This window comes from Streptomyces sp. NPDC088766 (assembly GCF_044750845.1).
GTDB lineage: Bacteria > Actinomycetota > Actinomycetes > Streptomycetales > Streptomycetaceae > Streptomyces.
This window is the reverse complement of the sequence record NZ_JBIVKQ010000028.1, coordinates 55,757-110,184: the sequence shown is the minus strand read 5'-3', so window position 1 is coordinate 110,184 and position 54,428 is coordinate 55,757. Positions and strand designations below refer to the sequence as shown.

At 69.5% G+C, this 54,428-nt stretch carries 46 protein-coding genes and 1 pseudogene (1 of these 47 cut by a window edge); 28 read left to right on the top strand and 19 right to left on the bottom strand.

Going from position 1 to position 54,428, the window contains the following annotated elements; all coding sequences use genetic code 11:
• Positions 1-183 (top strand): hypothetical protein (locus ACIP5W_RS30610; protein ID WP_401480425.1); only part of this gene is annotated, 183 nt, incomplete at its 5' end.
• A 151-nt stretch (positions 184-334) separates the two neighbouring features.
• The gene (locus ACIP5W_RS30605; RefSeq protein ID WP_401480423.1) at positions 335-1,465 is read left to right on the top strand and encodes a tyrosine-type recombinase/integrase; all 1,131 of its coding nucleotides are present in this window, start codon (positions 335-337) and stop codon (positions 1,463-1,465) included.
• A 31-nt stretch (positions 1,466-1,496) separates the two neighbouring features.
• Here ACIP5W_RS30605 and ACIP5W_RS30600 read toward each other — a convergent pair whose 3' ends face one another.
• Positions 1,497-1,709: a helix-turn-helix domain-containing protein gene (locus ACIP5W_RS30600; protein ID WP_401480421.1), complete on the bottom strand. Its 213-nt coding sequence runs from the start codon at positions 1,707-1,709 to the stop codon at positions 1,497-1,499.
• Positions 1,706-2,239: a WhiB family transcriptional regulator gene (locus ACIP5W_RS30595; protein ID WP_401480419.1), complete on the bottom strand. Its 534-nt coding sequence runs from the start codon at positions 2,237-2,239 to the stop codon at positions 1,706-1,708. Before ACIP5W_RS30595 ends, ACIP5W_RS30600 begins: the two co-directional genes overlap by 4 nt.
• A 309-nt stretch (positions 2,240-2,548) precedes the next feature.
• On the opposite strand from ACIP5W_RS30595, the gene ACIP5W_RS30590 reads away from it, so the two are divergent.
• The 4 genes from ACIP5W_RS30590 to ACIP5W_RS30575 all read left to right on the top strand — a co-directional run bounded on the left by ACIP5W_RS30590 (position 2,549) and on the right by ACIP5W_RS30575 (position 14,855).
• Complete coding sequence (locus ACIP5W_RS30590; RefSeq protein ID WP_401480417.1) at positions 2,549-3,460, top strand: transposase family protein; 912 nt, start codon at positions 2,549-2,551, stop codon at positions 3,458-3,460.
• Between the two features lie 377 nt (positions 3,461-3,837).
• Positions 3,838-7,635 carry a LamG domain-containing protein gene (locus ACIP5W_RS30585; protein WP_401480437.1) on the top strand — a complete coding sequence of 1,266 codons (3,798 nt, stop codon included), beginning with the start codon at positions 3,838-3,840 and terminating at the stop codon, positions 7,633-7,635.
• A gap of 1,066 nt (positions 7,636-8,701) precedes the next feature.
• A complete protein-coding gene (locus tag ACIP5W_RS30580; protein WP_401480435.1) occupies positions 8,702-14,245 on the top strand; it encodes a polymorphic toxin type 28 domain-containing protein in 5,544 nt (1,847 codons plus the stop codon).
• Positions 14,246-14,252: 7 nt separating this feature from the next.
• The gene (locus tag ACIP5W_RS30575; protein WP_401480415.1) at positions 14,253-14,855 is read left to right on the top strand and encodes a hypothetical protein; all 603 of its coding nucleotides are present in this window, start codon (positions 14,253-14,255) and stop codon (positions 14,853-14,855) included.
• A 245-nt stretch (positions 14,856-15,100) separates the two neighbouring features.
• Here ACIP5W_RS30575 and ACIP5W_RS30570 read toward each other — a convergent pair whose 3' ends face one another.
• Complete coding sequence (locus ACIP5W_RS30570) at positions 15,101-15,337, bottom strand: hypothetical protein (protein WP_401480413.1); 237 nt, start codon at positions 15,335-15,337, stop codon at positions 15,101-15,103.
• A 93-nt stretch (positions 15,338-15,430) separates the two neighbouring features.
• Here ACIP5W_RS30570 and ACIP5W_RS30565 point away from each other — a divergent pair, with 93 nt between their 5' ends.
• The gene (locus tag ACIP5W_RS30565) at positions 15,431-15,733 is read left to right on the top strand and encodes a transposase (protein WP_401480411.1); all 303 of its coding nucleotides are present in this window, start codon (positions 15,431-15,433) and stop codon (positions 15,731-15,733) included.
• Positions 15,730-16,713, top strand: coding sequence for an IS3 family transposase (locus ACIP5W_RS30560; protein ID WP_401480409.1), 984 nt, complete (start codon positions 15,730-15,732; stop codon positions 16,711-16,713). Before ACIP5W_RS30565 ends, ACIP5W_RS30560 begins: the two co-directional genes overlap by 4 nt.
• A gap of 424 nt (positions 16,714-17,137) precedes the next feature.
• Here ACIP5W_RS30560 and ACIP5W_RS30555 read toward each other — a convergent pair whose 3' ends face one another.
• The 3 genes from ACIP5W_RS30555 to ACIP5W_RS30545 are packed head-to-tail and all read right to left on the bottom strand — an operon-like array spanning position 17,138 to position 19,491.
• On the bottom strand, positions 17,138-18,043 hold the full coding sequence (locus ACIP5W_RS30555; protein WP_401480407.1) for a phosphotransferase: 906 nt from the start codon (positions 18,041-18,043) through the stop codon (positions 17,138-17,140).
• 32 nt (positions 18,044-18,075) lie between these two features.
• Positions 18,076-18,858 carry a hypothetical protein gene (locus tag ACIP5W_RS30550; protein WP_401480405.1) on the bottom strand — a complete coding sequence of 261 codons (783 nt, stop codon included), beginning with the start codon at positions 18,856-18,858 and terminating at the stop codon, positions 18,076-18,078.
• Between the two features lie 9 nt (positions 18,859-18,867).
• The gene (locus tag ACIP5W_RS30545; protein WP_401480403.1) at positions 18,868-19,491 is read right to left on the bottom strand and encodes a hypothetical protein; all 624 of its coding nucleotides are present in this window, start codon (positions 19,489-19,491) and stop codon (positions 18,868-18,870) included.
• Between the two features lie 320 nt (positions 19,492-19,811).
• Here ACIP5W_RS30545 and ACIP5W_RS30540 point away from each other — a divergent pair, with 320 nt between their 5' ends.
• Positions 19,812-20,318 (top strand): ATP-binding protein, encoded by a 507-nt coding sequence (locus ACIP5W_RS30540; protein ID WP_363087878.1) that lies wholly within the window; start codon positions 19,812-19,814, stop codon positions 20,316-20,318.
• 123 nt (positions 20,319-20,441) lie between these two features.
• Here ACIP5W_RS30540 and ACIP5W_RS30535 read toward each other — a convergent pair whose 3' ends face one another.
• Together ACIP5W_RS30535 and ACIP5W_RS30530 are read right to left on the bottom strand one after the other, a co-directional pair.
• Entirely contained in the window at positions 20,442-20,927 is a 486-nt protein-coding gene (locus ACIP5W_RS30535) for an SAM-dependent methyltransferase (RefSeq protein ID WP_401480400.1), read from the bottom strand.
• Positions 20,928-21,002: 75 nt separating this feature from the next.
• A complete protein-coding gene (locus ACIP5W_RS30530; RefSeq protein ID WP_401480398.1) occupies positions 21,003-22,388 on the bottom strand; it encodes a Tat pathway signal protein in 1,386 nt (461 codons plus the stop codon).
• Between the two features lie 189 nt (positions 22,389-22,577).
• Between ACIP5W_RS30530 and ACIP5W_RS30525 the strand changes: the two genes are divergently transcribed.
• From ACIP5W_RS30525 to ACIP5W_RS30475, 11 genes and pseudogenes are all read left to right on the top strand, one after another.
• Positions 22,578-23,072, top strand: a complete 495-nt coding sequence (locus ACIP5W_RS30525) for a DUF6415 family natural product biosynthesis protein (RefSeq protein WP_401480396.1) — start codon at positions 22,578-22,580, stop codon at positions 23,070-23,072.
• A 221-nt stretch (positions 23,073-23,293) separates the two neighbouring features.
• Positions 23,294-25,203, top strand: a pseudogene (locus ACIP5W_RS30520) (glycoside hydrolase family 15 protein).
• Positions 25,204-25,214: 11 nt separating this feature from the next.
• Positions 25,215-26,759, top strand: coding sequence for an ATP-binding protein (locus ACIP5W_RS30515; protein WP_401480394.1), 1,545 nt, complete (start codon positions 25,215-25,217; stop codon positions 26,757-26,759).
• Positions 26,760-26,831: 72 nt separating this feature from the next.
• On the top strand, positions 26,832-27,344 hold the full coding sequence (locus ACIP5W_RS30510) for a roadblock/LC7 domain-containing protein (protein WP_401480393.1): 513 nt from the start codon (positions 26,832-26,834) through the stop codon (positions 27,342-27,344).
• A complete protein-coding gene (locus tag ACIP5W_RS30505) occupies positions 27,341-27,754 on the top strand; it encodes a DUF742 domain-containing protein (RefSeq protein ID WP_401480391.1) in 414 nt (137 codons plus the stop codon). The genes ACIP5W_RS30510 and ACIP5W_RS30505 overlap by 4 nt, the downstream gene beginning before the upstream one ends.
• A gap of 55 nt (positions 27,755-27,809) precedes the next feature.
• Positions 27,810-28,394, top strand: coding sequence for a GTP-binding protein (locus ACIP5W_RS30500; RefSeq protein ID WP_401480389.1), 585 nt, complete (start codon positions 27,810-27,812; stop codon positions 28,392-28,394).
• Entirely contained in the window at positions 28,394-29,026 is a 633-nt protein-coding gene (locus ACIP5W_RS30495; protein ID WP_401480387.1) for a GAF domain-containing protein, read from the top strand. The genes ACIP5W_RS30500 and ACIP5W_RS30495 overlap by 1 nt, the downstream gene beginning before the upstream one ends.
• Before the next feature lie 54 nt (positions 29,027-29,080).
• Positions 29,081-30,334 (top strand): acyl-CoA dehydrogenase family protein, encoded by a 1,254-nt coding sequence (locus tag ACIP5W_RS30490; protein ID WP_401480385.1) that lies wholly within the window; start codon positions 29,081-29,083, stop codon positions 30,332-30,334.
• Between the two features lie 128 nt (positions 30,335-30,462).
• Positions 30,463-30,945 carry a DNA-binding protein gene (locus tag ACIP5W_RS30485; RefSeq protein ID WP_401480383.1) on the top strand — a complete coding sequence of 161 codons (483 nt, stop codon included), beginning with the start codon at positions 30,463-30,465 and terminating at the stop codon, positions 30,943-30,945.
• 74 nt (positions 30,946-31,019) lie between these two features.
• Entirely contained in the window at positions 31,020-31,592 is a 573-nt protein-coding gene (locus ACIP5W_RS30480) for a hypothetical protein (protein ID WP_401480433.1), read from the top strand.
• Positions 31,593-32,176: 584 nt separating this feature from the next.
• Positions 32,177-33,505, top strand: coding sequence for a transcriptional regulator (locus tag ACIP5W_RS30475; RefSeq protein ID WP_401480381.1), 1,329 nt, complete (start codon positions 32,177-32,179; stop codon positions 33,503-33,505).
• A gap of 78 nt (positions 33,506-33,583) precedes the next feature.
• Here ACIP5W_RS30475 and ACIP5W_RS30470 read toward each other — a convergent pair whose 3' ends face one another.
• From ACIP5W_RS30470 to ACIP5W_RS30420, 11 genes are all read right to left on the bottom strand, one after another.
• Entirely contained in the window at positions 33,584-34,195 is a 612-nt protein-coding gene (locus ACIP5W_RS30470) for a hypothetical protein (RefSeq protein ID WP_401480379.1), read from the bottom strand.
• Between the two features lie 16 nt (positions 34,196-34,211).
• On the bottom strand, positions 34,212-34,688 hold the full coding sequence (locus ACIP5W_RS30465) for a hypothetical protein (protein ID WP_401480377.1): 477 nt from the start codon (positions 34,686-34,688) through the stop codon (positions 34,212-34,214).
• 74 nt (positions 34,689-34,762) lie between these two features.
• Positions 34,763-35,329 carry a nitroreductase gene (locus tag ACIP5W_RS30460; protein WP_401480375.1) on the bottom strand — a complete coding sequence of 189 codons (567 nt, stop codon included), beginning with the start codon at positions 35,327-35,329 and terminating at the stop codon, positions 34,763-34,765.
• A complete protein-coding gene (locus ACIP5W_RS30455; protein WP_401480373.1) occupies positions 35,326-36,588 on the bottom strand; it encodes a cation:proton antiporter in 1,263 nt (420 codons plus the stop codon). Before ACIP5W_RS30455 ends, ACIP5W_RS30460 begins: the two co-directional genes overlap by 4 nt.
• 81 nt (positions 36,589-36,669) lie before the next feature.
• The gene (locus ACIP5W_RS30450) at positions 36,670-37,536 is read right to left on the bottom strand and encodes a dimethylarginine dimethylaminohydrolase family protein (RefSeq protein WP_401480371.1); all 867 of its coding nucleotides are present in this window, start codon (positions 37,534-37,536) and stop codon (positions 36,670-36,672) included.
• A gap of 127 nt (positions 37,537-37,663) precedes the next feature.
• Positions 37,664-38,098, bottom strand: coding sequence for a GFA family protein (locus ACIP5W_RS30445; protein ID WP_401480369.1), 435 nt, complete (start codon positions 38,096-38,098; stop codon positions 37,664-37,666).
• Positions 38,098-38,928 (bottom strand): DUF3865 domain-containing protein, encoded by an 831-nt coding sequence (locus tag ACIP5W_RS30440; protein WP_401480367.1) that lies wholly within the window; start codon positions 38,926-38,928, stop codon positions 38,098-38,100. Before ACIP5W_RS30440 ends, ACIP5W_RS30445 begins: the two co-directional genes overlap by 1 nt.
• Positions 38,925-40,244 (bottom strand): JmjC domain-containing protein, encoded by a 1,320-nt coding sequence (locus ACIP5W_RS30435; protein WP_401480365.1) that lies wholly within the window; start codon positions 40,242-40,244, stop codon positions 38,925-38,927. Before ACIP5W_RS30435 ends, ACIP5W_RS30440 begins: the two co-directional genes overlap by 4 nt.
• Positions 40,245-40,301: 57 nt before the next feature.
• Positions 40,302-41,444: an inosamine-phosphate amidinotransferase 1 gene (locus tag ACIP5W_RS30430; RefSeq protein WP_401480363.1), complete on the bottom strand. Its 1,143-nt coding sequence runs from the start codon at positions 41,442-41,444 to the stop codon at positions 40,302-40,304.
• A gap of 114 nt (positions 41,445-41,558) precedes the next feature.
• Positions 41,559-42,599 (bottom strand): fatty acid desaturase family protein, encoded by a 1,041-nt coding sequence (locus ACIP5W_RS30425; protein ID WP_392245039.1) that lies wholly within the window; start codon positions 42,597-42,599, stop codon positions 41,559-41,561.
• A 134-nt stretch (positions 42,600-42,733) separates the two neighbouring features.
• Positions 42,734-42,976, bottom strand: coding sequence for a hypothetical protein (locus ACIP5W_RS30420; protein WP_401480361.1), 243 nt, complete (start codon positions 42,974-42,976; stop codon positions 42,734-42,736).
• A 503-nt stretch (positions 42,977-43,479) separates the two neighbouring features.
• Here ACIP5W_RS30420 and ACIP5W_RS30415 point away from each other — a divergent pair.
• The 8 genes from ACIP5W_RS30415 to fxlM form a co-directional block, all read left to right on the top strand.
• Entirely contained in the window at positions 43,480-44,358 is an 879-nt protein-coding gene (locus tag ACIP5W_RS30415) for an amino acid--tRNA ligase-related protein (RefSeq protein WP_401480359.1), read from the top strand.
• A 31-nt stretch (positions 44,359-44,389) separates the two neighbouring features.
• Positions 44,390-45,232 (top strand): TauD/TfdA dioxygenase family protein, encoded by an 843-nt coding sequence (locus tag ACIP5W_RS30410; RefSeq protein WP_401480357.1) that lies wholly within the window; start codon positions 44,390-44,392, stop codon positions 45,230-45,232.
• An 84-nt stretch (positions 45,233-45,316) separates the two neighbouring features.
• Positions 45,317-46,444 carry a hypothetical protein gene (locus ACIP5W_RS30405; RefSeq protein ID WP_401480355.1) on the top strand — a complete coding sequence of 376 codons (1,128 nt, stop codon included), beginning with the start codon at positions 45,317-45,319 and terminating at the stop codon, positions 46,442-46,444.
• 512 nt (positions 46,445-46,956) lie between these two features.
• Positions 46,957-48,819, top strand: coding sequence for an ABC transporter ATP-binding protein (locus tag ACIP5W_RS30400; protein ID WP_398099849.1), 1,863 nt, complete (start codon positions 46,957-46,959; stop codon positions 48,817-48,819).
• Positions 48,820-48,911: 92 nt separating this feature from the next.
• Positions 48,912-50,384, top strand: a complete 1,473-nt coding sequence (locus ACIP5W_RS30395) for an NUDIX hydrolase (protein WP_401480353.1) — start codon at positions 48,912-48,914, stop codon at positions 50,382-50,384.
• A 5-nt stretch (positions 50,385-50,389) separates the two neighbouring features.
• Entirely contained in the window at positions 50,390-50,866 is a 477-nt protein-coding gene (locus ACIP5W_RS30390; RefSeq protein WP_398099764.1) for a hypothetical protein, read from the top strand.
• A complete protein-coding gene (locus ACIP5W_RS30385; RefSeq protein ID WP_401480351.1) occupies positions 50,863-52,245 on the top strand; it encodes a phosphotransferase in 1,383 nt (460 codons plus the stop codon). Before ACIP5W_RS30390 ends, ACIP5W_RS30385 begins: the two co-directional genes overlap by 4 nt.
• 31 nt (positions 52,246-52,276) lie before the next feature.
• Positions 52,277-54,428, top strand: the 5' portion of a protein-coding gene (gene fxlM / locus ACIP5W_RS30380; protein ID WP_401480349.1) for a methyltransferase, FxLD system. Its footprint extends 197 nt past the window's final position; the window shows 2,152 of its 2,349 coding nt (coding positions 1-2,152); its start codon is at positions 52,277-52,279; its stop codon lies beyond the right edge, outside the window.

Sequence of the window (54,428 nt, the reverse complement as noted above, 5' to 3'; positions counted from 1 at the left end):
TCAGGAACAAGATCAGCACGCACCCCGGACACACTGCCGACCAAGATCGCCAAACGCAAGAACCGCAGCTCAACTCATTCTGAAACGATCAGTAAGTCAGCATCAGTACCGCCACCATCCGCTCCCGACCGCTACGGACCGCTACGGACCGCCAAGATCGAGAACTACCTGAACCCACTCTGACCAGCGGAAAACAGGCCGAAGACCACCTGCTTGAGCTCACCAGGAGATCCCATGAAGATGCTGATCAACGTCCCGTAGTTTGGCGCGGCCGCAGGTCAGGCCCATGCTCGGAGGCCCTTGGTCAGCAAACTCCCAGCATGAGTCAGGAGACGTGTACTTGGCGACCCAGCTCGTCCGCGGAATGGGCAGCTTCTTCAAGAGCTGCGCCTGCGCCCGCCAGGGCCGTTGCGCCCACCCGTACGGCATTCGCTACCGCGATGTGTCCGGCCGCCAACGCGAGGAGGCCGGGTACACGACGCAGCAGGCGGCACTCGACCGGCTGACCAAAGTCTACGAGGAGAAGCGGACCACTCCTCGTGCCCAGGCCGACCTGAAGCGTGAGATCGGCAAGCAGCGCTTCGGGCACTACGCCTCCACGTGGCTGACCCGGCAGCGTCATTACGTCCCCGGCAGCGTGCGCTCGGTCACCCAAGTACTCAACGGCCAGATCCTGCCGGTGCTCGAGTCCCGACGGATGAACACGTTCACGGCGACGGTCGTCGACGACTTCATCATGTCGATGGAGGAACGTTCCGTCGGGCCGGCGGCCCAACAGAACGCGTTCGACACCCTGAAGAAGATCCTTCTCGACGCACGCCGTCGCGGCGGCATCACCGAGGACCCGTTCGAGGGAGTCATTCCGCCCGAGTACATCCCCCGCAAGATCACCATCCCGACGCTGGACGAGATACACGCCCTGAAGGCCGTCAGTAGCGACGGGCTCCGGCTCGTCATCGACCTCATGTCCGGCTGCGGTCTCCGCAACGGGGAGGCGTACGCCGCGAATCCGGAGCGGATGGTCGCGGACGACGTCTACCGCGTCACCGAACAGATCGAAGGGAAGACACGCGAGCGGGCACCGCTCAAGCACCGCAAGCTCGGGGAGTTCCGCGAAACCCCGATGCCGTGGACCGTCCGGGAGTCCCTGCTCCGCTACGAGAAGGAGCACGGCACCGACGCGAACGGCTACCTCCTACGAACCCAGCGCTCCCCGTACTGGGCCCACACGACACTCGAATACCAGTGGGGTGCCGCCAAGAAGCGGGCAGGCATCGCCAGGAGGCTCACCACGTACTCCTTGCGCCACTTCTTCGCCTCCAACTGCCTGGCCAGAGGAATCCCCATCACAGACGTCGCGGAGTGGATGGGGCACAGGAACATCAACATGACCTTCAAGATCTACCGGCACCTCATGCCGGCGTCGATCGGTCGCGCCGCGAAGTTCTTGAACGAGGGCTTGTAACACGAAGGGGGCGGGCCGATGCCCGCCCCCTTCAGGAGACCTTTTGCTGAAACGCCCAATCGTCCAGGTCGTCGACTCTGAATCTGAGCTTTCCGCCAAAGTAGTATCGCGGTAGCCCGTGACGTTGAGATTCCCGGTACATCCAACGCCGACTCACATTGAGATAGGCCGCTGCTTCGTCTACTCCTATATACCGGCGCCTCACCTCATACCGAGCGTCTTGATCCGGCTCAACTCCGCTCATGCTGCAGCCACCTGGCACGCGGCTTGCCCAGCGCTTGAGGTTCCTGCCGAGCCTTCGACGTCGGCGCCGGTACGACGCTCCTGGCGGAGCAGCTTCTGCACATGTGCTTCGGAAACCTTGAGAACGCTGGCGAGCAGCGAATTCGATGTGTTGGACGCTACAGCCCACCGGATCAGTTCCTGCTTCTCCGGCCTGGTGAGGTGCACATCCCTCCCAGCCAGCGCTGCCGTGACCCTGGCGGGATCGCATCGCAAGTCGAACTTCTGCCGGACTGCCCGACGCTCCGCCTCCGTCAGGCCACCTCGTACGCCGGCAGCGTCTCCGCATTCCAAAGCCGCTTCGAGACACGTCTTCCTCACTGCGCAGGATGAGCAGACCTCTCTCGCAAGCCGAATGCGCTCGTCGTCCGCGACCGGACCGGGAAAGAAGAGATCAGGGTCTCTCACCGCCTCAACTGCCACGGCGCACGCAGCCCTCTCCTGCCAGGTCTGGTCCCCTCTGGCCCTGATAGCGGGGCGTTCTTCACTCATCACTGGCGCTTCCTGCTCGATGCCTACACGCAACCTGTCGACCTCATATGGTCGGCAGAGGTACAAGCATCTGCAGATACGCCGGTTTCGCTAACCGGCGATCTTCGGCTATGTTTGTCGGCTCGGTCGCGCCTATGGGTATCCCTGTCCGTCGACCTTCTCCACCTTCGCGTCTTCGCCTGGAGGGCTTCAGTCCTGATTCGAGGCTGATACGTTCAGGCTGGTAACGAGCTCGTGCACGACAAGCGGTGAGACGTCGAGCCTGTAATGGTTGATCATGGTCGGGTGGTGGGGAACAGGATTCGTGCAGTGATCATCAGCAACCGTCGCATCACTGGCCTGACGGGCGATGTGATTGCTGAACTCGTAGCCGAGGTGGGTCCGTTGTGGCATGGGCGGCACCAGGTCAAGCTGGCCTCTCGGCCGCGCAAGCGGGCTGCGGGAGGCGGGCCGAAACACCAGTTCGTCTCCGTCGACCGCCTGCTGGCTACCCTCGTTTACCTTCGTCATGGAGCCACTCATGACGTGCTGGCCTGCTGGTTCGGCGTTGACCGCTCGACCATCACCCGAGCTGTCAACGAGGTGCGCCCTCTGCTCGCCGAGCGAGGCTGCACGGTCAGCACCGGCGTGCAACTGCGGACCCTGGCCGACGCCGTCGAGCACCTCGGCTCGAGCGGGATGACCGGCATCATCGACGGCACCGAGATCCGTGTCCGGCGGCCCGCTGTCGGGCGCAAGGACCGGGACAGGTTCATCTCGGGTAAGAACAAGCAGAACGCTGTGAAGTCGATGGTGGTCACGGACGGCGAAGGCCGCGTGCTGTGGTGCAGCCCGACCCGGCCCGCGAGCTGCGCGGACATCACCCATGCCCGCCAGTTGGGTCTGGTCACGCTCCTGCCTGACGGCCCCGCGGTCGAGATCCTTGCCGATGCTGGCTACCAGTGCCTGGGTGCTCAAACCGGGGGCCGGGTGGTGACACCACCGCACCGAAAGTTCAAGAAGACCGCCCCCGTCTGGTACGAGGAGATGTACGAGCTCCAGCGCAAGGCACACTCCTCACGCAGAATCCGAGTGGAGCACGGCATCGCCCATCTGAAGAACTGGCGGGCCCTGGCCCGCCACCTCGGCCGCCGCGAGCATATGAGCGACACCGTCCAAGCCATCGCCGGCCTGCTCTCCCACGAGCAGACCGCGGACCTGCACTCGCCCAGCCAAACGTAAGCACGGGCCTCACCGAGCTTCTCGACGTTCACCACTTGTCGTGCACGAGCTCGTAGAGGACTCGGTTCTGCTGTCCACCGGGCGATTCCATGGCATTTTCAAGCCAGGCGGCCTTCGGAGCGCAGAAGGGAGCGAGGCGGATGGCCGAGCCTTTGCATCGGAGACACCTTTCGCCTCCTGCAGGATAAAAGCCATCAAGGCAGGACATGGATGAAAGTCTCGTAGGCGGTTTGATCTGCGTAAACGCCCGCTTGTGGACTGATTAGCCACAATGCCCCATTCCGTTGGTGTCAATACTTCATCGAATGGCGACTTGACTAGGGCGCACCCGTTACTGGACAGAATCAGTCAAGTGATTTGTGTCACCGTTGACCGATGTGATCAACCGTCACATGATCTTCACGACTTCTTTAAGAAAAACCAAGGGGACGGGTGGGGGCGTGTTTACGCAAAAACGGCGTCATGGCTGGCGCCATGCGGTGCAGAATGGGGCGATAGCCGCCATTCTGCTAGGTGGTGCGATTCCGGCGGTCGCGGCGGGCGCAAGTCCGGCATTTGCCGATGAGGCGGCCTCAGCAGCAGCTGACAAGACTCCCAAGTCGGAGGCGAGCGCTCTTGCCGCGGAGACGGGCGAGCGGGTAGCTGTGAAGACGGCGACTTCCGAGTCGTCGCAGGTGTTCGCCAACCCGGACGGCACTTTCACCCAGGAGATGAACGCAGCTCCCGTCCGCGCCCGGAAAGCCGACGGCGCCTGGGCCCCCATCGACACCACTCTCGCACGCCAGGCCGACGGCTCGGTACACGCGGAGAACACGACGGCCGATCTCACCTTCTCGGGGCGTGGCAGCGGGGACGCACTGGTCACCCTGGAGGACGAAGGGCACAAGCTGAAACTCGGCTGGCCCACCGCGCTCCCTGAGCCCCGGATCGACGGTGACACTGCCACCTATGCCGAAGTCCTTCCGGAGGTTGATCTGCGGCTGACCGCACTGAGTTCTGGCTACACCTCGGTGCTCGTGGTCAAGACGGCAGCGGCGGCCGAGAACCCGGCACTCGCGACGATCAAGATGACCGTCTCCGGCACCGGCCTGGACATCGCTCCTACCGCCGATGGCGGTTTTGTCGCGCGTGACGGCGACGGCACCCCGGTCTTCGAAAGCCCGGCGGGACGGATGTGGGACTCGGCCGGCGACGCACCGGCCACTAACACCCCCACCACGCAACTCGCCCGCACAGCTTCTCCCACCGGAGCCGAGGGCGAGGACGAGCCGGGGGTGGCACCTCTGCCCGCGGCCCAGGGTGAGCCTGCCGCCACGGAAGGCCCGGACAGCGCTGACGCGTCGGTCGAACTCCCGCTCAAGGTCACCGGCACCACCCTGGAGATCACGCCTGACCCGGCCCTCCTCCACGGCGAGGACACCGTCTTCCCTCTCTACATCGACCCGCCGACCAAGGGCATTGCTCTGGGCGACTGGACTGCTCTGGCCTCCAACGGCACCAAGTACTGGGAGTTCGACGGCGATAAGGGCGTGGGCCGCTGTTCCAACTACGCCGGCTACCTCTGCTCCAACAGCCCGTACACCCAGCGCATGTACTTCGAGTACCCGCTCTCGTCGATCCACGGCAAGAAGGTCCTGGACGCGACGATGGAGGTGTATCAGCTCTGGACGTTCAGCTGTGACCCTCACTGGTACGACCTGAGCCGCACCGACAAGGCCATCTCCTCCAGCACCACCTGGTCAACCCGCCCCACCGGAGTGGACCTGATGGGGGATCGGAACGTGGCCTACGGGCGGGGTGCCTTGTGTAATCCGTCGCAGCCGGCGAACTGGGTGCGCTTCAGTGACAACGTTTCCGGCGGGGAGACCAATGAGAACCTGACGACCACCCTCGCCTCCTACGCGACGAGCAAGCAAGCACAGATCACCTTCTCGCTCACCGCGCACGACGAGAGCGACGCGGGCGCCTGGGCGCGTTTCCGCAACGACGCGAAACTGTCGGTGACCTACGTCTCGTACCCTTCCGTACCGACCGAGGCCAAGGTCCAAGCCGGCACCAGCGGCAAGGCGTGCGGAACTTCCACGATGCCGCAGGTCACCAGCGACACCACCCCGAAGGTGTACGGCACGGTGCAGTCGGTGGACGGGTCGCAGGCACAACTGCGGGCCATGTTCGAGATCTGGAAGGCGGACGGCTCCAGCCGTGCCTGGTGGGCAATCTCTCCCGACAGTGCCTGGGTGGCGGACAACGCGGTGCGTGATGCCACGTCTTCCGCGCTGGCCGCGCAGACGGACTACAGACTGCGGGCCAAGACACAGGCGTACTACATGACCGACCGAGGCGTGTCAGGCGTCCTGGACTCGGTCTGGTCATCCTGGTGCTACTTCCGAGTGGACACGGACTCGCCGCCGCCACCGGTCATATCCAGCTCAGACCAGCGTTACCAGCCCGCCGAGACAGGCCAGTTCGCTGACGGTGTGGGCGTGACGGGCGGGTTCCTCTTTACCCCCGCTGACACCGACCCCGCCGCGGCGGGCATCCAGTCGGACGTCGTCAGCTACAAGTGGCGGCTGAACAGCGGCGCGGTGTCCGCACCGATCACCGTCGCCAAGGGCACGGCCGGCAGGGCAAACATCACGCCCAACCAGGTCGGCGAGAACACCGTCCAGGTCTGGGGCTACGACGCGGCCGGCCACAGCTCACTCACCGGCTACTACAGCTTCCTCGTCAACCCCGGCGCGAAGCCCTCGGGCGTATGGCACCTCGACGGCAACGGCACCGACTCCACCACCACAACCACACCCCATCCCCTGACCACCGGGGCAGGAGCCTCTCATGACGGCCCCAGCCGCGGAGGAACTGCTTCGCTGAAGCTGGACGGAACCACCGGATACGCCCAGTCATCCGGACCGGTGGTGGATACGACCAAGTCGTTCAGCCTCTCCGCCTGGGTCCAGCTCCCGGACGTCTCCCGCAGCCAGACCATCGTCTCCCAGCAGGCCACCACCCTGTCAGGGTTCGCCCTGCACTACTCAAACACCCTCAAGCGGTTCGTCTTCTCCCGCTACAACAGTGACGTGGCTGCTCCGACCGCGAGCCGCTCGACCTCCCTCGCAGCGCCCGCGGCGGGGGTGTGGACTCACCTCACCGGTGTCTACGACGCCGTGGCCCAGACGGTGCAGTTGTACGTGAACGGCCGCCCCCAAGGGGCTCCGGTGGCCTTCACCACACCGTGGGCAGCGACCGGACCGCTACAGATAGGCCGATTCCACAACAGCACCGGATACGTCGAATACGCCAAGGGGCTCATCGACGAAGTCCACGTCTGGTCCCGGGTGCTCGCGGATGAGGAAGTCGTCCAGGACGCCCGCTTCGAGGACGAGGACGCCAGCGACGGCAGTTCCGGTGACCCGGTCTCCGCGCTCGTAGCCAAGTGGGATGCCACGGACCCGGTGAACGCGACCGGCACCACCATCAAGGACAGCGCCAGCGGCTCCGCCCGCAACATGACCCTCAACGGGGCAACGCTGGCCCAGATCACGACCGGTGGCGACCCCGACACTGGCGAGGTCGGCACGACCAGGCAGACGATGCAACTGAACGGCATCAACGCCTACGCATCGGCAACTGGCCCCATCGTGGATGACGCCGGCTCGTTCACCGCAACCGCCTGGGTAACGCTTGACCCCGCCAAGTTCACCGACACCACCAAGGCGTACGCGGTGCAGGTGTTCGGGCAGTCCGGGACGACCCAGTCCTCCTGGGGCGTCTGGTACGAACAGCCGGCCGGGACCAGCCAGGGCTGCTGGATCTTCGGACGCCCGGACAAGGACGGCACCGGTGCGGTCTGGACGAAGAGTGCGTGCGTCCCCGCTGCTCTCGATGGTGAACCCGTCATGCTGTCGGCCGTGTACGACGCGCAAGTGGCAGTCGACACACCCACTGGCCCGCAGTTGGGTTCGCTCACTCTCTACGTCAACAGCGCACGGATAGGTGGCGAGGACGGCATGTCCTTCCCGGCTCCCTGGCAAGGCAACGCGCTGTTCGAAGTCGGCAGAGCGAAGATCGATGGCGCTGCCACGCGCTACTTCCCCGGAACAGTCGACAGCATCCGCGTCTGGTCCGGCGCTGCGTCCACCAGCGTGATCGCCGACCGCTGGAACACCGAACAGTAAGCAGTCTCCCGGGTGGCCGGGCGGGACCTTCGCCCGGCCATCCAGCTTCTCCGCACTTCTCAAACTCCGCTCCGATGCCGGTGCTGCCTCCGGGGCGGCTCCTGTCCGTCTTCGAATCCAGGAATCCACTGTGTCTTCATCACCATTCCCCAGACGCTTGCCAGGGGCGGTCGTACGTCGCTGGCTGGGCCGCGGCGCATTGGTCGCCTCTCTCTCGCTTCTGCCTCAAGTCGTAGCTCCGTCGGGTTATGACTTCGCCGCCCAGGCCCAGTCTGTAGCGGCCCGCAAGCTGTTGGAAGACCGGCCCGACGCGAAGATCGACAAGGTCGGCGTGCTCAAGCCTGGTGCATCCAAGGCTCCCAAGGACAAGGCATCCTCCGCCGTCACGAAGACCCGTGAGCGGCTGAAGAAGACCGCGTGGCCAACGGTCGGCAAGGCCACCGCCCAGGTCGCGGCGACCGGCAAGACCGCTGTTACCGTCGGCGGGCTCGGCGTGGAGTTGGCCCAGGTGGCCGCCGCCCCGACGGCCAGGACGGCGAAGAACAAGACGGCGGCCAAGGCCACCGGACCGGCCGAGAAGGTAGCGCTCAGCGTCCACTCCCAGACGGCCGCGAAGAAGGCAGGCGTCAACGGCGTCCTGCTCACCGTCGATCCCGCTGGGACACCACCCGTCGGTGACACCGCCAAGCTCCGTGTCTCCCTCAGCTATTCCTCCTTCAAGGACGTCTACGGCGGCAACTTCGGTCCCCGCCTGCGCCTGGTGACGCTCCCGGCGTGTGCGCTGACCACCCCGCAGAAGAAGTCCTGCCGCACCCAGACACCGGTGCCGGGCGCGGACAACGACGCCGCGTCCCAGACCGTGACCGGTACCGTCTCCGCCCGCAACCTCGCGGTCGGCACCCCGATGCTGCTGGCGGCGGCGGCTGACAACTCGGGCGGCGGAAGTGACTACAGTACGACCCCGCTGTCCCCGACGGCGACCTGGGAGGCCGGCGGCAGCACGGGTGACTTCACCTGGAACTACCCGCTGCGGGTTCCCCCCACGACGGCCGGTCCGTCCCCGAACCTGTCCATCTCCTACAACTCCGCCTCGGTGGACGGCCGCACGGCCGGAGAGAACAACCAGACCTCGGTGATCGGCGAGGGCTTCTCGATCACCGAGTCGTACATCGAGCGCAAGTACGGATCCTGCAAGGACGACGGCCAGTCCGGCAAGGGCGACCAGTGCTGGAAGTACGCCAACGCCACCCTGGTCCTCAACGGCAAGGCGGTGGAACTGGTCAACACCTGCGCCAACAAGGCGGCCTGCGACACCGCCGCCCTGTCCGAGGCGTCCGGCGGCTCGTGGAAGGTGAAGAACGAGGACGGCACCCGCGTTGAGCACCTGACCGGCGCCACCGCCAACGGCGACAACAATACCGAGTACTGGAAGGTCACGGACGCCTCCGGCACCCAGTACTTCTTCGGCAAGCACCGCCTACCCGGCTGGAGTGACAAGGGCACCACAGACACTGCCGACGACGACCCGGTCACCAATTCCGTGTGGACCGTCCCGGTCTTCGGTGACGATTCCGGCGAGCCCTGCTACAAGTCCACCGGTTTCGCCGACTCCCACTGCTACCAGGCCTGGCGCTGGAACCTGGACTACGTCGTGGACACCCACGACAACGCCTCCACGTACTGGTACACCAAGGAGACCAACTACTACTCCAGGAACGCCGACACCGGCGTCAACGGCACAAGTTACATCCGCGGCGGCTACCTCAATCGCATCGACTATGGCCTGCGCAGCGACCTGATCTACAGCAAGCCCGCCGCTCAGCAGGTCCGCTTCACTTACGCCGAGCGCTGCGTCGTGTCCGGCGGCTGCTCCAGCCTGACCGAGACCACTAAGGCCAACTGGCCCGACGTGCCCTTCGACATGATCTGCGCCGCCAGCACCAAGTGCACCACCCAGATCGGCCCTTCCTTCTTCACCCGCAAGCGCCTCACCGACATCACCACCTCGGTGTGGACCGGCACCGGCACCACCCAGCGGGACGTGGACACCTGGCACCTGGACCAGAGCTTCCCCGACACCGGTGACGCCTCCTCAGCGAGCCTGTGGCTGAAGTCCATCCAGAACACCGGCAAGGCCAACACCACAGCGGCGGCCATGCCACCGGTCGTCTTCGGCGGCATCCAGATGGCCAACCACGTCGAGGGCAGCGGCCCGGACACCCTGCGCTACATCAAGTGGCGCGTACGCACCGTCAAGTCCGAGACCGGCTCGACCCTGACTGTGAACTACTCCGACCCCGACTGCATCTGGGATTCGAGCATGCCGGCGGCCGTCGACAAGAACACCCACCGCTGCTTCCCGGTCAAGTGGTCTCAGTCCGGGGCGAGTCCAGTCACCGACTGGTTCCACAAGTACGTGGTCACCTCGGTCTTCCAGGACGACCCCTACGGCCACGGCGACACCGGCGAGAAGTACTACGACTACCAGGGCGGCGCTGGCTGGGCCTACGCCGACGACGAGGGCCTGACCAAGGCGTCCAACCGCACGTGGTCGCAGTGGCGCGGCTACGGCAAGGTCGTGGAGACCTCCGGCGACTCCGAAGGCCCGCGCTCCAAGAAGTCCACGCTGTACATGCGAGGCCTGAACGGTGAGAAGGAGCTCGACGGCACCGCCCGGGTGGAGAAGGTCACGGACTCCACCGGCACAACCATCGACGACTCCCGTCAGTACGCCGGCTTCGTCCGCGAGACCATCGTCTACAACGGCGCCGAGGAACTCAGCGGCACCATTAACACCCCCTGGTCTCACCGGATCGGCAGCCATGCCTACAGCTGGGGAACCACCGAGTCCTGGATCGTCCAGGCGGGCGAGACCGCCACACGGACGAAGACCTCTACGGGCACCCGCACGGTCAAGACGAAGACCACGTACGACACCACGTACGGCATGCCGCTCACCGTCGAGGACAGCGGCGACGCTGCCAAGGCCGGCGACGAGATCTGCACGCGGACTTCGTACGTCCGCAACACCTCAGCCTGGCTGGTGAACGCGATCTCGCGCACTGAGACCCACTCGATAGCTTGCGCCGACGTCCCGACGGTCCCGGACGACGTCGTCTCCGACGTCACCACGGCCTACGACGGTCAGGCGGCCGGGGCGGCGCCCACCAAGGGCGACGTCACCGCCTCCTACCGGGTAGCCAGCTACAACCCGGTAGACAAGACACCCGTCTACCAGAAGATCTCCGGCGCCACCTACGACAAGCTGGGACGCCCGCTTTCCGAGACCAACGCCCTCAACCAGACGGCCACAACCACCTATGCTCCGGACGACACCAGCTACGGCCCCCTGACGTCCAAGACCACCACCGACCCCAAGCTCTACGGCATCACGACCGTGGTGGACCCGGCGTGGGGCAGCGCGACCAAGACCACCGACGCCAACGGCAACGTCACCGAGTGGGCCTTCGACGCGCTCGGCCGCCTCGTCTCGGTCTGGGAGCCGAACCGCTCCCGTGCACTCGGCAACGCCGCCAACAATGTGTACGCCTACAGCGTCAATAACGACAAGGAGACCTGGGTCCGCACCGACGTCCTCAAGGCCGACGGAAAGACTTACAACAGCGTTTACGAGATCTTTGACGGCCTGCTGCGGTCCCGCCAGAAGCAGGTCCCAGCGCCCAACGGCGGCCGGGTGATCTCCGAAACTCTCTATGACGACCGCGGTCTGGCCTACCTCGTTAACGAGCAGGTCCACGACAACAACGCACCCTCAGGCGTCCTGGCGAACACCTTCCCCGGCTCCGTCCCCGCCTCCACTGAGACAGTCTTCGACGCCGCCGGCCGCGCCACCGAATCCATCTTCCGAGTGTACGACCAGTACAAGTGGCGGACCAAGAACGACGAGCAGGGCGACCGCACCGCCGTCACCGCCGCCCCGGGCGGCACCGGCACACTGACCATCACCGACGCCCGCGGCCGCATCACCGAGCGCCGCGAGTACGGCGGCCCGGTTCCGACCGGCACCGACTACACCCGCACCCTGTTCGAGTACACGCCCGGCGGCCAGCTTAAGAAGATGACCGGCCCGGACGGCGCGGTCTGGAGGTACGGCTACGACCTGCGCCGCCGCCAAATCAGCTCCACTGACCCTGACAAGGGCCAGGTCGACACCACCTACAACGACATCGACCAGCCGCTGACGATCACCAGCACTCTCAACGGCACGTCCCGCACCCTGATCACCGCCTACGACGAGCTCGGCCGCATGACCGGCACATGGGACGGAGTGCAGGATAATGCCCACCAACTGACCAAGTTCACCTACGACTCGCTGGCCAAGGGACAGCCAACTGCCGCCATCCGCTATGTCGGCGGCACCACCGGCAAGATCTACTCCCAGGTCGTCACCGGCTACGACGCGCTCGGCCGCTCCAAGGGCATCAAGACCGTCATCGCCGCCGGTGACCCGCTCGTGGCGGCGGGCGCGCCTCAGACGTACACCACCACCAAGGTGTACAACATCGACGGCACCGTTCAGTCCACCTCGATGCCCGCGGTGGCCGGCCTGCCCGCCGAGACCGTCGCCAACAGCTACAACGACGTCGGCATGCTCACCAGCACCGACGGCATGACCGACTACGTTCAGGACATCGGCTACTCCCCGTACGGCGAGATCGAGGAGACCCGCCTGGGCACCTCCACCGGCGCCAAGCAGCTCCAGATCCTCAACCGCTACGAGGACGGCACCCGACGGCTGGCTAACTCCCACACGGTCGACCAGACCAACGCGGGCTACACCAGCGACGTCGACTACGACTACGACGCCACCGGCAACGTCAAGTCGATCACCGACAAGGCTAACGGAGAGGACACCCAGTGCTTCGCCTTCGACGGCTATCGCCGTCTGACCGAAGCCTGGACCCCGTCCTCCAACGACTGTGACACCGCCCGCTCGGCGTCCGCCCTCGGCGGCCCGGCCCCCTATTGGACGAGCTGGACCTACAAGCCCGGCGGTCTGCGCGACACCCAAGTCGAGCACAAGGCCGCCGATGACACGACGACCACCTACGGCTACCCCGCCGTCGACGCCAACGGCGCCGGCCAGCCCCACACCCTGACCTCGATCACCGTCAATGGCGGCGCCACCAGGACCCAGACATACGACGAGCAGGGCAATACCACCAAGCGCTACGGCTCCTCCAGCACTGCACAGAGCCTCGTCTGGGACATCGAAGGAGAACTCAGCCGCCTCACCGAAGGCACCAAGACCACCGACTACCTCTACGACGCCAACGGCGATCTCCTGATCCGCCGCGGCCCCGACAAGACCGTCCTCTACCTGGCTAGCCAGGAACTCCACTACGACACAGCTGCCAACAAGTTCACCGCCCAACGCTACTACCCGTCCGGCGACGCCAGCGCCGTACGCACCGAGACCGGCCTGTCATGGATGGTCGACGACCACCACGGCACCGCATCGATGACGGTGGACGCCACCACTCAGGCCATCACCCGCCGCTACACCAAACCCTTCGGCGAGGCACGCGGCGCGACACCGCAGACCTGGCCCGACGACAAGGGTTTCCTCGGTAAACCCGTCGACGTCGACACCGGGCTCACCCACATCGGCGCCCGCGAGTACGACCCGGCCACTGGACGCTTCCTCTCCGTCGATCCCATCCTTGCCCCCGACGACCACGAGTCCCTCAACGGCTACGCCTACGCCAACAACACCCCCGTCACGAAGTCCGACCCCTCCGGCCTGCGGCCGATCACGGACTGCGAGCGTGGGTGTAGCGACGGCCACGGCGGCACCTACCGGGACTACATGACGATGGGTCCGAACGGGACCTGGGTCTACCACTCCACGAAGACTTATAACTACAGCTACCCCGACGGCTCGTCGCTGAAGCTCACCGTCAGCACTAGGGGCAGCAACGTCTCGTACAAGGTCGTGTACAAAACAGGTCCGCGACCGCTACCTGCCGTGAAGTACGGCAGCGACGAGCCGTCCACCGCGACGCCCAGTCCCAGCCCGGGGATGGCTCCGGACCCCGACTATAAGGGGACTGCCAGTGGTCCGTCATGGGGAGTGGCCGGTGAGGTCGCCTTGATGGTCTGCGGCTGGGTGCCGGTAGCCGGCGCCGGATGCGACGCCGCCGACCTGGGCCGCTCCGTCGTGGATAAGGACAAGGCCGGGACCGCTCTTGGCGCAGCCGGGTTCTTTCCGCTGGCAGGCGACGCGGCCAAGTTGCCCAAGCAACTCGACAACATCGCCGACGCGATCAGGCTCGGGAGCAAGGTCGTCCCCTCGGAGTTTTCCGCTAAGCTCGACCGGATATCCGAGCACGTGCAGATGAAGGACTTGACCGCGGCCGCTCGCGAACTGAAGGGCGAGGTGGTCAAGCGAAAGGCGGACGGCACCCCGTGGGATCATGTCCACGAGGTACGGGACGCCCAGAACGGCCTGCTCAAGACCATCGGGAGTATCAACAAGGAGCTGGCCAATCCCAACACGGCCGGCGCCAGGCGCGACCTGCTCATCGCCGACCTGGGGCGAGCCAGCAGAATGTTGGATTTCTCCGAGCAGTTCGTCCCCCGAGGGTGAGTGGAGCATGACAGTGACGCGTGACGACTATGTGAAGCAGTTGATCGGGCGGGCGAAGGACGGCACTCTTCTACTGCAGGAGGTAAAGGAGATCGCCCAGACCGTCTCCGAGGGCCGAGCTGGCCAAGATCTGTACCAGCTACTGTACGCGGTGGCCCGCGCGGGCGGTCCGGTGTACGAGCCGCTGGTCGCCAAGTACCTGATCCACCCGGACGACGCCGAGGTCTCGGCGCTCGCCGTGCAGGTGCTCACCGGGCACTGGCGCGTGGGCGCCACGTATCGGGGCCAGATCCTGGAGCTGCTGGGCTCGCCCGAGTGGGACAAGGATGACGACGCGTTCATGGCCGCGATCTCGGGTGCGGGGGAGATCCTTCATGACGGGTTCGACGCCGAGCTGCTGAGGGCACTGTTGAGGCTCGCCGAGGAAGGCCGCGGTGAGTATGACGACGAGCTCGTGCGGCGTCTCGCGGTGGAGGCGATCGCCCGTGCGCTCGGCGCCACCCACGCCGAGTCGACAAGACCGCCCGAGGGCGTCGACCGCTCTGTGTGGGCAGAAGGACTGCTGCGCACCGCGCGTAACCGGCTGGATGAGGCGGCACGTCAGTCTTGAACCCGGCTGAATCGACGGCACCACCGGCCATTGGTCCGGGTGGTGCCGTCGTCGGCGATGTCGCAGGGCCCAATGGAGGTACTCGTCACGTCAGGCGAAGGGACGCCATCTGGTCGTGATCCGTACGCGAGATGTGCGCCGACCGTGTCGTGCGGATGGTGGCTTTCGGACCCATCCGCGGTTGCACCGATGGCGGCCTGCTGCGCATCATGGCAGGTCGCCACCGGTTTGAAGCCGTACGTGGTTCAGGAGGTGCGGACGGCTTCGGCGTAGGTGGTGAAGACGCGGTCGCCGGTCAGCTTGTGGTGCGCGAGCTGTTCGTGGACGGCTTGTTCGTCCGCCCAGCGGTCCGGGGTGCTGGTGAGCGCGGCCGCGTAACTGGTCACGGCTTCCTTCAGCTTCTCGAACAAGGTGGGTGTGACGACGCGCATGCCCGGCACCGCGGTGGCCTTGTCGTCGCTGACCCGGCTGGGGTGCAGCATGACCGGCAGGGCCTCCACCTCCGAGTTGAAGCTTCCCCCTGATCGTGGACACCTGGAGACTGGGATCTGGGGTTCCAGAGGAAGCAGTGCCAGGTGGGAAGCAAGTACACGAAGCGGTACTCGGACGAGTACAAGCGGGACGCGATCGAGCTCGTGCGGTCGTCGGGCCGGACGGTGACCGAGGTCGCCCGAGAGCTCGGGGTCAGTTCGGAGTCCCTGCGGGGGTGGGTGAAGAGGGACCGCGCCGCCCAAGAGACCGGGCCCGGTGCCGGGCCGGGCGGCGACGCTCGGGACGAGGAGCTGAAGCGGCTGCGGAAGCTGACCGCTGAGCAGGCGAAGACGATAGAGATCCTGAAAAAAGCGACGGCCTTCTTCGCGAAGGAGAGCGACCGGTGAGCGCGATATGCCGGTTCATCCACGCGGAGAAGGCGAACTACCCCATCACTCTGCTGTGCAAGGTGACGAAGACCGCCCGCTCCACGTACTACGCGTGGGTGGCCGGACGGGAAGCCCGTGCAGCAAGGCGACGGGCGGATGAGGCCCTGGCCCACGAGATCACGGTAATCCACCTCGCCTCCCGGCGGAACTACGGCGTCCCGCGCGTCACCGCCGAACTGCGCCGGCAGGACAGGCTGGTCAACCGCAAGCGGGTGACACGGGTCATGCGGGAACGCGGCATCGCCGGGAACAGTCGGCGCACCGGCCGCCGCAGCCTGACCAAGGCCGACACCAAGGCGGCACCGTCACCGGACCTGATCGGCCGGGATTTCACCGCCACCCGCCCCGGAACGAAGATCGTCGGGGACATCACCTACATCCCCACCGCCGAGGGCTGGCTCTACCTCGCCTCCTGGCTGGATCTGGCCACGCACGAGGTCATCGGGTACTCGATGGCCGACCACCACCGGGCCGAACTCGTCGTCGACGCCCTGAACATGGCCGCCGCGCTGGGCCGCCTGGAACCGGGATGCGTGATCCACAGCGACCGCGGATCGGAATACACCTCCGGTCAACTCCGCACCAGAATTGGTGAGTTGGGGCACCGGCAAAGCATGGGCCGGACCGGGAGCTGTTTCGACAACGCCGCCGCTGAGAGCTTCTGGGCGGTCCTGAAAGAAGAGATGGCACCCGCTTCTGGCACAACCGGGCCACTGCCCGCGCCGACATCTTCAACTTCATCGAAACCTTCTACAACAGACGCCGCCTGCGCAAACAGATCCACTGGGGCTACCTCACGCACCACGAGACACGCCTGCGCTATCGGCAAGATCAGGCCCTCGCGGCATAACAACACCGTGTCCAAGATCACGGGGAAGCTTCACACCACCGCCTCGCCCGCGACTACGAGCAGCAGCCCGCGCACTCCGAGACCATGATCCGCTGGGCAATGATCGGCATCATGGTCCGCCGGCTCACCCGCGGCCGACCGGCAACCCGACCCGGACCCCGACGACTCTCACACGCAAATCAGTGAGATCTCAAACGCGGCCTCAGGCAGACGTGGCACAGCCGCCCGTGGGTCATCGCCGCCGCAGAGCGACAACTGCATGAATACGCCGGCACCCCGCCCGGCCGTCTCCGCATGCGTCTCGGCGAGTTCTACGCCGTACCCGACGTGGGGTTGCCCGAGTCGGATATGCAGCAGTGGCTGTACCACCTCGTCGGCCACCTCAAGCGGAGTACCAGGGCCGCTCACGAGAACGATTCGCACTTCTTACTGCTATCACCGGCAGTCGACCTCTTGGCCGCGTTCGAGGACCGGGCAGCAAGGAGAACCGCGCCGCAGTTCAGACAGCCCCGTCAGAGGATGTTCCACCGAAACGCCCGATCGCCTTTCCCTAGTGCTTCCACCCGCCTCTGCACCTCAGCAAGGCTCGCTGGCGCGTGGTGAACCTTTCGGGCGTTGGTCGTGATCATGCGTAGTTCGCGCAGTCCAGCAAGTACCGGGTAGCCCGGCCAAGCGGTGACGTCCCAGCCATAGGCGTCGGCGAAGCGACGGTAATGATGCTGGTCGAAGCCGAAGCGGCGGCAGTGCACCTCGATCGTGACCAGGTCCCATTCGGGCTGGCCGTAGGCGACCGTATCCCAGTCGCATAGGACCGCCCCGCCGTCCGGGGCGTGGAGGGCGTTCCGGTGCTGGGGATCGCCTTGGATCAGTCCTCGGGCCAGGGGGAAACGGATGTCTCGGAGCTCGGCTGCGAGGCGGTCCGTCTGCGCTTCCATGAATCGGATGGCGTCAGGCGGCAGGCATGTTATGGCGGACAGTGAGCGTCGAATGGCCCCGACGTTGTCGTGCTCGGGGAAGCAAAGCGGTGGCAGGGGCAAGTTGTGGAGCTCACGAAGGGGCTGGGCCAGTTGCTGGGCCTCTACGAGCTGCTCGGGCTGGGGCAGGTAGGTCCAGAAGGTGACCGCGTGGCCGTCGACGAGGAGGGGCTGGTCGACGGGGTGGAGCGGAACGGTGGGGAAGCCCGCGGCCATGAGCCGCCTGACGAACTCGACCTTGCGGGTCACGTCTTCGACCCGGGAGCCCTTGCGGGCGATCTTCGCGACGACTTGTTCCTTCTCCAGCAGGACAACCGCGTTGGTGTGGCCGCGGAGGAGGCGGGAACCGCGGCTGTCGAGGCCGGCGGCAGCGCACGCCCGTTCCAGGATCCGGTGCATCTCGGCCTCGTCGTACCCGCCGGGTGCCGGCGCCATCTCTCTCATGCGTTCCAGGCTCGCGGACACATGGCCGAGTGTCACATCTGACCGGGAGGAAGCGCGAGGATCTCGCGCAGTTCCCGCGCCACACGGCTGCCTCGAACGCGCGGCGGCAGGACTTCCACGACCTCCCGCGCCCGCTCCTCGACGATAGGGGTCCGATGCGCTGGATCCGTCCGCAGGAACGTGGCGGCCGCCAGTTGGCATGCTTCCTCGGTGCTGTGTTCGTGGGCGAGGCAGAGGGCTGCCTCGAAGTGGAGGAGGACCGGGTCGATGCCAGTCTTTTCCGGGTACAGGGCGAGCGCGTTCTCCTGGACGCGTCGGGCTTCGGCGGTCCGCCGGAGGGCGGTGAGGGTGCCGCTCATGTAGAGGAGGAAGCGCCGCTCGGGGAAGGCAAAGGCGTCGTTGCCCGTGTCCGCTCTGGCGTGACTTCGCTCGAAGATCTCGGTGGCCTGCCGAAGGGCGGCTCCCGCTCCCTCCGCGTGGCCAAGCTTCGCCAAGGCCCGCGCCTCGGCAGCCGAGGCGAAGGCGGCGGTGGGCGTGGGCCGGTTACGGCAGAGGATCCGTGCCTCTCTGGACAGGGCGACCGCGGCCTCGATCGGGCCGTAGTGGTAGGGGAGCATGGCGGCCTGTGCGCGGACGCGGGCGCGCAGCTCGGTGTTACCGCTGTCGTCGGCCGCGTTGCGGGCAGTGGCGTACCAGGATTGCGCCCGGCGGAGGTGCCCAAGTTTCATCAGGGCGTCGGCGATCAGTGTGGCGATCATCGCTGTGAGTTCGGAGAGCCGGACCTGTACGGCGGCTGGCTGACGGTGGGCGGCCATGTCCTCCACCTAGAACAGGTGGCCCAGCAGAATCTCGATCATCGGCGCGGGCGGCGTGTAGACGTACTGTTCGCGCGCCCACAGCAGCTGCTCGTCGAGCAGGTCCAGCTGCATGGGCGTCACCGTGCCCACCGCAAGGGTGCGGTCGACCGACCGCCGGGCGGCGTCGATCTGCTGCTCGAAGGAGAGGGGAACCGTGTCCGCCGCGCGTCGTGGGGCGACCGCGGGGGTGAGTGCCTGCTGGGATCTCCGTGCCGGCGCCCTCTCCTCAGCCGGAGGCTCGTCCGGCGAGGAGGACTGGCTGCTTCCGCGCAGTCCCAGGCCCTGGGCCGTGCTCGCGTAGAACTCGCACAACAGGTCCACGGTGACCGGGCGGGGCTGCCGGCCCTTTTCCCAGTGACCCAGTTGATCACCGTCCGCCCGGGGTGCTGCTTCGTACCGCGCTCCGAGATCGTTGAGGCCGTCGGCGGCCTCCTGCAGGGTCAGTCCCCGCGCCAGGCGATGCGCGCGGAGCAGCGTCACACCGCAGTGGGCGTGGATCCGATGGGCGGTTTCCTGGACCGGCTCTCCACGGTCGGCGGCGTCCTCGCGTAACCGCTGCGCACAGGACGGACGGTGCGGCTTGTGGTCCAAGGCCCCCTCCTCCAACTCGCCCTGCTCCTACTCCCGGCAGCGTATCGGTGAGGCACTCCCCCATCCGCGGGATCAGTGACTGATTCGACGGCCGGGCGACCGGATCAGTCACCCGCAAGCAAGAAGTGACTGATCGGCGAAGGGTGACTGTTGTTCGTCGATACCGGTGGGGCGAACCTTGCTGCTCCCAGAAGCCCGACGAACCGCTCGTCGGCCGGTGGCGTGGAACGCCCGGTCGCCGGGCCTGCGTTCGCCGCCGTCTCCCACCGCACCTTGCGGCGGGAAGGCGCGGCATTCGTCACCCACAGGGAGGTGGATCGATGACGTCCTCGCCGTACCACACGGTCCTGGCGGAGCTGGCCGACGGTCAGGGAATCGAGCGTGCGGCAATCGAGGTCGAGAGCACGCCGGCGTCGGTTCGCGACGCGCGGTCCTTCGTCCGGCAGCAGCTCTTCGGCTGGCGCTTCCCCGAGGCGGGGGACTTCACCGACGGGGTGGTACTGGCTGTCAGCGAGCTGGTCACCAACGCGGTGCTGCACGGCCGGATGCGGCCGACGGACGACAGCGAGCACGTCGGTATCGCGCTGGCCCTCAAGCCGGGCAGAGCGCTGGGTGTTCTGGTCACTGACAACTCCAACGAGGCGCCCATGGCGGCCGTTCGGCCTGCCCCGCATGCCACTTGTGGCCGCGGTCTGAAGCTCGTCGACGCGGTGGCCGACTACTGGACGGCAGCGCCGCGAAAAAACTCCCAAGGGGTCACCGGTAAGGGCGTGTGGGCCGTCTTCCGTTGCCCGGAGTCCGCTGGGCTCCTCTCCCGATCGGCGTGACAACCCATGTCGTCGAGAAACCTACGGACCTGCCAACTTCCTGTGACACCGGGAGTCTTCATGCCGTGCGTACTCGACGAGCCGAGTGGCCGCCTGAAGGGTGCCCCGCTGCTCTCCACACGCCTACGGGCGCTCGCTGGCGTCGCTCCAGTAGGTCAGGGCGAGCATCTCACCGGGCCAGGCCGGCTGGCGGATCGGGCCTCGCGGGCCCATCTGCTGGAAGTACGGGGCGAGGTCCAGAACGGGGGTGCCGTCGACCGCGTCGAGGTCGGTGACGTGAAGGTCTCGGCCGTCGACGTCGAGCAGGCGCGGGAAGCTGATCGCGAGCTGGTTGGGGCGGCGGTGGTTGCGGTGCACGAAGGTACCGGTCGCCGGCCATCGGGCGTCGCCGCGCGGGCTGCGGGCGTGCAACTGCACGTCTTCGGGGCGCGCCCGGTGAAAGCGCCAAGTCACGGTGAGGTGCGAAAACTCCTCGATGCCCTGGAGGGTCTCCAGCGGGTACTCGTCGTTGAGCCGGATGACCGAGCGGACGCCGCCCTGGTAGTCGTCCAGGACCTGGGTATGACCTCCGACGACCGTGGCGATCGAGCTGACCTCGTAGCTGGGCACCGTTCTTCCCTCTCCATCCCTCTGACTACCGGCACGGCCGGACGCCTCGCAGCAGGACGCCGACGTGATCGGGTGTCAGCTTATGGCTCGCAGCATCTCCCGGGCGCGGCGGTCGAGCTCCGCGATGTGACGGCCGCCGCGGCCGCGCACGGGAGACAGGTCACTCCGCATGCGGACGATGACGTCCCGGGCCCGTCCGGACTGCACTCCGGTCATGGCGTCCAGAGCACGGCTCCAGGTCGCGCACGCCTCGTCGACGTGGCCCTGCTGCACCTGTACGGCACCGAGGTAGCCGAGGGTCACGCTGTGGGTGCGGGCGTACTGCTGGCGGCGGGTGGCGACGCTGCGCTTGAAGTGGATCTCCGCGTCGAGCGGCTGGCCCAGATCGCGCAGGGCACAGGCTGTCTCGTGGGCAAGGGAGGCTTCCTGGAAGAAGCCCACGCGGCCCGGCGCCTCGTTGTTGTCGGCTCGAGCGAGGTCCCGTTCCGCGCGGCTGATGGCCGCGAGGGTTGCGGGGCGGTCACCGTCGGCCGCCAGGGCTCGTGCGTGGACGATCGCGAGCAGGGCTTTCTCCCGGGGGCTCGCCTGACCGTAGCGGTCGCGGGACATGGAGGCGTCAGCCAGGGCGAGTGCCCTACGCGGATGTCCGAGGTCCACGGCTTGGTGGGCAAGGGCGCGCAGGATGTGGCCGCCGAGCGGTCCGTCGCCGGCTTCGGCCGCGACGCGGGCGGCGAGGGTGAGGTAGCGCTGGGCGGTGCGGTGTTCGGAGGCGTCGAAAGCCATCCAGCCGGCGAGGTAGGTCATCTCCGCCACAGCCGAGTACGTGTCGCGGCGGAGCTGTTCCGTGCGAAACCCGCTGCCGAGCAGGGGCACCGCTTCGTCGCGAAGGTGGCCGGCCAGGGCCGAGCGACCGGAGGCTCCGCCGCGCTGCTGGTCGCGCGCGGAGTAGAAAGTCGTCAAGCCCCGGACATCATCGATGTCGGCCTGGGTCACCGGCCACGGGGAGACCGCCGGCCGCTTCGCCGCCGCGGCTGGGGCGGCTGCCCACCACGAGGCAGTGGGCAAAGCGAGGCCGGCGGCCGAGTACGCGGCGGTCGCCAGCAGCTTACGTCGGTACATATCGAGGTCGTCGCTTCCCAGCTCGGCCAGCATGGTCAGAGGGTCGACGCTCCAGTCGGAACCGCTGTCGGTTTGGCTTGTGGCTTCACCTTCCAGCCCGAGGTCGGCCAGGGTGAGGTGGCGGCCGAGTCTACGGGACAGCGTCTCGCGCAGGATATGAGGTGCCTGGCCGCTCGGTTGTGTGCCCTGCACCCACATGGCGATGTGCGAGCGGGAGATCGCCTCCAGCTCACGCACCCCGCTCTCCGCGGCTACCCGGGCGACCGCTGCGGCTGCTTGTGGCTGGGACCAGCCAGCTTCGCGCAGAAGTGCGGCGAGGGCTTCGTTTCGCGCACGGGCCATGGGCTGCCCCTCGGTTCCGAAATGATCTTTGACGCCTTTGACGGCCTCGGGAGTCGCGCAGGCATACCCCTCGGCGGCGATTCACGGTTCGCTCAACGTAGCGACCAGATCACTCAGTTTGCACGACAACCGACGCCGCCGCACGGCAGACCTCAGTCGACTTGGCTTGATTCGAACAGGAGTTGCGTCATGCGCCTTGCGCTGGCTCCGTGGCAGGCGGACGGTCAACGCGCCGCGCCCAGCAGGAAGATTCGCGTCGCTGACGAGCCGGTCCGGCGGCGCAATCAAGCGGTGGCCGCGACGGAGACGGTGGCGCTCGTGCTGGACGAGGAATCACCGCTGCCGGAGACCGCTGCTGACGTGGAAGACCTCGCGAGGCGTCTGCGGGGTCACATCAACCGACTCGGCGTCATGGTGCCGAAGGAGACACCGGTGCTGCGCCACGCCCAGCAGCTCGGCTCGGCAGGGGTCCCCGACAGCTACGTGCCCAGCAGGGTGTACCTGGTCCAACTCGCCAAGGCGACCCAGGAACTCACCGCGACAGTGGAGACCTGCGGCAGCGACCGTGCGAAGCAGCAGGGGGAACGGCCTCGGTGGACACCTCGAATCAACGTCCTGCGTGGCGCGGTCTTCGCCCTCGCACTCGCCTGCCTCGTCCTGGCTGCCTCCGTACCGCGGGCATGACCGTCACCGGAGCGGTTCTGATCGCCCTGATCCTCGGTCCCACAGCGTGGCTGGTTCTCCGCGGTGACCGCGCCATCAGTCCCCGCAAGTCGGCGAGGAAACCTCACCGGCGCAGATCGAGTCGCCGCCGCGACGGTGCCCCGCCTCACCGACAGTTCACCGGCCGCCCCTGACGGCCTTGAAGCCCACCCCGTTCGCGGGGCTCAACGGAGATCTACACGATGAAACGCCTTCCGCGTATCGAGCAGTACGGCCTGATCGGCGACACGCAGACCAGCGCCCACGTCTGCGACGACGGTTCGATCGACTGGCTGTGCCTGCCCCGCTTCGACTCGCCAGCCGTCTTCGCCGACCTGCTTGGCACACAGGAACACGGCACCTGGCAGATCGCCCCGGCCTCGTCCGCAGGCCGGTCCGGCTCCGGGAAAGTGGCTGAGCGCCGGTACCGCGGTGACTCGCTCGTTCTCGAATCGCTGTGGTGTACCCCGACTGGTTCGGTCCGGGTCCTGGATTTCATGCCGCCACGCGACGGGGCACCGCAGGTGATCCGGATCATCGAGGGACTGGCCGGCGAGATGGAGATGGTCTCTGCCATGCGTCCGCGTCCGGGATACGGCAGCGTCAGCCCGTGGATCCACGAGGTCGGCGGGCGCATGGTCGCGGAGGCCGGCGCGGACGCTCTATGGCTCGACACCTGCGTCCCGCAGGTCGAGAAGGACGGCGTCGTCGTCAGCGCCTTCACCGTCACCGCCGGACAGAGTATGGCGTTCGTACTCAGCTGGTGCCCGTCCCACGCAGCCGCACCGGACGTTCCCAACTCGGAGACCGCGCTCGCCGAGACGCTCACCTTCTGGCAGGACTGGGTACAGGAGTGCGCCTACGACGGGCCCTACCGCGAGGCTGTGATCCGTTCCTTGATCGTGCTGAAGGCGATGACCTATGGGCCGAGCGGTGGGATCGTCGCGGCGCCGACCACGTCGCTGCCCGAGGAAATCGGCGGCCGGCGGAACTGGGACTACCGCTTCACCTGGCTGCGCGACGCCGCCACAACGCTGGCCGCGTTGCTGGGGACCGGGTACCGGCAGGAGGCGCAGGCGTGGCGGCGATGGCTGCTGCGGGCCGTGGCCGGGGATCCGGAGAACCTGCAAATCATGTACGGGATCACCGGGGAGCGTGATCTGCGGGAGCGGGAGCTTCCCTGGCTTCCTGGGTACGAGGGCTCGGTCCCGGTACGGGTCGGAAACGGCGCGGCGGATCAGCTGCAGCTGGACGTGTACGGCGAGGTGATCGAGACCTTGTACGTCGCGCATCAGAGCGGTGTCGCCCACTGCGCCGACACCTCGGTCCTGCACCAGCGGCTCGTCGAGCACCTGGCGCAGCGCTGGCAGGAGCCTGACGAGGGCATCTGGGAGATCCGCGGGGCCCGCCGGCATTTCGTCCATTCCAAGGTGATGGCCTGGGTGGCGGTCGACCGCACCATCCGCCTGGCCGAAGCCGGCGCGCTCGACATGGACCTGGCACCCCTGGTCGACTTGCGGGCGACGATCCACCGGGAGGTCTGTGACAAGGGCTTCGACCCGGTGCGCAACACGTTCACCCAGTCCTACGGCTCGCGAGAATTGGACGCCGCGACGCTGCTGATCCCCGGGTCGGTTTCCTGCCGCCCAGCGACCCGCGCGTCGTCGGCACCGTGGACGCGGTACGCCGTGAGCTTTCCACCCCTGACGGGCTCGTGCGCCGGTACCCCACCCTCGGCGACCGCACCGGGGTGGACGGCCTCAAGGGCGATGAGGGCGCCTTCCTCCTCTGCTCCTTCTGGCTCGTCGATGGCCTGGCCCTGACCGGCCGCATCGACGAGGCCCGTGCCCTGTTCGAGGGCCTCTTGGAACTACGCAACGACCTCGGGCTCCTGGCGGAGGAGTACGACCCCGTCCAGCAGCGCCAGCTCGGGAACTTCCCGCAGGCGTTCAGCCACATGGGGCTGATCGAAAGCGCCCGGCTCCTTCAGGTCCTGACGGCGGGACCTGCCCACCGCCACAGCCCGGTCTCGGTGCCAGCGCCGCGCTCGGCCGCCTCCAGCACGCGCACGACCAGCCCCGACCTGACGCCGCAGCACGCCACCCACGCCTGACGAGGATCCTCATGCCTGACAGCGCCTTCCCGGCACGGCCGGCCGCTACCGACCACCGCCGACGGCGGCCTCCGGTCGACGCGATCACGCTGCACCGTGCCCGCCGCGCCGTGGCCGTGCCCCTGGTACTCCTTGGCACATTGCTCGTAGCCGCCTTCGCCCTCCGGTCGGTCTCCGCGGTGGGCCCCGGCTGGCTCCTGACCGGTCTGGTCTGTGGACTGGGTGGGGTCGCAGCCATCGCGGCTCGCCAGGCACGCACCTTCGCCCAAGCCGTGCAGACGGCAGCAGAGGAAGCCCAGGCAGCAGCGCAGACGGCCGTGGAGGGGGCCCGGGCAGCGGCGCTGGCGACCGTGGCGGAGGCGGCGGCGGCCGTCGAGAAGTCGGTGCAGTGGTCGGCAGACGAGCTGTGCCGCGGTGGGCGCCCCACGCTGCAGGACCCACAGACGCCGCCACCGGTCGGCGCGAACGACGGCATCAACAACGCGCTGGGTGCACTGCAGGTGCAGGCCATCGCCTCCCTGATACGCGTCCACGACGAGTCCCAGTCCGTCGTCCTGCTGGAAGTTCTGCGCCGCCTGGCCATGCGCGAGCACGCCCTGGTCGGCAAGGCACTCCAGGCGCTGAGTCAGCTGGAGATGCTGACCGACGACCCGGAGCTGCTGGCCAAGATCTTCGAGATCGATCACCTCGTGACGCGGATGCGGCGTCAGGTGGAGAGCACGGCGGTGCTGGGCGGGCAGTCCCTGCGCAGCACACGTCAGCCCGTGCCCGTCACCACCACGCTGCGCGGGGCGGTCTCCGAGGTCGTGCAGTATCCGCGCGTGGCCGTCGCCGCCGGGTCCGTAGGCGCCGAGCTCGGCCTCCCCGGCCATGTGGGTCCGGACCTCACTCACCTGCTGGCAGAGCTGATCGAGAACGCCTGTGAGAGCTCCGACCCGGCGACGAAGGTGATGGTGCGTGCACAGCGGGTCGCGAACGGACTGGCGGTCGAGGTCGAGGACCGGGCCATGCCCATGCACCCGCAGACGCGGGCACAGATGAACCACCTCCTGAAGGCGCCGAGCGAAGTCGACGTGAGCGGCCAGGTGCGGGCCGGGCAGCTCGGGCTGCTGGTCGCGGCGAAGATCGCCGAATCGCACGGTTTCTCCGTCGTGCTGCAGGAGAACACAACCGGAGGCACCACCGCCCTCGTCGTCATCCCCGGGCGACTCCTCGTCGCGATTCCCCCCGTCGAGGACGCCGGCATGCCCGCGGGGCAGCCTCGGTCCGCCCTTCCGCCGGTGCGGCAGACCACCGCGGCCCCGGCAGCCCCTTCTCCAGGCCATGCCACCCGCCCCGGTCCCCCCGGCACGCCAAGCCCCGCCGCGGCAGGTCATCCGGGGAGCGCGCCCGCCCTACCAACCCGCACCCGCCAGGCCGGCGCGTTCCGACCACCCCGCGAGCAAGCGCCCGTGGCCGCACCGACGCCGGGGCTGGCCGCCGCCTTCCGTTCCGGCATCCAGGCCGGCGGCACCACCCCCTCTCCCCCTGCTCCGGACGAGCACCCCAACCCCTGAACCATTCACGGCCCCCATTCCTGCAGGCCCACTCCCACGCATCGGGCCCTTCCCCTTTCTGGAGCGATCCCTATGAGCACCCACCACGAGACCGGCACCGTGACCGGCGTGTCCGCGCCCGAGAACAGCCCGAGCGGCCAGCGGGACAACATGGCTTGGCTGCTGCGTCAGTTCGCCGGCGACACCCCGGGCGTCACGCACGCCGTCCTGCTGTCACGGGACGGGCTGCGTCTGCTGGACAGCGACGTGGACAAGGACTGGGCGGACGAGCTGTCGGCCGCCATCAGCGGCGTCGCCTCGCTCGCCTCGAACATCACCGGCCCCAGCCACAAGAAGCGGCCGGCCCGGCAGATCATCATCGAGCGGGACGACTGCCTCTACTTCGTCCAGAGCGCCGGGTGCAGCGCCGCCTTCGACAACCGCCCCGGCAACGAGCGCGGTGAGGTGGAGACGATCCTCGTCGTCGTCGCCACCACGGACGCTGACGCAGGCTCCGTGGGCTTCGAGATGGGCCGCCTCGTGGCGAAGTTCGCCCCCTACATGAAGATCCCCGTCCGGGTCGGCACGAGCGGCGACGTCCGGTGACCGGGCACGGCCGCGCGGCCGAGGAATCGACGTTCGTGCGGACCTACACCCTGACGCGCGGGCGCACCAAGCCGAGGCATCTGCTCGGTCTGGACACGGTGCTGGAAGCGGGGTCGGGCCGGCACGGCCCGGCACAGGCCGAGGAGTGCGCGGAGATCCTCGCACTGTGCCGGGCACACCGACGGTCGGTGACCGAACTGGCGGGCCGCCTCGGCCGGCCGGTCACCGCCGTCAAGGTCCTCGTCTCCGACCTGCTGGACGCCGACGCCCTGGTCGTCCCCGTCACCGCCCCCTATGCCGCATCCGGCTCGGACTCGGATGCGGGCCCCTCCACCCAGCTGCTGGCGGCCGTTTCCGCCGGCCTGAAGAGGAAGTTCCCCAATGCCACCCGCTACCCCCAGGCCGGATGACTCCCGCGTGCTCCTGCGTCCTTCACCGCGCCCGCCCGCCGGCACCGCGCCGATCGTGCTGAAAATCCTGATCGCCGGGGGCTTCGGCGCGGGCAAGACCACCGCCGTGGGCGCCGTCAGCGAGATCACGCCGCTGAGCACCGAGGAGTACCTGACCGAGGCCGGCGCGGACGTGGACAGCCTGGCCGGCCTGGAGGCCAAGCGGACCACCACGGTCGCCTTCGACTTCGGCCGCCTGAGCCTGCCCGACGCGCCCATGCCCCTGGAGCTCTTCCTGTTTGGCACGCCGGGCCAGGACCGATTCGTCGACCTCTGGTACGACCTGGCCCGCGGCGCCGTCGGGGCGGTCGTCCTGGTCGACACCCGCCGTCTGGAGAGCAGCTTCACCCCCGTCAGCTTCTTCGAGGACATCAGCCTGCCCTTCGTCGTCGCCGTCAACCACTTCGACGGCGCACACCGCTACCACCCCGAGCAGGTCCGCACCGCCCTCGAACTCCCCGCATCCGTACCGGTGGTCGCCTGCGACGCCCGCGACCGCAACCACGTCGCCGGCGTCCTGCTCACCCTCGTCGGCCACGCCGAGACCCGCACCTCCGCCGGGCGCGGTTACTCCGCACCCACCACCCTCCAGGAAGCCTGATGTCTCAGCACCCCTACCGCACGCCGCAGGCTGCACCGCCCGCGCAGTCTCTTCCGCGACGCGACATGCGGGAGGCCGCACGCGGCCCCCTCACCCCGCCGGACACCGCCCTCCCCAGCCAGTCGGCCCAGCAGGCGCCGGAGCTGGCGCAGCGCTACGAACTGCTGCACCGCCTGGGCGTTCCCACCACGGCCGACGAGGACTTCGACGATCTGGCCCGGGACATGGCCACACAGGCCGGGTTCCTCTACGGGTTCGTCAACCTCTTCCTGGAGCAGCAGACCTTCGTCGGGCTGCACCAGCCTCCGGCGGACAGCGGGTTCGTGATCGTCGGGCGCACCATGAGCCGCGACCACGGCTGGTGCCCGGAAGTCATGGCGCGCCGGAAGGCCCTGCCGCTGCACGACGTGCACGCCAGCCCGCGCTTCAGCGGCAACGCGGTAGTCGACGCCGTCGGGATCCGTTCCTACTTCGGCGCCCCGCTCATCCACGACAGCGGCACCGTACTGGGCACGGTGTGCGTCATCGACCCCGAGAAGCGGCCCCTGGCCGAAGCCCGCCGTCTGCGGGACATCGTCATCAACGCCAGTGCGCAGGTGATGGACCACATCGCCCGCGCCCCCGCCCGCTAAGCCGTTCCCCCCACCCGCTCCGCGTTGCGACCTTCACCCAGGGAGAGGGAGACCATGTCCGCCGCACCCACCGCACCGCCACCTTCGCTGCGTCCCTACCTCACCGCCCGCCACGACCTGCTGTGGCAGGATGCGGACGCCTTCGCGGCCGAACACATCGCGCCGCGCGCTGCACGGATGGAGGCCGCCCCGGGCAAAGTGGAGCGCAAGGCCGCCGACCTGATGGCCGCGCGGGGCTGGTTCGCCGTCACCGTCCCGGCCGCCTTCGGCGGGCTGGACGCCGGCCACGTGGCCAGGACCATCCTGATCCACCGCATCGCGCGGGTCTCGGCGGCTGCCGCGGCCATACTGCAGGCGACCCTGATCCCCGTCGGCGCCCTTCTCCACTTCGCCACCTACGAGCAGAAGGGCCGCTGGCTGCCCCGGGTCGCGGACGGTTCCCTGCTGCTGTCGATCGCCGTGACGGAACCGCTCGCCGGCGGACACATCGGCGGCATGGCGACCACCGCCGAACGCGCCGGCCACGAGTGGGTGATCACCGGCAGCAAGATCCATATCGGTAACAGCCACCTCGCCGGCGCCCACCTCGTCGTCGCCCGCACCGCAGGGCCCGGCGTGAGCACCTCCCAGGCGCTGACCGCGTTCATGGTCGAAGCCGACCGCCCCGGCCTGTTTATCCCCGGCCACCAGGCCGCTCTCGGCCTGCACGGCTTCTCCGCCGGCCGCCTCGACCTCGACCACGTTCGCGTTCCCGAGGACGCCATGGTGGGCGAAGTCGGCCAGGGCCTGGCCGTGGCCCAGAGCAGCAGCATCCTGTACGGCCGTTCCAACCTGGCCGCCGTCAGCCTCGGCATCCACGAGGCCGTCGTGAACAACACCACCACGCGGCTCAAGACCCGCCCCCGCTACCGGGGCACCCTGTCCGACCTGCCCGTTCTTCGGGACCGCATCGGCGCCATGGAGGCCCGCCTTCGTGCCGGCCGGATACTCGCCTACCAGGCGGTGCACCTTCTCGACCAGGGCCTGCCCTGCGACGCCGACCTGATCAACTCCAAGTACCTCGGCCACCAGTGGGCCGCGCAGTCCGCCCAGGACGCCATGGAACTGCACGGCGCTCACGCCCTCGACGGCGAGTACGTCCTCCAGCGCTTCTGGCGCGACATCCAGCACACCTACCCACCGGCCGGCACCGGCGAAGTACAGCGAATACGCCTGGCGGACGCCGCCTTCGACGAGGACCACATTCAGTGGTCCGAACGCCTGGCAGCCGAGGCCGCTTGGGCCCGCCCTGGCCCGACCGCCGCCTAGACCCCCGTGCGCGGCACCCCGTGAATCCCCACCGCCGCGCACGGGCCCGTGCCGCCGGCCCCGTCCCCCGCGGGGACCGGCGGCACCTCCCCCAACTGACCGTCCATCCCAGCCGAGAAAGAGACACCGTGACCTCGCCCGTAACGACTAGCGCACCCATCACTCCGCTGACGCCGACCCTGCTGCGCATCGCCCAGCACCTGGCAGGCGGCCTTGCGCCGAAGGAGATCGGCGCACAGACCGGGCTGTCGGCCGAAACCGTCCGCCAGTACATGCGCGACATCCGCGAGAGCCTTCACTGCCCGCCGCGCTGCAAGCCCCCGGTGATGGTGCACCGCCTGTTCGCCACCCAGCAGGTGGCCGTTCCCGCGCCCGACCGGCCGGCGCCGCAGTTCAGTCCCGAGGACCTGCTGCTGCTGCGAGCCGTCGCCGAGCACAGCAACCCCCGCAACGTCGCCCTCGCCGCCAAGCTCGCCCCCGCCGACCTGCGCGCCGCGCTCGACCAGCTACTCGTCGACACGGGCGCCAAGGACACCACCCAGCTGGTCATCCTGGCGCACGGATGGAACCTGCTGACGGCCGAGCCGACGCGCGTCGGAGCGAGCCAGTGAACCGGCACCCGGCCACCACGACCCACCAGGGCCGGCCAACTGCGGCACCCTTCACCACGCCGCCCTTGGCCGCCGTGTACGAGATGCGCACGTTACGCACGGACGCCGAGCGCGAGGAGGCCGCCGCCCTTGTCCAGGACCGCCAGCGCCAGCTCGCCATGCGCGGTCTCCCGGTGCCCGCTCAAGCCGACGTCCCGGCCCACTTCCGAAACCCGCAGACGAAGCCGGCCGGGCTGTTCGAGGACGGGAAGCTGCTGGCCTGCCTGATCCCCCAGCGCGACCCCGGCCTCGGCTGGGGCGAAGGCCCTTGCCTCTTCCTCGGCTGTGTCCACACCCTGCCCGACCAACCCGACGACATCATGCGGTTGATCACCCTGTGGGCCTCAGACTTCGCCGCCCGGCAGGGCCTGCCCGCCGTCCGCGCCGAGGCCCTGGCTCGCCACCCCCTGGATGCCGACCCCATCGCCGCCCTACTGCGTCGGCTCACCGACAGGGGCTGGGTCATCCGGGGTTCCGGGACAGGACGAGAGGGTGAACGAGTCGTCCGCCTCGAACTCGCCGCCGAGCAAAGGCCCGGGCTGAGCACCCTTATCGCCTGCCGCGTCCACGCGCCGGAGACGGCCCCGGACGATCGGGGCAGCGCATGACCACCGCCGGGCCCCAGCGCTGCGACCTCGCCCGCAAACTGATCGCCGGCGCAACCCAGTCCGCCGCGCACTCGGTCAAACGCGTCAACAACCAGCTTGACGCCGTCCGTGCGCGCCAGGGCCGTAACGCCGAGCACACCCAGACCTTCCGCGGCTGCTCTCGTTCTCGACACGACCGGCGTCGCGTCCAGCCCGCTGTGGTGCACCGCCCGTCTCGCAGTGCTCGTCTGCGAACTCCTTGACCGAAGCCCCGCCTGATTGCGCGACCGAGGTCCGGCAGGCCGTGACGGCCAGCCTCGAACGCACTCCCATCAGTCCTGCCAGCCGCCATCCCACCAAGGAGATGACATCTTGTCCCATACCGGACGATCCTGGCACGAGGGCCCGCTCGGGTCGGCGCTTCGCGACCTCGGCGGCAGCCTCACTGTGATCCTGATGGGCGTTCTGATCATCCCGTTCGTCTTGGCGGCCAAGGCGAACCCCAGAGGTCTCCCATTTACCCCGGCCACCTCATTGCGGGAGCCCACGTCCACAACCGCGCTTCTGCTTGGGAGGGTGTCGTCCTCGTTGTCAACTTCGCCTCGATGGACGGCACGATGACGAGACCGAGACCAGCGAAGGCTGAGCGCAACGAGGTCTTACTCAAACACCTGGAGACCTTGGAGTGGTCCATCAGCGGCTTCGCCCGCCGGATCGCCGCGCGCTGCGAGGCTACCCACCTGCCGTACACGGTGGTCACGAGTACCGTCTCGCGGTGGTGCAAGGGGGCGACCCCCAGCGACGACCTCGCGGCCGCCGCGTGTCATGTGCTGTCTAAGGCCCTTAACCGGGTGGTGACGCCGGAGAGCTTGGGCTGGCCGTCGGACACCGGCTTGGTCGCTGCGCAGTCGCTGGAGTACCTGGATTTGCCGCACGCCGTACGGATGCTCTCGAAGTTGTGGGCCTTGGACGCGATGCGGCGGCGGAGCGTCGTCAAGAGCGCGTTCTCTCCGAGCGTGTTCGGTCCCGCCTCGAGGGAGGCGCTCGTCATGCCGGCCGACTCTGTGCTCGGTGGGCTCGGGCAGCACAAGGTGAGCGCGGCGGACATCGACCTTCTCGACGAGCAGACGCAGCTGTACGGCAAGCTCGACTCTCAGCACGGTGGAGGCAAGTTCCGCTCCGTGTTCGCGTCGATGATGGACACGCACGCCACGCCGATGCTGAACGGGGGCTTCTCCGCGCGGACCGGGCGTCGGCTGTACGGCAGCGTGGTGGATGCCGTCCTCGCGATGGCGTCGATGGCCTACGACGACCAGCTTCCCGGTCTCGCCCAGCGCTATGACCTTCAGGCGATGCGGCTGGCCCAGGCGATCGGCGACCGCGCCCGCATCACCCGGGTCCACATTCACCAGGCCCGGCTGGCGGCAACGCAGGGAGGGCAGGCCGACGTGCTCGCGCACGCGCGCAGTGCTGTGCTGGCGGCCAAGGGCTCGCCTCCGCTGGTCAGGGCCTACGCCTGCGTGACCGAGGCCCGGGCATGGGCCCTGAATGGCCAGGCGGATCAGGTCGTGGCGGCGGTGAGGCGGGCCCGCGAGTTCTTCGTCCGCGCGCAGAGGAACTCCGGTCCGACCTGGTTGGAGTGGTTCGACCTGCGTGAGCTGGAAGGACAGGCGGCGTGGGCATTCGCCGTCGCTGGCCTGGCCGAACAGGGCGCTCAGGCGCTGAAGGAGGCGTCGGCCCTTCCTTCGGACCGCACTCGCGACACAGTGGAACTGCTGATCACTGAAGCCGAGCTGGCGCGACTGCGCGGTGCCCCGGCGGAGCACACGGCGGCCGCGAAGCGTGCCTCCCAGGCGTCACAGCACCTGATGAGCCGACGGCTCTCCGAGCGCCTGGACCACCTGAACGCGGGCGAGTCGCTACGGGACTTCTGACCATCCCAACCGCCGTCGCGTCCCAGGCAGCCTGCGGAGGAGTCCGCGATGGGCCTGGGGCGCCCGGCCCGGTACCGGTCAGCCCGTGGGAAAGAGATGCCAGTAGATCGCGTGGGACCGGAAGGCACCGCCGTGGTGCGGGGAGACGAGAGAGCCGCGGTGCTGTTGCCCGTCGGCTGTGTGCAGGACGGCCCGGAGCTGATAGTCCGGGTGCACCCGGTCGTCGCTTAGGTTGGCCGCGAAGGTGAGCTCCAGGACGTTTCCTGGCTCGACCGGCCAGGGGCGGTCGAAGAGTGGCAGGTAGATGGTGGCCCAGTTCGTCTGCATGCGCAGCGCGTCGAGCGGCTCTTCGTCCGGCAGGCACCAGAGGTTGAGCCAGGTGAGCACGCCGTCTACGAGGCCCGGCCGCGTGATGACCAAGCGCGTGGTCGTGCTCTGCTGTGTCTGAAGGTCACCGTTGAAGTCGAGCACCTCGGCGGGAGCGCCCTCGGAGAGCAGCGCGTCGACGGGCGGGTTCTCGACCCGGAGCCGCACGTCGAAGAGGCCGCCGTGCCAGTCGAAGATGCTGCGCAGGTACGGAAGCGCGGCCTCGGCGAACGCGATGGGCTGGTCGGGGAGCAGGTCGGACAGGCGGACCGCGGCGGCCAGGGTGACCGCGCGGTGGGGTACGGCAATGCCGCCAGGTTCCATGAGACGGATGCGGGCGTCAGCCAGGACGGCGGCCGCGTCTTCGGCGCCGGCGAGCGAACCGATGATTTCGGCGACGCAGACATCGGCGCGGGGGGGCGAAACGGAGACTGGTCGACTCGCCGAGCAGCAGCGTGATCCGGTCCGGGAAGGCGAGGGTCGACAGGTTGGCGGCAGCCTTGTGGAAGGCGTCCTCGATGACCTCGATGGCTACGGCATGCCGAGCTCCGGCCTGCACGCCTTCGCGTGCCCAGAGCAGGTCCTGTCCCGTCCCGATGTCCAGGATCCGCCGGTCCGGCGCCAGGCGGGCCAGGGCCGCGCGGAAGCGACGGTTGCGCTCGTCGTCGGTGGTCATGGTCGTGTAGAGGAACGGGTCGTAGATCGGGTACTCCCCCACGCTCGGCCACAGGGCGGGGCGGCCCTCCCACTCGCTCCCGGGATCGACGCGGACGCTCAGGGTGTGTCCGGGGGTCTCGATGTGCTGGATGTCGCGCATGGTCCGCCTTTCGCAGCGGGGTACAGCGACGCGCCCGGCTCGCTGCCGGGCGCGTCGCGTGCCGGGTGGTGGGCTCAGATGCCGGTCGTGTGCCAGGTGATCCTGGTGGGGATGTCGAGAGGCCGCCGGTCGGCGGCGTCCTCGCCCTCCCGGGTGCCGACGTACAGCCAGCCCAGGAGCTGTTCGTCGTCCTCGACGCCGAGGTACTTGCGGACCTGGGGTACCTGGACGGTGAGTCCGGTGCGCCAGATCGACGCGAAGCCGTGACTGTGCAGGAGCAGCGACAGCGTGGTGACCATGCCGGCGGTGGCGGCCAGCTGCTCCCACTCGGGGACCTTCGGGTGGTCCGGCACGGGCCGGTGCACGATCGCCAGGAGCAGGGGCGCGCGCAAGGGCTTGGCGGCGACGCGGCGGGCCTGCTCCGGGGCGTCGGCGGCCTCGGCGAGCGCATCGCCGAGCCGGGCCCGCTCGTCGCCGCTCACCGCGACCAGCCGCCAGGGGCGCAGCCGCCCGTGGTCGGGGACGGTGGCCGCGGCCTGGACGAGGCACTCCAGGTCGGCGGAGCCGGGGGCGGGCTCGGTCAGACGGGGAGCGCTGCGGCGGGTGAGGACCGCGTCCAGGACCGATTTCGGGCGGGTCATCGGGTCGTCTCCCGGGCCGGGGCGCGGTCAGGGTTGTCGTGGGGCGTCGGCGGGGTCATTCTCGGGTCGTCGCCGGCCACGCACCGGAGGATGGGGGCGGTTGCCGCGGTGGTGATGACGGTCATGATCACCAGGAGGGTGAACAGGGCCTCGGTGATGACGCCGGTCTGCAGGCCGATACCGAGGACGACGAGTTCGGTCAGGCCACGGCAGTTCATGAGCGTGCCGACGGCGGTTGACCAGCGCCAGTCGGAGCCGGTGAGCCGGGCCGCGCCGGCCGCGCCGCCCCACTTGCCGACGACGGCGACGACGAGAATGGCCGCGCCCCAGCCCCACTGTCCTGCGGGCAGGTGGGAGAAGTCGGTGTGCAGGCCGGCGCCGACGAAGAACAGCGGCAGGAGGAGCGGCAGGACGACGGCGCGGATGCGCGCGGCGCCGCGCTCGACGGCGGGGAGGCCGCGGGGGGCGGCGGTGCCGAACAGGAACGCGCCGAAGGCGGGGTGCACGCCGATCTGGTCGGTGGTGTAGGCGCTGAGGCACAGCCCGGCGAACAGCAGGGCCAGGACGAGCTCGTCGCCGGTGCGGCCGGCGCGCTTGAGCAGGGTGCGCAGCAAGGGGCGTGTGAGGGCGAGGGCGGCGGTGAGGGCGAGGGTGGTGAGGGCCGACAGGGCGGTGCCTGAGGTGGTCAGGGCGACGGCGGCGGTGAGCAGGCACCAGGCGAGGACGTCGTCGGTGGCGGCGCAGGCCAGGGCGAAGGCGCCCAGGGGTGTGGTCTCCAGGCCGCGGTCGGCGAGGATCCGGGCGAGGACCGGGAAGGCGGTGATGCTCAGGGCGACGGCGACGAACAGGGTGAACGGCAGCCGGTCGACGCCGTCGGGGGCGAAGGTCGAGTAGAGGGCGGCGGCCAGGGCGGCGCCGAGTGCCATGGGGAGCAGAAGACCGGTGAGGCTGACTGCGGCGACGGCGCCACGGGTGGTGCGCAGGCTGCGCAGGTCGAGTTCCAGTCCGATCAGGAACAGGAATGCCATCAGGCCGAGGGTGCCCAACGCGGAGGTGACCGGCAGGACCGAGGGGGGCAGGAGGTGCTGCTGGGCGGTGGGGGCGAGCCAGCCGAGGAGCGAAGGGCCGAGCAGGATACCGGCCAGGATTTCGCCAATGACCGGCGGCTGGCCGAGCAGCCTGACGGCTCGCCCGCCGGCCTGGCAGGCGAGGATCACGACCGGGACGGCGAGGAGCACGGGTAGCAGCGGGTCGGGCACGACAGCTCCAGGAGTCGGGCGACGGCGAAGGACCGCACTGTGTGGGCCGGCGGCCGGGTGCGGGGCGGGTACGGGGGTGGATCAGGCGCGGGTCAGCGGCAGGGTGGTGCAGCGCAGGGAGCCGGGGATCCGGGTGACCTCGCGGTAATCGACGGTGAGGACCTCGAGTCCGCGGGCGGTGAGCTGCTCCCTGATGCGGTCGCTGCCGGCAGCGACGATCACGGTGTCCGGGGCGATCGCCAGGACATTGATCTGGACGGCGCGCGCCTCTGCGACGGTGACGTCGATGAGGTCGAAGTGCTGCTTGAACCAGCACAGTTCGGCGGGCGGGAAGACATCGCGGTGGATGAGGGCGGTGCCGGGCGCGACGATGGCGAAATGGTCGTCCAGGTGGACGATGCCGTGGGTGGCGAAGTGCACCGGGCGGACCTCGCGGTCGACACCGTGGTGAGCCAGCGCCCGCCGCAGCGCCTCCACGCCGGTGGGGGAGGTCTCCTCGCCCAGGCCGACCAGGACGGTTCCGGTATGCAGGGCTACGTCGCCACCTTCGATGGTGCCTTCGTCCAGGTGGGCGACGTGCGGGGCGCCGGCCAGCAGCGGGGCGAGCGCGTCAGCCTCGGGGCGGCGGTGCGTGGCGTTCAGGCGGGCCATGACCAGGACGTGGTCGATGACGAAGGCGATGTCGCGGGGGTAGTGCTGGACCGGGGAGCCCGGAGCGGCATCGAGAAGGGTCACCTCGATGCTGCGTCCGCGGAGCAGGCCAATGAGGGTGTCTTGCTGGGTGCGGACGGTGGCCGGGTCGTACGCCTGCCAGGAACTGGTGGTCTTCTGGCGGGTCAAAACGGGGTGGATGTCGGGGCCGTCGAGATCGGGGGTGAGGTCGCTCGCGTAGCGCATGGCAACGTGGCGCAGGGCGCCGTACTCGCTGGTTGCGTGCGGGGTGAGCACGAGGGGTCTCCTGGGCGGGGTGCGGGACGGATCGGAGGTGAGCCGGACGCGGCGCAGACGGTCCCAGGAGGGTGCGGAGTCCGGGGGCCGGCAGAATCAGGGCTGCCGGCCTCCGGAGGCGCGGGTGTCAGCCGACGGGGCTCTTCTCGGTGGTGTCGGGGACCTGGTCCAGCCATGCCACGGCGTTGTCGCGGAAGGACTGGTTGACGGGGACGAGATCGGCGCCGCTGGTGTCGTCCAGGGCCGTGACGACGATGCCGAGCTCGGGAACGTCGCTGTCGATCGCCGCGAGGCGGCTGCCACAGTCCGGGCAAAAGCCGCGCTGGGCCTCGCCCTCGAACGTGGTGTACCAGGTTGGCTCGACGCCGTTCGTCCAGGTGACGTTCTCCCGGGCGAAGCCGGCCCACCACATCATCGGGCCGCCGCCCAGCTTCTTGCAGTGCTTGCAGCTGCACGTGTGCGGGTAGACGGCCTCGCCCTTGACGGTGAAGCGGATCTTTCCGCACAGGCATCCGCCGGTGCGCCCCTGGGCGGCGGCGACGATGTCGGGGGTGGCGTTCATCAGTTCATCTCCGATGCACGGTGGGCGAGTTGAGCCCACCAGTGTGTCATTCCCTCCATGATCGTCAGCCATCCGTCGAGGGCCTGGGGCAGGTCGATGTGGAAGAGTTCACTCTCCTTGATGAACCTGGCGAGGCCCTCGATATGGGCGGCCTCGACGCTCATGCCGCCGACCTGGGCGGCCTCGTGCCCCTCGTCGAGGTGGAGGTCGTAGTAGTACTTCAGGGCCTTGAGCTCGCCGCCGCTGCCGGCGCCGGTCAGCTCACCGTAGCGGTTGGTGATGTCGCGGAGGATCTCGGTCTCGGCGATCGCCACGGCCTCGGTGGCGTAGTAAGCGCCGGCGATGTGGCTGGGCATGTGCGAGCCGACCATCCACTGGTGGAGGTTGACCAGCGTCTCCGTCTCCGGTGCGGGCACATGGCCGTTGACGAGCAGGCCGAGGTCGGAGAGGAGCGCATTGGTGTAGAGGACGTAGTGCGCGGGCACCTTGCCGCGCTCGCCGCCCTCCTCCATGTGGTTGCGGCGCAGCTCGTGGGCGAGCTCGGGGCAGTAGCCCTCCACGGCGGTAGCAGCCGCCTTGAGGAACTGCGCGTTGTAACGGGCGAACGCCGAGAGCTCCTCGATGTACATGCGGGCCTGGCGCTCGTTGAGGTCGGCGGCGCCGACCTTCTCAGCGATCCGCGCATACACCCACTCGACCAGTGGGGCCAAGTGCTTGGTGACCAGGGCGGTGCCGGAGGTGAAGTTGCTCAGCAGTGTGCCGTTGACGGCGCTCTGCGTCTCGGGGTGGGTCCTCAGGTAGGCCTGGACGAGGCTGTTGTCGGGGGTCATGCGTCGGCGTCCTTGGTGTCGGAGGGGCGGGGGGTCAGGTGCAGGCCGCCGGTGGCGCCCAGAGCGCGGACGGCCCTCAGGAGCTCGGCGTTGTCGGGCAGGACGACGGTGTCGCCACGGTTGAGGGCGGTGACGGTGTCCCGGTCCAGGCCCGCGCTGTCGAGGGCGACCCCCGGCTGGTGGCCGCGCAGCAGGACCTGCTGGGAGCCGCCGTCGAGGAGGGTGGTCACCTGGTAGGGGGTGATCAGGCGGATGCCGGCGCCCGGGATGACCTGCTCGGGGTCGAAGGCGTCCGCGGCTTCCTGGCGGGAGAGGTCGCCCTCGACGAGCTCCCAGCCACCGTTGCTCAGCAGCGTGGCCCATCGCTGCTCGGTGTGCTCGCGGGCTGCGGCGCGGACGCGGTCGGCGGCGACGGTGAGGAGTTCGCGGCCAACACCGGCCAGACGGTCGGCGACGGCGCCGGGCCCAGTGGTGGTGTCCGCCATCGCGGAGGGTTCGTTGAGCGGGTCGTCGGGCCCGTCGCCGGCCAGGTCGGCGAGGACGTCCGGGATGATGCGGCTCTGCAGGAGCTGTGCGTACGGGTAGGTGTACAGCGGCATGGCCACCGAGACGGAGAAGGTGTCCTGGGTGCCGACGTGGAAGACGCGGCGGGGCAGGAAGAGGGCGTCGCCCGGCTCCAGCAGGAAGTGCTCGGCCTGCTCCAGCAGGGCGCGGTAGTCGCCGGAGGTGGGCTCCTTGCCGCCGGTGAGCTTCTCGTACTGCTCAGCGGGCCAGCAGTAGAAGTTCTTGGCGTTCGGGCCGAGGTGGACGAGGAAGGCGTCCTCGTAACCCTCGTGGATCCCGAAGGCGGTGCCTGCGTAGTTCCCGGCGAAGGCGACCTGTTCGGCGCCGCCCAGCGGCAGGCCCCACCCGTCAATGAGGGTCCCCAGGAAGGTACCGAGGCCGGCGGCGAGGGTGGGGCTGACGGTCTCCAGGTTGTTGATGACCAGGGAGAACCGTTCGGCGCCGGTGAGGTCCTGCATCCACGGCACGAAGGCGTCCACGCCGCCGTCCCAGGCCGGGGCGGTCAGCGCCTGGGGCAGGAGGTCGTCGCGACGGTCCTCGCCGACGTAGACGCGGGCGTGCGCCTTGATGCCGGTGCCGGCGGTGTGGGCCCGGCGGATGGCCTCGAATCCGGCCAGGACGTCGTCCGGCCCGGCCGCGGAGGCGGGGATGACGCCCTTGAACAGGAAGGGCGTGGTCCGCCCGGTGGTGTGCTCGGGGAAGGTGCCGGTCCAGAAGGCCCGGTCGGGTGGCCAGGGGTAGGCGGTGTCCATCAAGGATCTCCAGACGTCGAAGCGGACTGCCGTGGTGCCGGGGCGCGGTGGCGTGGGTCAGCTGAGGTAGTCCTCGGGCCCGCCGCGGCGGACGGTGTCGAGGGTGAAGCAGTGGAAGCCGCCGCCGAACAGCCGCCTGTGGCGGTGGCGGACGGGGACGACGGTGAACCCGCGGTGCTCCAAGACCTCGATCAGCTCCGGATAGAGGGTGTTGACGACGACGGTGCTCTCGTCGATGGACAGCAGGTTGATGTCCATGTACCGGCTGCCGATGGGGATGACGAAGCCGAGGTCGCTGTAGTCCGGAAAGTTGCTGTCGTCGGTATCGGGGGCGTAGATCACGTCCCAGGACTGCATGTCCTTGGGCAGGTACTTCAGGTAGGCCGGGGAGCGCAGCAGCATCAGGCCGGGGCGCAGCGGGACCAGGACGCTGTCGATGTGGTTGTCCGCTATGGCGTTCAGGCGGTGGAACCGCAGGCCGGGGAGGTTGTCCCTCAGCCAGCGCAAGGCGAGTTCGTGGTTGTGGTTGGCGACGTTGACCAGGACGTCGCGGCCCAGGCGCATGCACTGCGCGCCGTCGAAGACCATCTCCAGGCCCAGGCCCTCGATCGCGCCGGCACTCTCGCCGTCCATGGCGCGGCTGACGTCCAGGTCCTGGCTGGTGAAGTAGGAAGTGTCCAGGGAGCCGCGGGCCAGGGCCGGGCGCGGCATGCTCACCCAGTTCGCACCCTCCTGGTAGTAGCGGTAGAACGCGGGCTTGAGCAGGTCGTTCTCGAAGATCCGGGCGCGGACGTGGGGCGCGGTCTCCACGATGGTGTTGCCGAGGATGATGGTCTGGTCGCGGACGTTGAGCGGCGGGGTGGCCCGGGTATCCCAGTGCGGGGAGCGGATGTCGACGTCCTTGCCCGGGGCGGCGGGCCTCAGGACCTTCACTCCGCATCCGGTCAGGGCGTCGGCCAAGCTGGCGATGTCCTCGTTGAGCTCGTCGACCAGCTGCGCGGGGATCGCCAGGAGCTCCTCTCCCGTCGGGCTGGTGTGCCGGCCGAGGACGGGGGCGACGTTGTCGTAGAAGAACAGCCGCCACGAGGTGTCGGTGTGGTGGGCGTCGTAGTGCTCGGCGCGGCCGAGGACGACCTCGTCGAGCCGGGTGAACTCGTCGAAGCTGTTCAAGGCCGGCGAGGCGGGCGCGGGTTGGGGCATGGTGGGCCGCCTCCTCGGCGGCGGGCGACGGCGCGCCCTCGCCTCCGGCGCGCGAGATGCGCGGCCGGGGCGGGGTGGTGCCGTACGGGGTTCGGAGGTCGGGCGGGGATCAGGTCAGGCGGCCGAGGCGTGCCGGGCCGGGGTGCAGGCGGCGGGGGCGGCGAGCCGGGTGATGATGTCCTCGATCACGCACGGTTGGTCGGGGGTGGCGCGGCGCCGGAAGAAGTAGCCGGAGCACCACGGCACTTCGCCGAAGCGCGGCAGGTGCTCGGCGGCCAGGGCGCGGGCCTCGGGCAGGCGCCGCCAGGGGATCTGCGGGCACCAGTGGTGGATGGGGTGGAACATGTCGTCGAGGTGACCGCCGAGCAGGTGCCGGGTGAGCCAGTGGGAGGTCCAGCCGCGGGTCTGCAGGAGGATGTCGCCGTTCTCGATCAGCCCGGCGTGGTTGCCGAGATCGGTGATCCAGGTGACGACGGGCCGTATCAGGACGAGGGGGAGCAGCCAGTAGAGCAGCAGGTAGGGCGCGCCGCCCACGGGCCACAGCGCGGCGACGACGCCCGCCCACAGCACGGCCCGGGCGGCGAGGGCCCGCCAGGTTTCCCCCGGCGCGCGGGTGAGCAGGGTCAGCACCGCGGTTTTCGGCAGCCGCCACAGGGCGTTGCGCACGATGACCCGCAGGACGAAGGCACGGCGGCTCGGTGCCCGGCCCGCGGCGCGGATGTTGCCGGCGCGGTAGGACTGGAACATCGGGTCGTCGTCGGAGCCGAGCTTGGCGTGGTGGACGTAGTGGCTGCTGCGGTAGGGCTCGAACCCTTCGCCGAGCAGGCCGGTCAGAAGGTAGCCGACGATCCGGTTGGCGCGGCGGGTGGCCATGAGCTTGGAGTGCACGCACTCGTGGCCGAGGTTGGACAGGTGGCGCTGGCGCACCCCGATGTAGCAGACCGCGAGCAGGGGGCCGGCGACGTGACCGACGAGGTGGCCGGCGATCGCCGCGGCGGCGATGGCCATGAGGTCCCAGGCGACGTCCCACAGGCCGATGGGCGGCCGCCCGCAGAGCTTCTCCAGGTCGGCGATGAGCTGCTGGCCGAGGGCCTTGCGCACCGGGCCGGAGGCTCCGGTGCCGTTGCGGGTCCTGCCGGCGGCGGGGCTGCCCATCAGGTTCTCCAGTCGACGCGGTGCGGATGAGAGCGGGGCCGTACTCCGGCGCGCCCCCGCAGGGCGGACCGCACGGGCGGCCTGCCGTTGGGCGGGCGCGCCGGAGTACGACGAAGGGGTGGATCAGCCGCCGGTCAGGCGGCGACGAGGGCGCTGTCCGGGCGCATGCCGGCCTTCAGGTCGGCGGCGTCGGGGCGCATGCCGACCTTCAGCACGGCGGCGTCGGGGCGCATGCCGACCTTCAGGGTGGAGGCGTCCGGACGCATGCCGGCCTTCAGCTCGGCGTCGGGGCGCATCCCGAGCTTCAGGTCCGCCGCGTCGGGGCGCATGCCGGCCTTCAGGTCGGTGTCCGGGGTCATTCCAGCGGTAGCGGTCATCGAGTTCTCCCTGCTCGGTCGCGGGTAATCCGCGAGTCCGGGTGATCGGGCTGTGGAACTGCCGGGCCGCGGGTCCGGTGAGGTGTTGAACCGTCGGCTCGGCACGCCGTGGCGTGGGCGCACGCCGGTGAAGAGGGCCTCGCCTCAGCACGCCCCCTCCGCCTGTGGAGGAGCGTTGCGTGGCGGTCACGCCGGGCGCTTGGCCAGTCACGCTAGAACTCGGCCGAGGAGGGCCGCAACGGCTCTGGCCGTTGCGCCGGTTGCACGGAACCGTTGCGTCACTGTTGCGCGCACACCGCTTCTGAGCTGCTCTTATGCCGAAGTTGGTTCCTGGATGGGCCCCGTTTCGGGCCCGTTGGCCGCGGCCGGAGGGGTGGGAGGGCTTCTGCCGTTCGCCGGGGCGCGGCTACGTTGTGGCCTCGCCGAGGGCCCGAGTCCCAGATCACCGTGGGGCCCGGCTTCCCGCGAACTCCGCCCGGAAACAACGGCCTTGAGGAGCCTCCGTGCTCAACCCCGTCGTCATGAAGTCCGACCTGCTGTTCACCCTCCGGGACACCCTTCGCGCCGAGGCTTTCGTCGAGGTGACTACCCCGACCATGCGCCGAGCCGACCTCGGTCCAGGGCGCCGTCTGCCCGTGGACCACGACGGCGGGCGGTTCCTGCGGGCCATGATCGGCCCGGCCCTGCGCGTGAACCTGGAGCATCACCCGCGCGTCTTCGAGATCGGCGCATGCTTCCGGCCCGAGAAGCCCGACGAGCTGCACGCGCCCGAGTTCCAGATGCTCGACCTCTACGCCGCCGGCGAGGACTTCGACTTCCTCCTGGCGCTCGCCGAGAGGCTGATCCGCCCACACCTGCCCTATGCCCCGCAGCGCGTCTCCGTCGCCGGCCACATCCGTGACAAGTTCGGCATCGACCTGCACCGCGAGCCCCTCGGTGATCTGCCCGCGCGGATGGCCGCACACCTGGGCATGAGCGCGGACGTGCCGTTCAAGACGGTGCTCGGGCAATACGTGGAGCGCGAGGTCGAGGTCCAGAGCGCCGGCGCCGCGCTGTTCCTGACCGAGTACCCGGTCGGCGGAGACGAGCCGTGCGCCCGCCTGACGCCCGGCACGACGGCCGTCCTCAACCGCTTCGAGGTCCTGGTCGACGGCATCGAGGTCGTCCACGGCTACGAAGACGAGCCCGACGGAGCCGCCTTCGTCGACCGGGCCCGCGCGGTGGACCTGTACGACGACGAGCAGGCCCTGGCCAGGGAGGCGATCGACACGGGACGCGTCCCCGCCGGCAGCGTCGGACTCGGCATCGGCATCGAGCGGCTGTGCATGGCCGCCTCCGGCGTCAAGGACATCAGCGTCTTCCAGCCCTCGCCCCGGTTCTGACCGCCCCGATCACCGTCCGGAAGGAGTGACGATGGACCTGTCGCTGCGCCCGCTCGACAAGAGCGGCTTCGGCGCCGTCGTCGACACCAACCTCGCGACCGACGCCGAGCACCTCGCGCCCCATCTGGCCGCGGCCCTGCATCAGTACCGGCTGCTGATCGTGCCCCGCCAGCACCTGACCCACGCCGACCTGCTGACCGTCGCCTCCTGCTTCGGAACGGTCGACACCAGCGTCGACCGCCGGTACGCCGTCGGCGGCTTCCCGGGCCTGACCGTCATCAGCAACATCGTCGAGGACGGCAGACACATCGGCGTCTACGACGGGGACAACGAGGAGGAATGGCACGCCGACAACAGCTTCAAGCCCCAGCTCACCTCGGCGACGATGCTCTACTCGGTCATCACCCCCCAACGCGGCGGCGAGACCCGCTTCGCCGACGCGACCCGCGCCTACTCCGACCTCCCCGATGCCGTGCGACAGCGAATCGGCCCGATGCGTGCGCGGCACTCGCTCGCGCAACTCGGCGCGCTCCAGAGCCAGGCCAGCGGCGGGCAGTCGTCGATCGTAACCGGAAGCCTGGCCGCGAGTCCGGAGGCCGTACATCCGCTCGTCCTGCCCCATCCCGTCACGGGGGCGCGCTCCCTGCTACTCGGTTCCATGGTGATCAGCGGCATCACCACACTCGCCGAGCAGGAGGCCCGGACTCTGCTGGAGGAGTTGCTGCAGCACGCGACCAGCGCGCCCTACGTCTACAGCCACCGCTGGAGCCAGGGCGACCTGGTCGTGTGGGACAACCTCGCCACCCTCCACACCGCCTCTCCCTGCGACAGCTCCCGGCACCGCCGGCTGCTGTACCGCGCCGCCGTCCGATAGCCGAGAACCCCCGCGTTCACACCGCCGGATGACCTGCGGCGAGAACACGAGGGATGCCCCCGCAGCCAGCCCTAGGGTTTGTCCATGACCGCGAAGGTTCCCCTGAAAGAGACCGCTCTCAACGCCGAGCGCATCGCCCGTATCGGCCGCGAAGTCCACGGCGTGTGGCCTGAGTTCGACACTGAGGGCTTCGTGGCATCGGTGATGGCGGACCTTCCCCGGCTGGAGTTGAGCGCCCGGATCGCCCGGACCAGCCAGGGCCTGCACGACCACCTCCCGGCCGGCGGCCCCGACGCGCTCGACATCCTGCTGCGCTCCCTGCCCCCGACGCCCTCGGCCGCCGGGGTGACCAACGACTTCGGGCTGCACCTCTACAGCCCGCACTCCGACTACGTCTCCCGGTACCTGCGCACCGCCGAGCATCTTGAACGGTCACTTGCCGCGCTGGCCCGCATGACGGGGTACTTCTCCGCTGAGCTCCCGGTACGGCACTTTCTCGCCGACTTCCCGGACGAGACGATGAAGGCCGTCGACGCGTGGAGCCGCGATGAGGACTTCCGGGTACGGCGGCTGGCGAGCGAGGCCACCCGGCCCTTGCTCCCTTGGGCCCCACGGATCGGGCTCCCCGCCGACGCGAGCCTCCCCGTCCTCGAGACCCTCTACGACGACCCGCACCTCTACGTCCGCACCTCCGTGGCCAACCACCTCGGAGACATCGCCGCCGCCCAGCCCGACCTCGCGCTGGCCACGCTCCACCGGTGGAAGGCTTCGGGCCGGGTCAACGGCGAGCAGTTCGCCTTCCTCGCCCGCAACGCCCTGATGAACCGGCTGAAGGAGGGTTGGCCACCCGCCTACGCCCTCCTCGGCTACCCCCACGACGCACCGATCTCCCTCACGCCGCTCATCCTGCAGAGCACCGAACTCCGCGACGGCGACACCCTGGACTTCTCCGCCGCGCTCACCGCCACTGCGACCACTCCCGTCCACGTGATGATCGTGATCGCGACTACGGGACCGAGCGGCCGGCCACAGGAGAAGGTGGCTTTCGTGCGTCGCGCCACCGCCAAGCCGGGTCAGGAGCTACGACTCGCCAAGGCGCACCCGCTGCGCTCGACCGCACGCTGGAAGGTCTCCCCTGGCTCCTACTCCGTCGCCCTCCAGGTCAACGGCCGCCGCTTCCCCGCGGTCGCCTTCACCGTCCTCGACACCTGACCCGCTCCCGCCCTTCCACCTCCGATCACCGCCCCAGGCCGCCGTCGTACGCCGCGGCCCTGGTTCGTGATGTCCGCAACCCCCCGAAGGAGTGGTCTGACCTGATCGAACGAGTTTGAACGACGACACCCCGGAGCCCGCACGGCCCAACCCCGGCTTTAGAACTCACGTTCACCAAATGCCCTCTGAACAGGCCGTGACGGGACCAGATCCACCGCGTTTTTAGAGCATCAGTGCCACACCGACGCCCAGACGGAGGACGCCATGCACCCCACCCCCACCCCCCTGCAGCAGCCTCCCGAAATCGAACGGCGGCCCAGCCTTCCCCCTCTCAGCGTTGACGGCACGCGCACCTCAGAACGCTCGGGTACGGGGTGGGCGGCGTGAGTGAGCCCACCGATGCATCAGCCGACAGCGTTCCGGGCCCGCGCACCACCACCGCGCCGTCGCCCGCCCCCTCCTCCGCTTCCGCTTCCGCCCCCTCGGCGGCGGCCACCGCGCCCGAGGCGCAGATGCGGTACGTCGACCTGACCGGCAGCCGCGAGGCGGCCGGTCGCTCCATCCGGATGCGCGACATGGCTCGGCGCCTGCCGCAACTGGTCCGTCGCTCGCTGGCCCTGGCCTGGCGGGTCGACCGGCGCGCGACCGTCGGCCTCCTGCTGTGCCAGCTAATCACGGGCGTGATGCAGGCCCTGGGCTTGGTCGCCATCGCCGGCACCCTGACCGCCCTGCTGCGCGACGGCGACGTCTACCACCGCCTCCTTCAGGCATGGCCCTCCGTCGCTTTGCTCGCCGGAGCCGCCGGCGTACGCGCGCTCTTGGGCATCACCGTCAACTGGCTTTCTTCCCGGCTGGGCCCGCTGATGTCCCGCGAGGCCGAGCAGATGCTGCTCACCGGTTGCGCCGAGGTCGAGCTGTGCGCCTACGACGATCCCGACTTCAACCGCGACCGCGAGGCCGCCGACCGGGGCGCCCAGGTCACCGGCGACCTGATCAACGAGGGCCAGGACCTGATCGCCTCGGCCGCCGCCTTCCTCGCCGGAGCGATCGTCCTGGCCGGCGTGCACTGGGTCCTCCTCCCCCTCCTCGTCGCCGCCAGCCTCCCGCAGGCCGTGGCCCAGGTCAGCGCCGCCCGTGCCCGCTATCTGGCCAATCTCCGCAGCAACGGCGACAACCGGATGCTGTCGGTCCTGCGCTGGCACATCTACACCAAGGACGCCGCCGACCAGATCCGCGCCGGCACCATGGCTCCCTTCCTCTCCGGCCGTTACCGCAGCACCGTTGCCCGGATCAACCGCGAGGACCGGGCCGCGGCTGACCAGGGCGCCCGCATGTCGCTGGTCGGCGCGGTGTGCGGCGGCCTGGGGTCGGCGGTGGTGTGGGCGGCGGTCGTGTGGCTGCTCGCGACCGGCCGGATCACCGTCGGGCATGCCGGCACGGCCGTCTTCGCCCTGCAGACCGCCGGTATGTCGGTCCGCGGCCTGGTGGCGGTCGGCGCCCGCGCGGTGCGTACCGGGCTGTACATGGACGACTGGACCGGGTTCCTCGACAAGGCCGGCGGCTTCCGCATGCGCCGCGGCCCGCACCACCCCGCACCGCCGGAGACGATCGAGGTCAAGGCGATCACCCACCGCTACGCCGGTAAGGACCGCGACGCCCTGTCCGGCGTCTCCCTCACTTTGCGGCGCGGCGAGGTCACCGCGCTGGTCGGCTTCAACGGCTCAGGGAAGTCGACGCTGTCGAAGCTGGTCAGTGGCCTCTACCTCCCAACAGACGGGCAAGTGCTGTGGGACGGCGTCCCCACCGCCGATGCCGACCCGCAGGCCCTGTGGCGGCAGGTCGCCCTCGTGCCGCAGGACTACGCGCACTGGCCGCTGACCGTGCGCGAGAACGTCACCCAGGGCCAGCCCACCGCGCGCGGCGACGCAGCGGTCCGCGAGGCGTGCGAGGCGGCCGACGCCGACGAGGTCGTCGACAAGCTCGGCGCTGGCCTGGACACCCTCCTGGCCCGCGAATGGCTGAACGGGGAAGAACTCAGTGGCGGCCAGTGGCAGCGCATCGCCCTGGCCAGGGCGTTCTTCCGCCCGGCCGGTCTGCTGGTCCTCGACGAGCCGACGGCCAACCTCGACCCCCGCGCCGAGTACCGGATCTTCCAGCGGCTGCGGACCCTCGCCCGGGACCGGACGGTGCTGCTGGTGACCCACCGCATCACCAACGTCGCCATCGCCGACCGCATCGTCGTCCTCGACGAAGGCAAGATCGTCCAGGAAGGCACCTACGCCCAGCTATCCCAACAGCCGGGCCTGTTCCGCAAGCTGCTGTCTTATCAGATCACGTCCGAACCGGACGGCGACAAGCACGAGACCCCCGCGTGAGCCGCCCTGGCGCCACCTCCGCGCGCCCCGCCGCACCCCCGGCCGCCGCTGCGGACACCCCTGCTCCTCCTCTGCCGTCCCGAGGTGATGACGTGCCGCTCAGCCGCTCCCACATCCGCACGACCGCCGAGGCGTACCTGGCCCGGCATCCGCACGAACAGGACTCCCTCGCCGGACTGCTGTCCCTCCTAGAGGGCGACGACCACCCAGCCGACCGCGCGACGCTCCCCGGCCACGTCACGTGCAGCGCGGCCGTCATCGACCGTGAACAGCGCGTGCTCCACATCGGTCACCGGGGCACGGGGCTGCTCCTCACCCCGGGAGGCCACATCGAGAAGGACCGAACGCTGTTGGCGGCGGCCCTGCGGGAAGTCTGTGAGGAAACCGGCCTGCGGCCGGGGGACCTCTGTCTCACCCCGCAGTTCCTCGGCGCCCCGATCGACATCGACGTACACGACATCGACGCCAACCCGGCCAAGGGCGAGGGCGCCCACCAGCACTTCGACTTCCGCTTCGTCTTCTGCCTTGTGCCCGAGCAGCTCCCCCGGCTCACCCTGCAGGAGGAGGAGGTCTCCAGCGCCCGCTGGCTCGAGTTCACCGACGTCCACTCCTCGACCTTGCGCGCCAAGCTCCTGGAGGCCCGCGCCCACGGTCTGGACGGGAGGCCGGAGCCCGTCAACGCCTCCGCGCTGATCCACGACGGACAAGGCCGCTACCTGCTTCATCTGCGCGACCACAAGCCCGGCGTCATCTGGGAGTCGGGGGCGTTCGCCCTTCTCGGCGGCGGCCGCACACGCGACGACCAGAACCTTGAGGGCACCCTCCTGCGCGAACTGTCCGAGGAGGTACCCGGCCTCCGCCTCGAAAACGTACGGCCCTACGCCGTGGAGGCCGCAACCAGCATCGACGGCCTCAGCGTCCCGATCCAAGTCTTCGCCGGCCAGTGGCGTGGCCACCCCGACCGACTCGCGCTGCACGAGGGTGTGCTGCTGCGCTGGTTCGTAGTGGACGAGCTGGACCGGCTGCGCCTGAGCCCCGCCACCCGGGACCTGATTCGCCGGCACGCGGCCGAGAACTCCCCGGACAACAAGCCGGCCGCGGCTCCTCCCGTGTGGGACGGGGGCAGCCGGGTGGTGCTGAACGGCGTCGGGGTACACCTCCACATCGAAGACGCCCAGGGCCGTGTGCTTCTCGGACTGCGTCATCCCGACTCGAAGTACGCGGGTGACACCTGGCACTACCTCGCCGGGCGGTGCGAGCAAGAGTCCGCCCTCGCGTGCCTGGTCCGCGAGGCGTGGGAGGAAGCAGGGCTGGTCATCGACCCCGTGAACGTGGAGCTGGCACACGTCGTCCACGTCGTCGACGCCCCGGGCAGCCAGCCCCTGCTGCAGCTCATCTTCCGGGCCCGCCGATGGGAGGGCGCCCCCGAGGTCCGCGAGCCCGACAAGTGCCTGACCTGGCAGTGGTGGCCGCGGCACGAGCTCCCGGACCGCCTGGTCTCCTACACCCGCACGGCCATCACCGGGATCGCTGAAGGCCGCCTCTACTCCCAAATGGGCTGGTGAAGAGGGTGAGCGCGCCGACCAACTGGATGGCCCGCCCGGAAGTCTTGTCCATGGCCGACCGGATCGCCGCACCCCACGCGGTCATGGCGATCATGGGCGACGGCAGCCTCTGGACCCACGAGGCCGACTGGACGGCCGCCCTACGGGAGCTGATCCAGAGCTACCTCGGCGAAGACCGCCGCGCGGGCACCCGCGGCACCTACGACGGGCCGGGCCGCTCCTACGAGGACGACCTGGCCGACTCGGCGTTCAGCGAGGTGACCGAGCACCGCTTCCCCGTCTCCCGTACCTGGGCGCCCGAGAAGGTCATCGGCTACCTGCGCACCACCAGCTTCGCTCGCCCCGCCCTGTTCGCCGGCCGCCACCCCGACTTCGAGGCCGTCGCTCTCCGGCTGCTCCAGGACCAGGCCGACGGCGGCGTCCTGACGGAGGACGCGGTGTTCACCGTGCTGCTCGCGCGCCGCCCCGGCGGTACGGCGTGAGCGGCGCCCGGCGGCACACCGAGCCGCTCGACGTCCGCCTGATCGCCGTACGCGACGGCGCATCGGGGCCGGAGGTGCTGCTGTCCCGGCGGGCTGGTGACGTGTACGCGGCCGGCTGCTGGCATCTCGTCTCCGGGCACCTGGACGGCCCGTGGGAGGACATGGTCACCGCTCTGGTGCGCGAGGCCGAGGAGGAGTCCGGTGTCGTCATCGACCCGGCTGATGTCCGGGCGGCCGTCACCGTGCACCACCGCGCCCCTGGCGGCGACGCCAGGGTCGGGATGTTCTTCGAGGTGCGGCGGTGGGAAGGCACCCCGGAGGTCAGGGAGCACCAGGTGTGCGACGCCATGGGGTGGTTCTCCTTCGACGCCCTGCCGGAGCCGATGGTGGCGTACTGCCGGGCCGGGCTGGATGCCTACCGGGCCGGCGCGCGGATGGCCGTGCACTTCCAGGAGCCCGGCGACCCGATCGCCTACGACCGGTCCGTCGACCGGCTGGTCCTGGTGCCAGACCCTGCCACGCGCGGCACGGTCCCGGAGCGGGCGGTGCGCACGTTCGCCGAGCAGGCGGTAGGGCGGATCACCGCGTGGACGGACGTGTCCTGGGCTCGGGAGGAGAGCCGCGTATGGCGGGCGGTCGGCGCCGAGGGCGGCGAGTGGTACATCAAGATCCACCAGAACGACCGCTTCCACCACCGCGAAGTCGACGCCCTGCGCAGCTGGGTCCCCGGCCTCGGTGCGGCCGCACCCCGGCTGGTGGCCGCCGACCCCGCGCTGCGGGCCGTCGTGCTCACCGCGGTGGGCGGCCGCACCCTGCACGGCGCCGTCCACTCGCCCGAGCAGCAGCGCCGGATCTTCCACCGCATCGGGCAGCTCGCGGCGGCCATCCACCACAGCACCCCGCCCCGGCCGGCCGCCGACACCCCTCCGTCGGGCAAGGTGGAGCGGCACCTGGCCGGCGCCCTGCCTCATCTCGCGCCCGGCGACGAGGAGTTCATCCGCGCCACCGCCGAGAGGGCCGCTGGCCTGTCCCCCGTGGAGAGCGTGCCGACGCACGGGGACTTCCAGCTCCGCAATCTGCGCTGGGACGAGAGGGCCGACGTCCTCTACGTCAGAGACTTCGAACGGGCCGAAGGCGGCCCGGCCGTGCGGGACTTCGTACGGCTCTCCGACGCCTGGCACGGTCGGCCCGACCTCTTCCAGGCCGTGATGGACGGTTACGGTCGCCCCTTCACCCCGGCAGAGGAGGCCCAGTTCACGGTCCTGTCCGTCCTCGACGCCGTCTCCGGCATCGCCTACGGCACCACCCACGGTGACCCCGAGCTGGTCGAGCGCGGACGGCGCACCCTGGCCCGGCTGCGCAACCCGCAGCGCCCCTGATCCCCACCCGACCGACACGAGGAGCAGCACGTTGACGTACACAGAGCGCGGCGAGTGGGAGCAGCACTACGGCGAGGGGAAGGGGTGGCGGCGACTCGGTGAGCGCGAACGGCACCTCCTTGCGGAGCACGTCCCGGTACCCGAGGGCGGCGGCCGGGCGCTGGAGGTGGGCTGCGGCACGGGGGAGTTGGCCGCCCACCTGGCCAGGGCCGGCTACACCGTGGACGCGGTCGACTTCGCGGACAGCGCGGTCGCCCGGGCCCGCGAGGAGCACGCCGGCATCGAGAGCGTGCGCTGGCTGCGGCTGGATATCGAACGCGACGACCCGGCCCCGCTGCACGAGGACGGGTACGACCTGATCACGATGCGGCTGGCGTATCCGTTCGTGCGGGACCGCAACCGGCTCGTTCACGAGCTGAGCCGGCGGCTGCGGGAGGGCGGCGCGCTCGTCGTCATCACCCCGACCGTCGAGAACACCCCTGCGGAGCGGTGCGGGATCGCCCTGGACGAGGACGAGATCACGCTGCTCGGTGCGGGATGGGAGACGGCGGAGCGGCTGGACGCGGACGGTCTGGCCTTCCTGGTGCTGCGCGGGCCACGCCCGCTCGCTACCCGGGCGGTCGAGAAGCGACCGACCACCGGTCATGCTCTGACCGGCGCTCTCGCCGTCGTCACCGACGACGCCGGCCGGGTCCTGCTCGGCCGGTCGACGCGCGGCATGCTCGAGCTGCCGGGCGGCAAGACCACCGGCCCGGAGGGCTTCGCCGCCGCCGCGGTGCGCGAACTCGCCGAGGAGACAGGACTGGTCGCCAACCTGAGCGATGCGCATGTGGTGACGATGCTGGTCGACGACAGCCACGGCATCCCGCGGCTCACGGCCGTCGTCCGCATCACCGCGTGGACGGGGACCCTGACCAACGCGGAGGCGGACAAGTTCGCCCGATGGGAGTTCTTCGACCTGCACGCTCTCGCCCGTGTCGGGGACGTCTTCGTCCCGGCCGCACTCGCGCTCGACAGCGTGTGGCCCGGCGTCATCCCGGACCTGCCATCGGTCGTGTCCTACCCGCTCGCCGCCGAGCGGCCGCCCGTGCCCGGTGAGCCGGAAGAGGCCGCCCGTCTGCGCCAGGAGATGGCCCAGACGGTGATCGACGGCGGCTGGGCCCCCTCCGAACCCGTCCGCGACGCGCTGCGGACCGTGCCCCGCCATCGGTTCGCCCCGGAAGTGAGCCTGGCGGACGCGTACGACGGCGGCGACCGGGCCGTCGTCACCCGACGCGACGAGACCGGGACGGCCATCAGCTCGGTCTCCGCGGCGTGGCTGCAGGCCGACATGGTCGAGAGCCTGCGCCTGACGCCGGGCGCGAGCGTCTTCGAGGCAGGCTCCGGCGGGTACAACGCCGAGCTGATCGCCCACGCCGCCGGAGCCGGAGGACGCGTGGTCAGCGTCGACATCGACCCGTGGGTCGTACGCCGTACCCGGGCCTTCAACGCGGAGGCCGGCAGCGGAGCTGTCAGCGTCGTCGAAGGCGACGCGGCCCTCGGCGCCCCGGCCCACCTCGTACCGCGCGGTGGCTTCGACGGCAGCATGATCACCTACAACTGCTGGGACGTCGCCCCCGCCTGGCGCGCCCAGCTCGCCGAGGGCGGCCACCTGGTGCTGCCGCTGTCGATCCACGGCTACACGCGCGCCGTCACGCTCCAGCGGCGCGGCGACGTACTGCACGCGCGGGGCTGGACGGTGTGCGGATTCGTCCGTGACCGCGGTGTCGCTACCCGTCCCAGCCCGGTGCTCATGTTGGCGGACGGGCGGGTGCAGGTGCACGTCCACGACGGCCCCCCGCCCCAGAGCGAAGGACTGGAGGAAGCTCTCCACGCCGAGCGGCACGAACTGCCCACCGGCGTGCTCCTCCCGGGCAAGAGCCCGTACGACACCCTGCAGATCTACGCCACCACCACCTTGCCCGGTGCCTGCGCTCTCACCTGCGACCGCGCCACCGACACCCCACTGCTCGCCGCCGGCGCCGAGCACCTGCCGGCACTCGTGGCCGAGGGGTCCCTGGCCTACCTGACCTGCGTCCCCCGCCGCCAGGGCGCCACGCCGCAGGAGTCCCGGCACGAGTTCGTGGTCTGGTCGCACGGACCGGCCGGACCCGCGATGGCCGAGCGCCTGGCCCAGTGCGTAC

Coding starts and splice junctions, on each gene's coding strand:
- ACIP5W_RS30425 (WP_392245039.1), bottom strand. CDS start 42,599: ATGGGCAGCCCCGCCGCCGGCAGGACCCGCAACGGCACCGGAGCCTCC.
- ACIP5W_RS30510 (WP_401480393.1), top strand. CDS start 26,832: ATGAGCACCCACCACGAGACCGGCACCGTGACCGGCGTGTCCGCGCCC.
- ACIP5W_RS30540 (WP_363087878.1), top strand. CDS start 19,812: ATGACGTCCTCGCCGTACCACACGGTCCTGGCGGAGCTGGCCGACGGT.
- ACIP5W_RS30420 (WP_401480361.1), bottom strand. CDS start 42,976: ATGACCGCTACCGCTGGAATGACCCCGGACACCGACCTGAAGGCCGGC.
- ACIP5W_RS30435 (WP_401480365.1), bottom strand. CDS start 40,244: ATGGACACCGCCTACCCCTGGCCACCCGACCGGGCCTTCTGGACCGGC.
- ACIP5W_RS30470 (WP_401480379.1), bottom strand. CDS start 34,195: ATGGAACCTGGCGGCATTGCCGTACCCCACCGCGCGGTCACCCTGGCC.
- ACIP5W_RS30525 (WP_401480396.1), top strand. CDS start 22,578: ATGCGCCTTGCGCTGGCTCCGTGGCAGGCGGACGGTCAACGCGCCGCG.
- ACIP5W_RS30405 (WP_401480355.1), top strand. CDS start 45,317: ATGACCGCGAAGGTTCCCCTGAAAGAGACCGCTCTCAACGCCGAGCGC.
- ACIP5W_RS30495 (WP_401480387.1), top strand. CDS start 28,394: ATGTCTCAGCACCCCTACCGCACGCCGCAGGCTGCACCGCCCGCGCAG.
- ACIP5W_RS30530 (WP_401480398.1), bottom strand. CDS start 22,388: ATGGCCCGTGCGCGAAACGAAGCCCTCGCCGCACTTCTGCGCGAAGCT.
- ACIP5W_RS30600 (WP_401480421.1), bottom strand. CDS start 1,709: ATGAGCGGAGTTGAGCCGGATCAAGACGCTCGGTATGAGGTGAGGCGC.
- ACIP5W_RS30430 (WP_401480363.1), bottom strand. CDS start 41,444: ATGCCCCAACCCGCGCCCGCCTCGCCGGCCTTGAACAGCTTCGACGAG.
- ACIP5W_RS30595 (WP_401480419.1), bottom strand. CDS start 2,239: ATGAGTGAAGAACGCCCCGCTATCAGGGCCAGAGGGGACCAGACCTGG.
- ACIP5W_RS30440 (WP_401480367.1), bottom strand. CDS start 38,928: ATGACCCCCGACAACAGCCTCGTCCAGGCCTACCTGAGGACCCACCCC.
- ACIP5W_RS30400 (WP_398099849.1), top strand. CDS start 46,957: ATGCGGTACGTCGACCTGACCGGCAGCCGCGAGGCGGCCGGTCGCTCC.
- ACIP5W_RS30550 (WP_401480405.1), bottom strand. CDS start 18,858: ATGGCCGCCCACCGTCAGCCAGCCGCCGTACAGGTCCGGCTCTCCGAA.
- ACIP5W_RS30490 (WP_401480385.1), top strand. CDS start 29,081: ATGTCCGCCGCACCCACCGCACCGCCACCTTCGCTGCGTCCCTACCTC.
- ACIP5W_RS30465 (WP_401480377.1), bottom strand. CDS start 34,688: ATGCGCGACATCCAGCACATCGAGACCCCCGGACACACCCTGAGCGTC.
- ACIP5W_RS30570 (WP_401480413.1), bottom strand. CDS start 15,337: ATGCTGCACCCCAGCCGGGTCAGCGACGACAAGGCCACCGCGGTGCCG.
- ACIP5W_RS30445 (WP_401480369.1), bottom strand. CDS start 38,098: ATGAACGCCACCCCCGACATCGTCGCCGCCGCCCAGGGGCGCACCGGC.
- ACIP5W_RS30475 (WP_401480381.1), top strand. CDS start 32,177: ATGGACGGCACGATGACGAGACCGAGACCAGCGAAGGCTGAGCGCAAC.
- ACIP5W_RS30410 (WP_401480357.1), top strand. CDS start 44,390: ATGGACCTGTCGCTGCGCCCGCTCGACAAGAGCGGCTTCGGCGCCGTC.
- ACIP5W_RS30555 (WP_401480407.1), bottom strand. CDS start 18,043: ATGAGAGAGATGGCGCCGGCACCCGGCGGGTACGACGAGGCCGAGATG.
- ACIP5W_RS30575 (WP_401480415.1), top strand. CDS start 14,253: ATGACAGTGACGCGTGACGACTATGTGAAGCAGTTGATCGGGCGGGCG.
- ACIP5W_RS30460 (WP_401480375.1), bottom strand. CDS start 35,329: ATGACCCGCCCGAAATCGGTCCTGGACGCGGTCCTCACCCGCCGCAGC.
- ACIP5W_RS30515 (WP_401480394.1), top strand. CDS start 25,215: ATGCCTGACAGCGCCTTCCCGGCACGGCCGGCCGCTACCGACCACCGC.